The following is a 55551-nucleotide window of genomic DNA, read 5'->3' on the forward strand; positions in this document are numbered from 1 at the left end:
GAGTACTACGGCCGCTGGGCGGACGCGTGGGAGGCGCAGGCGCTGCTGCGGGCGCGGCCCTGCGCGGGCGACCTCGAGCTGCGGGACGCCTTCGTCCGCATGATCGACGAGGTCCGCTACCCGCCCAGGCTGCCGGACGGCGCGCTCAAGCAGATGCGGCTGCTCAAGGCGCGCATGGAGGCCGAGCGCCTCCCGCGCGGCATCGACCCGCGCCGCCACCTCAAGCTCGGCCCCGGCGGCCTGTCCGACGTCGAGTGGGTGGTGCAGCTCACGCAGCTGCGCCACGGTCACGCCCACCCCGAGCTGCGCACCACCATGACGCTCGAGGCGCTCGCCGCCGCCGCGGACCTCGACCTCATCGCCCGTCCCGACGCGACCATCCTGCGGTCCGCGTGGGTGCTCGCGACGGACCTGCGCGGCGCGCTCGCGCTGCGCGGCAACGTCCGCGACACGGACGTCCTGCCCGGTGACGTGCGCGAGCTGGGCGTGCTCGCGGAGATCCTGGGCAGCACACGCTCCGGCTCGCAGCTCGACGAGCGGTACTCCCGCAACGCCCGCCGTGCCCGCGCCGTCACCGAGCGGCTGTTCTTCGGCTGGGACGAGGACGCGCGGTGAGGGCGCTGCGCACCGTCCTGTCGGCGCTGCTCATCCTCGCGGGCGCCTCGCTCATCGCGCTGTGGGCCGTGAGCGGCGTGGTGGTGAAGGCCGTCGAGGACGGCACCGCGGTCCACGCCATCGCCGAGCGGGCCCTCGCCGACGACGTCATCGTCGACGCGGTGGGCGACGCGATCGCGGACGGCGCGCTCGACGCGCTCGCCGACGCCGGCGTCGACCTGTCGCTCCTGGGCCTCGACGACGTCGTGCGCTCGGCGATCGAGGGCGCCGCCCGCACGCGGGACTTCCGCACCGCCGTCCTCGCGCAGGTGGACGATGCGCACGGTCAGTTCTCCGCCGAGCTCACCGCGGAGGAGCGCGAGCCGGGCCCGCTCGTCATCGACATCGACCCGTCGGACTACGTCAACGGCCAGATCGACCAGATCCCGGTGGTGGGGGCGGCCGCGCCCGAGGTCACCATCGCGCCCGTCCCGGTCGAGGTGATGGACGCCGAGTCGTTCGACGACGTGCGCCGCGGCTACGGGCTCATCGAGCTCGCGCAGCGGTGGGCGCTGTGGGCGGGCCTCGCGCTCATCGTGCTCGGGCTGTTCGTCACGCAGCGGCTCCGCTGGTTCATGGCGAAGGCGGGCCTCGCGGTCGGCGTCATCGCGGGCGCGCTGTGGCTCGCGCTGCGGTGGTGGGGCGTCGACGGCATCGCCGCGGTGCTGCCGGGCGGCGCGGACGGCACGGCCGGCAGCGCGCTCGTGCGGATCGTGAGCGAGGACACGGTCGCGATGCTCGAGGACCGGCTGAGCGTCATCGCGCTGATCGGCTTCGCGGTCGCGGCCGTCTTCCTGGTGGTCGCGCTCCTGACCCGGCCGCGCGCCCGCACCGCCTAGCCCGGCGGCGTCCCGGCTACCGCGCGGGGCGCGGGGCGTCGAGCAGCGGCGACAGCTGGCGGCTCGTGATCGCGCGGACGGCCTGCGCGGATCCCGCCTCGAGCGCCTCCCACAGCGCGTCGCCCGTGAGCGCCGCCGCGCCGCCCACGCGCAGCGCGTGCGACATCACGCCCGCGGCGAAGGCGTCGCCCGCGCCGTTGGGGTCGACCACGTCGACCTGGGGCGCCTCGACCCGCGCGAACGAGCCGTCGGGCCCGACCGCGATCGCGCCGCGCGCGCCCAGCGTGCAGACCGCGAGCGTCTTGCCGTCCGCCACGAGCCCGCGGAGGTAGGTCGACGGCGCCTGGATCCGGTCGCCGTTCATCAGCACCACGTCCGCCGCCTCGAGGAACGGCCGGTGGAAGGCCTCCTCGCCGTCGTAGTCGTGGAGGTCGACCCACACCTCGTGCGCGAGCGCCGTCACCTCCGGGATGAGGCGGCGCGAAAGGTCGGCGAGGTCGAGGAACACCGCGCGCACCTGGCCGAGCGCCTCGCGCGCGGTGGCGCGGGCGCGCCGCAGCTCCTCGTCGGGGAGCTCGCCGGCGGCCTGGAGGTAGATGGAGACCCGCTCGCCGCGCGCGGACATGAGGTTGAGGTGGCGCTCGGTCGGGCCGTCGGTCCGCGCGGCCCGCACGTCGACGCCGCAGCCCCGCAGCGCGTCCATGAGGCCTTGGCCCGTCGCATCGTCCCCTTGCGTGGTGAGGAGCAGCGTGCCGACTCCGCGGTCGACGAGGTGGAGGGCCTTGCCGGCGGAGGTGCCGCCGAGCGCGGTGGTCGAGGAGCGCGCGAAGACCGTGTGCGGCTCGGGGCGCGGGAGCTCGTCGAGCAGGACGATCTGGTTCTCGCTCGTGGGCCCGACCACGAGCACGTCGAGGTCAGTCATGGCGCCCGGGCGCGACGGCGGTCGAGCGCCGCACCGTGAGGTCGTAGGGCAGCTCGCGCGCGGTGTGCTCGTGCGGGCCCTGCGGGCGCAGCTCGGCGAGCAGCAGCTCCGCGGCGAGGCGGCCCTGCTCGACCGGCCGCTGGTCCACGGTGGTGAGCCCGAAGAACGTGCCCAGCTCGTGGCCGTCGATGCCGATCACCGACAGGTCCTCCGGCACGCGCAGGCCCAGGGAGCGGGCCGCGAGGATCGCGCCGATGGCCATCTCGTCCGACGCGGCGAAGATGGCGGTGGGACGGCGGCGGGGGTCGCCGAGGATCTGCAGCGCGGCCTGGTGGCCGCCCTCGATGGTGAAGTCGCCGTCGAGGCGCAGCGCCGGGTCGAGCTCGATGCCGGCGGCGGTGAGCGCGTCCTCGTAGCCCTCGCGCCGGCGGGCCGGCAGGTGGAAGTCGAGGTTGAAGCCCTCGGAGCCGCCGATGAACGCGATGCGGCGGTGGCCCAGCGACGTGAGGTGGGAGGTGGCCAGGTTCGCCACGGCCCGGTCGTCGAGGCTGAGCGTGGTGACGCCGCGCAGCGGGCCGCCGAGGCCGACCATCGGCTTGCCCAGGTCGTGGATCCGGTCGAGCTCCTCGTCGGTGAGCTCGAGAGAGACCGCGATGAACGCGTCGACGCGCTTGCGACCGAGGAACTCGGAGAACAGCCGGCGGCGGCGCTCGGGATGCCGGTCGGTGTCCTCGAGGTGGTAGAGCGTGAGGTCGTAGCCCGCGTCGGCGAGCGCGCGGTGCGCGCCCTTGAGGACGCTCGCGTAGTACCAGCTGCCCAGGTACGGCATGACGATGCCGACGTTCCGGGTGCGGCCCGAGGCGAGGGACGATGCGTTGGCGGACGCGACGTAGCCGAGCGACCGGGCGGCCTCCTCGACCTTGAGCCGGGTGGCCTCGGAGACGGTGGACTTGCCTGCGAGCGCGCGCGACACGGTCGCGGTGGACACGCCGGCCAGCTCGGCGACCCGTTGGATCGTCGCCACCATCGGCTCCTTCCGTCCGTGTCGGCCGCCCCGGTTCCCGGGGCGGCCGACCGCAATCCTGCGGGAATCCTACTCGGGCACGCGCACCCAGATCGTCGCGTCCGCGGGCAGCATGCCGTCCTCGAGCGCGTGCGACGCGACCAGCACCTCGCCCTCGACCGGGAACGGGTCGCCGCTGACGTTGGCGACGACGTGGACGTCGCCGACGCGGTGGGCGAGCACGCCCGCGGGGGTCTCGTCCCACGTCACGCCGCCGGTGCCGGTGCCGAGGCCGAGCTCGCGGCGCAGGCGCAGCGCGGTGCGGTACATCTCGAGGGTCGAGCCCTCGGTGCCGAGCTGGGCGTCGCGCGCGAGCACTCCGTACACCTCGGGCTGGGGGAGCCACGCGTCGCCGCTCGGGGAGAAGCCGTAGGCCGGCGCATCGGCCTCCCACGGCAGCGGCACGCGACAGCCGTCGCGGCCGTAGCGCTCGCCCTCGGTGCGGTGCCACGTCGGGTCCTGGCGCGCGTGGCCGGGGATGTCGACGGCCTCGGGCAGGCCGAGCTCCTCGCCCTGGTAGAGGTACGCGCCGCCGGGCAGCGACAGCATGAGCAGCGAGGCGGCACGGGCGCGGCGGATGCCCTCGTCGATGTCGGGCAGGCCCGGGGACTCGGGGCCGACGCCGTGGCCCTGCGGGGTGTCCTCGCCGAGCGACAGGCGGGTGGCGTGGCGGATCATGTCGTGGTTCGACAGCACCCAGGTCGACGGGGCGCCGACCGCGGCGAAGGTCGCGATCGAGTCGTCGACGACCTTGCGCAGCGCGTCCGCGTCCCAGCCGGTCTCCATGTAGCCGAAGTTGAAGGTCTGGTGCATCTCGTCGGGACGCACCCAGTTGGCCATGAAGTCGAGCGGGTAGACCCAGGCCTCGGCCGCGAGGATGCGGTCGCCCTCGTACTCGTCGACGATGCGGCGCCACCGGCGCCACACCTCGTGGACGCCGTCCTGGGCCCAGTACGGCGACTGGGTCGCGGCGCCGCCGCCCATCGACGCCTCGTCGTCCGCCTGGACGAAGTCGGGCAGCCCGTCCGCCTTGATGAGGCCGTGCGCCACGTCGACGCGGAAGCCGTCGACGCCGCGGTCGAGCCAGAAGCGCAGGACGTCGTCGAACTCGGCCCGCACCTCCTCGAGCTCCCAGTTGAAGTCGGGCTGCGACGAGTCGAAGATGTGCAGGTACCACTGGCCGGGCGTGCCGTCGGCCTCGGTCACGCGGGTCCACATGGGGCCGCCGAAGACCGACTCCCAGTTGTTGGGGGGCAGCTCGCCGTTCTCACCCTTGCCGTCGCGGAACATGTAGCGCGCGCGCTCGGGGGAGCCGGGCGCCGCCGCGAGCGCCGCCTGGAACCACGGGTGGTCGGAGCTCGAGTGGTTGGGGACGATGTCCGCGATCACGCGCAGGCCCAGCTCGTGGGCGCGCGCCACCATCGCGTCGAAGTCGTCGAGCGTGCCGAACAGCGGGTCGACGTCGCGGAAGTCCGACACGTCGTAGCCTGCGTCGCGCTGCGGGGAGCGGTAGAACGGCGACAGCCAGATCGCGTCGACGCCGAGGTCCGCGAGCGAGCCGAGGCGCTCCGTGATGCCGCGCAGGTCGCCCACGCCGGTGCCGCTCGAGTCCGCGAACGAGCGGGGGTAGATCTGGTAGATGACGGAGGACCGCCACCACTCCTGGTCGCGTGCGTCGGTGGGGGCCACGGTGTCCTCTCATTCGCTTCCGGCCCGGCTCTCGGGCACGAAGGAACCCGCGTGCGCGCCGTCGAGCCTCGCGGGGTCCCGCCCAATGTAAGCGGTTGCAGTCCCGGGGCGCAAACCGGCGCGCGGGGTGCCGGGAATCGCCCGCCGATGATGGTTGTTGCGTCATCCAACCGCGCGCGTGCGCGCCCGCCCGAGGAGGACCCATGACCGCGATCTGCCCGAGCCGCCGCGGTGCCGCGGCATCCGGCCGCCCCGCCGACGCATCGTCCGACCGTCCGCTGGACCCGCCCGCCGCCGAGCTCCGCACCGCCGTGACGGTGCCGCTGCGGTTCCCGGACGGCTATGCGACCACGGGGCGCGTCATGACCTTCGACGACCTCGTCGACGGGCGCGAGCACCTCGCGATCGGCCTCGGCGACTGGGAGGGGGCCCTGGCCCGCGCGGCGGCCGGGGGCGAGGCGCCGCTGGTGCGGCCGCACTCGGAGTGCCTCACCGGGGACGTGCTGGGCTCCGAGCGGTGCGACTGCGGACCGCAGCTGCGCGAGGCCGTCGAGCGGATCGCCGACGAGGGCGGGATCCTGCTGTACCTGCGCCAGGAGGGCCGCGGCATCGGGCTGTACGCGAAGCTCGACGCGTACGCGCTGCAGGACGCCGGGCTCGACACGTACGAGGCGAACGTCGCGCTCGGACACGGCGAGGACGAGCGCGACTACGCGCCTGCGGCCCAGATGCTCCGCGCCGTCGGCGTCGAGCGGATCCGGCTGCTGAGCAACAACCCGGACAAGGCGGCGCAGCTCGAGCTGCTCGGCGTCGACGTCGACGAGCGCGTCCCGACCGGCGTGCACGTCACCGCCGCGAACGCGCGCTACCTCGCCGCCAAGGTCGACCGCACCGACCACACGCTCGCGCTTCCCGATCGCGCCTGAGCCGCGCCCACCGTTTGACAGTTCCCCCTGGCAGGCGTGTGCTGGGACGAGGCGCGGTTTTCGGGGGGAGGCATCGTGGCCAAACGCATCGTGGTGCTGTGCGACGGCACCTGGAGCAAGCACGACCAGAAGAACCTGACCAACATCGCGAAGCTCGACGACGCGATCCCCAGGATCGGCGCGGACGGCGTCGCGCAGGAGGTCGGCTACGTCAAGGGCGTCGGTGTCGGCGGCGCGCGCCTCACCCAGCTGCTGGGCGGGGCCTTCGGCTGGGGCCTGTCGGCCAACGTCCGCGAGGGGTACCGGCACATCGTCGACCACTACGAGCCCGGGGACGACGTCTACCTGTTCGGCTACAGCCGCGGCGCGTACACGGCGCGCAGCCTCGCGGGCTTCATCCGCAACGCCGGCGTGCTCCGCCCCGAGCACCGCGACGAGGTCGACGCGGCCTACCGGCTGTACCGCGACTGGCGGACGTCGACCACGCCGTCGGGCGAGGAGGCGCGCAGGTTCCGCGAGGAGCACTCGTACCCCGACTTCGGCGTCCGGTTCATCGGAGTCTTCGACACGGTCGGCTCGCTGGGCATCCCCGGCCTCGACTGGAGCTGGGTCAAGAAGTTCAACGAGCGGTGGAGCTTCCACGACACCGACCTGTCCTCGACGGTGAGGTCCGCGTTCCAGGCGCTCGCGATCGACGAGCAGCGCAAGACGTTCACGCCGACGCTGTGGAAGGTCCGCCAGGCCGCGCCGGGCCAGGTGGTCGAGCAGGTGTGGTTCGCCGGCGGTCACGCGAACGTCGGGGGCGGCAGCCCGGATCCGGGGCTCTCCGACATCACCCTGCGCTGGATGGGGGCGAAGGCCGTGAGCCAGGGCCTCTCCGTGGATCTGGGCGAGCTGCCTGGGAACGAGCTCACGGGCACGATCGGCGTCGGACGCGTGGGCTTCTTCTTCACGCGCTGGCCGCCGTTCGACCGCGACATCCTGGTGAAGGCCCCGTGGGATCAGACGCTCGCGCGGTCGGCGCGCGCACGGTACGACGGGGACGAGCGCTACCGGCCCCCGAAGCTCGGGCCGGCGATCGACGGCGGGATCCCCGACACGGAGGTCTGAGGCACGCCTAGATGGTGAGCCATCCCGTGGCGAGCCCGACCGCCCCGACGACGGCCGCCACGAGCGACACCGCCAGGATGATCAGCTCGCGGGGGCTGAACCACCGGCGCCCCTGCTCGCGCCGCGTCATGATGAACAGGATCGACGCGGGCGCGTAGATGATCGAGGACACCAGCACGAACGTCAGCCCGGCCGCGAAGAGCAGGAACACCACGTACGCGGTGGCCAGCACCCCGAGCGCGAGCTCGCGCCGTCTCTCGCGCACCACGGGGTACCCGTCGCGCGTCGCGGCGATCTTGAGCAGGTAGCCGGCGGCGAAGAGGAACGGGATGAGCGACAGCGCGCTCGTGAGGTCGACCATGAAGTTCACGGCGTCCGCGGACACCAGCACCACGAGCACCATCGCCTGGGTGAGCCACGAGGTCGTGAGCAGCGCCGCGACGGGCACGTCGCGCGCGGACTGGCGCGCGAGGAAGCGGGGCATGTCGCCGTCCTTGGCCGCCACGAACAGCAGCTCCGCCGCGATCATCGTCCAGGCGAGGTACGCGCCCAGGATCGACACGATGAGCCCGACGCTCACGAACACCGAGCCCCAACCGCCGACGGCGGCCTCGAGCACGCCGGCCATCGACGGCTGGCGCAGCTCCGCCATCTCCGCGACGGGCATGATGCCGTACGACACCATGGTCACGGAGGCGAAGATCGCGAACACGCTGAGGTAGCCGAGCACGGTCGCGCGTCCCACGTCCCGGCGACGCTTCGCGTGCCGCGAGTAGACGCTCGCGCCCTCCACGCCGAGGAACACGAAGACCATCACCAGCATCGTGGCGCGCACCTGCTCGAACAACGGCGCGTCGCTCGGGCCCGACATGTTGTCGAGGAACACCTGCGGGTCGACGTAGAACAGCGCGATCGCGATGAAGACCAGGATCGGCACGAGCTTGGCGAAGGTGACGATGCGGTTGATGGCCGCGGCCTCCCGCACGCCCTGGCGCACGAGCACGTAGAAGCCCCACAGGCCCGCGCTCGACAGCGCGACCGCGAGGATGGTGTCGCCGTCGCCCAGCGCGGGGAAGAGCCCGCCGAGCGTCGACATGATGAGCACCCAGAAGGCGACGTTGCCCACGCACGTGGTCGCCCAGTACCCGAAGGCCGAGAAGAAGCCCAGGTACTCGCCGAAGCCGGCCTTCGCGTACGCGTAGATGCCCGCGTCGAGCTCGGGCTTGCGGTTGGACAGCGCCTGGAACATCAGCGCGAGCGTGAGCGTGCCCGCGCCCGCGATGGTCCACGCGATCAGCGCGCCGGTGACGCCGGTCGCCGCCGCGAAGCGCTGGGGGAGGGTGAACACCCCAGCGCCGACCATGGTGCCGACGACCATCGTCGTCATGGTGAGCAGCGAGAGCTTGACGGGTGCGCGCTCGGAGGTCTCCGCCATCCGCCCTCCTCCCGTCCCTCTCGAAACCTAGCAAGGCCAGGGACGATGCGCCGGGTGGAGTCGCGACGCGCGTTCCGTGCTTCGCCGGCGCCGGAATGTTGAACCTTTGCGCATGATTCATGCGAAACGCAAGAAATGTCCGACGCGGCCCGCGGACCTGCGCATAGGTTGCGAACGCGGCTGAGGTGAGAAATGGGGAGGAAATGCACAGAACGAAGCTGGTGAGCATGATCACCGTGGCCTTCGGCGCGACCATCCTGGCCGCGCCGGCCGCATCTGCGGGCCCGGAGTCGTGCGACAGCCGTGTCAACAACACCACCGCCAAGCTGCTCGAATGCGTGTCCGGCGACGGCACCTTCGCGCACCTCGAGGCGCTCCAGGCGATCGCCGACGCCAACGGCGGCACGCGGGCGTCGAGCACCCCGGGCTACGACGCCTCGGTCGACTACGTCGTCGACACGATGGAGGCGGCCGGCTACGTCGTCTCCGTCGAGCCGTTCACGTTCGACTACTTCGAGGAGCTGTCGCCGGCCTCCCTCGAGCAGGGCGCCGTCGCCTACGAGTACTTCGGCGAGCCCGGGTTCGCGACCATGGAGTACTCGGGGTCGGGCACGGCGATCGGTCTGCCCGAGGCGGTCGACGTCATGATCCCGCCGGGCGACGACGCCAACTCGTCGACCTCGGGCTGCGAGGCCGACGACTTCGCCACCTTCACGCCCGGGAGCATCGCCGTGATCCAGCGAGGCTCGTGCAGCTTCTACCTCAAGGCGGCGAACGCCGAGGCGGCGGGGGCCGTGGGCGTGGTGATCTTCAACGAGGGCCAGGACGGGCGCACCTCGAACTTCGCCGGCACGCTCGGCGGGCTCGGCGTGTCGATCCCTGTGGTCGGCGCCTCGTACGAGGTGGGGACGGCGCTCCTCGAGGACGGCGGCGAGATCACGCTCACCGTGGACGCCCTCACGGAGACGCGTGAGACCGCCAACGTGATCGCCGAGTCCACCACGGGCGACCCGTCGAACGTCGTGATGGCGGGCGCGCACCTCGACTCGGTGCCCGAGGGGCCCGGCATCAACGACAACGGCTCCGGCTCGGCCGCGATCCTCGAGGTCGCGGAGGCGATGGCGAAGGTCAAGACCAAGAACCAGCTGCGCTTCGCCTGGTGGGGCGCGGAGGAGTCCGGCCTGATCGGCTCGTACGAGTACGCGTACTCGCTCACCGACGAGGAGATCGAGGACATCGCGCTCTACCTCAACTTCGACATGGTGGGCTCGCCCAACTACATGTTCGGCATCTACGACGGCGACGGCTCGGAGTTCGGGCTCGAGGGTCCGGCCGGATCCGACGTGATCGAGGCCACCTTCGAGGAGTTCTACACGGAGGCGGGGCTGCCGTTCCAGGCGACCGAGTTCTCGGGACGCTCCGACTACGCGGGCTTCATCGACGTCGGCATCCCGGCGGGCGGCCTGTTCACGGGCGCCGAGGGCGTCAAGACCGCGGACGAGGCCGCGCTGTACGGCGGCGTCGCGGGCGAGTCGTACGACCCGTGCTACCACTCGGCGTGCGACACGATCGACAACCTCAGCATGGAGGCGCTCGACGTCAACACGGACGCGATCGCGTACGCGACGCTCCAGTTCGCCATGAGCACGGAGGCCGTCAACGGCGTTCCGGGCAAGGGCAACTTCAAGGCGAAGGGCCTGTTCGACGCGTCCTGACGCGGCCTGATCACAGGGGAGCGGCGCGGTCCTGCGGGGCCGCGCCGCTTCCCTGTGCGGGGCCCGCATCACCGTGTCACGCTCGGGCGCGCGGAGGGCGGCGGTCGAGAGAAGCGCGCGGCGATGCGCGGGGAGAGGGTCGATCTTTGTATACAGAAGTCTTGCTGAGGTGTTAGTTTCGGCCTGTTGGATGCTGAGATGTATGCACAGGCGCGAGGAGGCGGCGTGAGGACCAGCGAGCGTGTGTACGAGCTGCTCCGTGAGGAGATCCTCGACGGCACGCTCGCCCCGGGAGCGCCGCTCGCGGAGATCGAGCAGTCCGAGCGCCTCGGCGTGTCGCGCACGCCGCTGCGCGAGGCGCTGTCCCGGCTGCAGGGCGACGGGCTCGTCGCGGCGCGCGGCGGCCGCGGCCTCGTGGTGGCCGGCCTGTCGCTCGACGACGTGCACGAGCTGTTCGAGATCCGCGCCGCGCTCGAGGTCAAGGCCGCGAGCCTCGCCGCGCAGCGCCGCGACCCCGCGGTCTTCGAGGCGCTGCGCGAGGAGGTGAGGGCGGCGGGGGAGCGCCTCGGCGACGACGGTTCCCGAGCCGGGTTCTACGCCCTCGTCGCCCGCATGGACGCCGCGATCGACCGCGCCGCGGCGAACCCGTATCTGCTCGCGGCCCTCCGCGGGGTGCGAGCCCACGTGGCGCGCCTGCGTCGCCTGTCGAGCGACGACGCCGCGCGCCTGCGCGAGGCGACCCAGGAGCACCTCATGATCCTCGACGCGATCATCGAGGGCGCGCCCACCATGGCCGCGCACGCGACCGAGCTCCACCTGCACCGCAGCCTTGCCAGCATCCTGCGCACGATCGACCGCCAGCCCGTCCCCGAGGAGCACCGTCAGTGAAGACCCACTCCGTCCGCGCCCACACGTCCGCCGAGGCGCTGCCCCGCCGCGAGCAGCTCGCGTGGCGCATCGCCGAGGTCGCCATCGACCCCGTCGACGTGGCGCCCGACGTCGCCGACATGGTGGTCAACCGCGTGATCGACAACGCCGCGGTCGCGGTCGCCTCGTACTCCCGAGGCGCGCCGTCCGCGGCGCGGGCGCAGGCCCTGGCGCACGGCGCCTCGGCCGGCGGCGCGGGCGCCACGGTCTTCGGAGAGCCGCTCGCGACGCGCGTGAGCGCCGAGTGGGCGGCGTGGGCCAACGGCGTCGCGGTGCGCGAGCTCGACTACCACGACACGTTCCTCGCCGCGGAGTACTCGCACCCGGGCGACAACATCCCTCCCATCGTCGCGGTGGCGCAGCACGCCGCCGCGCGCGGCCTCACGGGCGCCGACCTGCTGCGCGGCATCGTCACGGGCTACGAGATCCAGATCGACCTGGTCAAGGCGATCAGCCTGCATCGGCACAAGATCGACCACGTCGCTCACCTGGGCCCCTCCGCCGCGGCCGGCATCGGCACGATGCTGGGGCTGGACGCGGAGACGATCTTCCAGGCGGTGGGCCAGGCACTGCACACGACCACCGCGACGCGCCAGTCGCGCAAGGGGGAGATCTCGTCGTGGAAGGCGCATGCCCCCGCGCTGGCCGGCAAGCTCGCCGTCGAGGCGGTCGACCGTGCGATGCGCGGCGAGACCTCGCCGACCCCGATCTACGAGGGTGAGGACGGCGTGATCGCGTGGATGCTCGGCGGCTTCGACGACGAGTACCTCGTGCCGCTGCCCGAGCCGGGCGAGCCGCGCCGCGCGATCCTCGACTCGTACACGAAGGAGCACTCGGCGGAGTACCAGTCGCAGGCGTGGATCGACCTCGCCCGCCGGCTCCACCGGGAGCACCCGGAGATCGCGGACCCGGACCGCGTCGCGCGCATCGTGCTCGCGACGTCGCACCACACGCATCACGTCATCGGCTCCGGGTCCGGCGACCCGGAGAAGTACGACCCCGCCGCGTCGCGCGAGACCCTCGACCATTCGCTGCCGTACATCTTCACCGTCGCGCTCCAGGACGGCGCCTTCGACCACCGCGGCTCGTACGAACCCGTGCGCGTCGCCCGCCCCGACACCGTCGCCCTGTGGCGCCGCATCGTCACCGCCGAGGACCCCGAATGGACGCGCCGCTACCACTCGAACGACCCGGCCGAGAAGGCGTTCGGCGGCTCGATCGCGGTGACGTTCACGGACGGCACGGTGTTCCGCGACAAGATCGCGGTCGCTGACGCCCACCCGCTGGGCGCGCGGCCGTTCGGACGCGCGGAGTACGTCCACAAGTTCCGCACGCTCGCGGGAGGCGTGCTCGACGAGGCGGAGATCGCGCGCTTCCTCGACGTCGCGCAGCGGCTTCCCGAGCTCTCCACCGCCGAGCTCGGCGAGCTCACCTTCACCGTCCCGGACCCGATCCGCGCGGCCGCCCCGGCGCCCGCGGGACTGCTGTAGGAGGCGCGATGCTCTACTCGACCCTGACCGCCGCCGCGAAGCGCGAGGCGTTCCGCGCCCGGCTCGCGAGCGGCGAGCTGCTCCGCATGCCCGGCGCCTTCAACCCGCTGTCGGCGCGGCTCATCGAGCGTCGCGGCTTCGACGGCGCGTACATCTCGGGTGCCGTCATCTCCGCGGACCTGGGGCTGCCGGACATCGGCCTCACCACGCTGACCGAGGTCGCCGGACGCGCGCGGCAGATCGCGCGCATGACGGACCTGCCCACGCTCGTCGACGCCGACACCGGCTTCGGCGAGCCGATGAACGTCGCGCGGACCGTCCAGGAGATGGAGGACGCGGGCGTCGCGGGCCTCCACATCGAGGACCAGGTCAACCCCAAGCGCTGCGGCCACCTCGACGGCAAGGAGGTCGTGGACCGCGACACCGCGCTCAAGCGGATCCGGGCCGCGGTCGACGGGCGGCGCGACCCGAACCTCCTCGTCATGGCGAGGACCGACATCCGCGGCGTCGAGGGGCTCGACGCCGCCGTCACGCGCGCCAAGGAGCTCGTGGACGCCGGCGCCGACGCGATCTTCCCGGAGGCGATGGCGACGCTCGACGAGTTCGAGGCGATGCGCGCGGCGGTCGACGTGCCGATCCTCGCCAACATGACGGAGTTCGGGAAGTCCGAGCTGTTCACGGTCGACCGGCTGCGCGACGTCGGGGTGAACGTGGTCATCTGGCCCGTGTCGCTCCTGCGTCTCGCGATGGGGGCCGCGCTGCGCGGCCTCGAGACGCTCGAGGCGGACGGCACGCTCGCGGCGCGCCTGGGCGACATGCAGCACCGCGCGGACCTCTACGACCTCCTCGACTACGAGGGCTACGCGCACTTCGACGAGGACGTCTTCACCTTCACCGTCGCGCGGGACTGATCCCGCGCGACCGCCACCTCGGCCATCACAAAGGAGTGATCATGAGCGACAGCACCGAGATCAGGAAGGGCCTGGTCGGCGTGATCGCGGACCGCACCGCGGTGTCCAAGGTCAACGCCGAGACCAACTCGCTGCTGTACCGGGGCTACCCGGTGCAGGAGCTCGCGACGATGTGCTCGTTCGAGGACGTGGTCTACCTGCTGTGGAACGGCGACCTGCCCACGCCGGAGGAGCGTGAGCGCGCGGCGGCGCTCGAGCACGCGAACCGCGAGCTGGGCGCGAGGCTCACAGGCGTCATCGAGCGGCTGCCCGACTCGACCCACCCCATGGACGTGGTCCGCACCGCGGTGAGCGTGATCGGCGGCGAGGACCCGACCGCCTGGAGCGACGACCCGGACGAGATCCGCGCGAAGGCGCTCCGGCTCATCGCGAAGATCCCCGCGGTCGTCGCGTACATCCAGCGTCACCGGCGCGGCCTGTCCGCGATCGCGCCGCGCGAGGACCTCGGCTACGCCGCGAACTTCCTGTGGATGACGTTCGGCGAGGAGCCCGACGAGGTGGTCCGCCAGGCCTTCGACGTGTCCATGACGCTCTACGCCGAGCACTCGTTCAACGCATCGACCTTCACCGCTCGCGTGGTGACCTCGACCCTGTCGGACTACTACAGCGCGATCGTCGCGGCGATCGGCGCGCTCAAGGGCCCGCTCCACGGCGGCGCCAACGAGGCCGTGATGCGGACGTTCGACGAGATCGGGTCCGCGGAGAACGTCGTGCCGTGGCTGGACGATGCGCTCGCCCACAAGCGCAAGATCATGGGCTTCGGCCACCGCGTCTACAAGCGCGGCGACTCGCGGGTGCCGACCATGAAGGCCGCGCTCGACACGCTCGTCGCGCACCACGGCCGTCCCGACATCGCCGCGCTCTACGACACGCTCGAGGGCGAGTTCGTGGCACGCAAGGGGATCTACCCGAATCTCGACTACCCCTCGGGCCCGGCGTACCACCTCATGGGCTTCGACACGGAGCTGTTCACGCCCCTGTTCGTGGCCTCGCGCATCGCCGGGTGGACCGCGCACATCCAGGAGCAGCTCGCCGACAACGCCCTCATCCGGCCGCTGTCCGTCTACGACGGCCCGGCGGAGCGGCACCTCGAGGGCTACGTCGCGGACGCCGCGCACGTCGAGGCGGCCAGGCGTCGGGAGGAGATGGCGGGGTAGCGGCCCGGGGCGCGAGGTCCGCGCGGATCGCCCGCGCCGCGGCCGGCCTCCTCAGGGTGCGACGACCACCTTGCCGTGGAGGTGGCGCGTGTCGAGCAGGGCGAAGGCCTCGCCGACGCGGTCGAGCGGGAAGACCTGCTGGACGGGAAGCACCAGGCTGCCGTCCGCGACCATGCGGGCGAGCCGGTCGAGCACGTCCGCCCGGCGCTCGTACCGTCCGGGGCTCCTCAGACCCAGCTCCGCGACGGCGGCACGGTCCGCGATCGCGCAGATCCGGTCCGGCGCGACCCCCAGTGCGAGCCCCGCGTCGACCGCCTCGCGGCCGAAGTTGTCCTGGACCGCCGTGATGCCCGCGGGGGCGACCTCACGCACCCGGTCGACGAGACCCGGGCCGTACTCGACGGGGATCACCCCGATGTCGCGTAGCCGCGCGTGATTGGCCGGGCCGGCCGTGCCGACGACGGCGGCGCCCGCCGCGATCGCGAGCTGGCAGTAGACGAACCCGACGGCTCCCGCGGCCGCGCTCACCAGCACCACGTCGTCGCGGCCCGGGTCGAGCACGCCCATCGCGGCGTTCGCGGTCTGCCCCGGCGTGGAGAGCGAGCCGGCGACTTCGAACGGCACACCGTCGGGCTTCCGTGCCACGTGCGCGGCCGGCACCTCGAGGTGCTCGCGCAGCGTCCCGGCGCCCCACCCGAGCACCGCGTCGCCGGGCACGAGGGCCGTGCCGTCCCAGCAGCGCGCCCCGGCGCCGACGGCGCGGACCACGCCGGCGAAGTCGCCGCCGAGCGACCGCGGAAACGGGGTGTCGAGGGGGACCAGTCCCGCACGGGCCTTCGAGTCGTACGGGTTGAGGCCCACCGCGCGGACGTCGACGACGACCTCGCCGGCGCCGGGCTCCGGCACAGGCGCCTCGGCCAGGCGCAGCACCTCCGGCCCGCCGGTCCGGTCGTAGAGCACCGCTCGTTGAGTCGTCACCCTCCGATCATGCAGGACGCCTGGTAGATGTGCTAGCGCGAGGTGCCGCCGGCGGGTTGCACCCGCGCCGTCTCGCGGCAGCGGGGGAACGTGCTGCAGCCGTAGAAGTCGCCGTGCCTGCCGGAGCGGCGCACGAGCGTGCCCTCGCCGCATCCCGCGCACACGCGCACCTCCTCGGCCTCGCCGCTCGTCCCTCGCACCTCGACGTCCGGGTCCTCGAGCAGCTCGAGCACGAACGGCGACTCGCGGCCGGCGACCGTGAACACCGTCACGGTCTGCCGCGCGCGGGTGAGCGCCACGTAGAACAGCCGGCGCTCCTCCGAGTGCCGGAAGCCGTCGCCCGCGGACATCGCGAGCGTGAGGACCGGGTCGTCGACGATGGAGCTGGGGAAGCCGTACCGGCCGGTGGTGACGTTCGGCAGGATCACGTGGTCCGCCTCGAGCCCCTTGGACCGATGCACGGTGCGGAACCGCACGTCGAGGCCGGGGAGCTGCACGGTGGGCACGAGCTTCCGATCGAAGCCGTACCGGCCGAGCACGTCGACCGTCCCGCGCGACTCCCGCGCGAGCCGCCGCAGGTGCGCCTCGATCGCCCCCGCGAGCGCATCGTGCCTCTCGACGCGGACGACGGCGACCGGCGCACCGCCCGGGCCGCGCGCCGCGCGCACCGTCTTGGTGATCTGCGCGGGGTTGCGGGACACGAAGCGGCTCGAGACGTCCGCGACGGTCTGCGAGGTGCGGAAGGTGGTCTGCAGGCGGCGGGTGAGCGCGGGCCCGAAGAACGCGGAGAAGCCCGTCATCACGGACAGGTCCGCGCCGGCGAAGCGGTTGACGGCCTGCCAGTCGTCGCCCACCGCGAGGAGGTGCGTGCCACGGCCCCGGAGCAGCGCCCTGGTGAGGCGGGCACGGGCGCGGCTGGTGTCCTGGAACTCGTCGACCATGACGAGGTCCCAGCGGGCGAGGCCCGGATCCCGCTCGACGAGCTCGGCGGCGCGCCGCAGCATGTCGTCGAAGTCCACGGCGTCGATCGCCGCGAGCTCCTCCTGCCAGCGCTCGTGGATGCGCCAGTACAGCTCGAGGAAGAGCCGCGTGCGCGGGGTGTCCAGGGCCGGCGTGCAGGCGAGCCGCTCCTCGAGCGCGGCCCGCGTGAGGGCGCCCGACCTCACGTGCGTCATGAAGGTGCGGACCAGGCGCGCGAGCCGCTCGTGCTCGAGCGGTTCCGCGCCGGGGATCGGCCGGTCCGGGTTCCAGTCGAGCGTGAGCCCGTGGCTCTCGAGGTCGCGCGCGAGCGCCTCGAACCCGGTGTGGTCGAGGATCGCGTGCCACTCGGTCTCGATCAGCGCGGTGCCGTGCGTGGCGTGGACGCGGCGCTTCCACGCCATCGCCTCGGCGTAGCCGCGGAACGGCGCCGTGCCGTCGGCGCGCAGCGCCCAGTGCTCGTGCCACACGTCGGCGTCGGGGTAGTAGAAGTCCGCGACGTACCGCCCGTGCGCGCGGTCCGCGACGTTGTGGGGGTACGGGTGCTCGTAGCGGTAGTCGACGCCGTTGAGGAACAGCCAGTCGGCCACCAGGCGCTCGCCCTCGCTGCGGACGGTCTCGCCGCGGTAGGTCCCGAAGCCGCTGACCCCGGTCGCGGGGTCGTAGCTGTCGTGGTCGCCGCCCTCGGGCGCTCCGGAGACCTTGCCGTAGAGCAGGCGGAAGAGGTCCCACCGGAAGCGGAAGCCGAGGTCGGAGTCGCGCAGCCGGTCGACGATCTCCTGGACCTTCTCGACGTCCGTGCCGGACTCGACCCACGGGGCGATCGCCGGCCGGCGCCCGGTCGCCTCGGCGATGAGCGACAGCCCGAACGAGTGGAAGGTGGCGGCGCGCAGGCCGTCGCGGGGCAGGCCGAGCGCGTCGAGCCGGGTGTCGACGCGCTCCTGCAGCTCCCGCGCGGCGTCGGCGTTGAAGGCGAGCATGAGGACGCGGTCGGGGGTCGTGAGCCCGCGGCGGAGCGCGTAGGCGGCGCGCGCCACCATCACCGAGGTCTTGCCCGAGCCCGCCGCGGCGATGACGCGGACGCGGTTGTCGTACGACACCACCGCGCGCGCCTGCTCCGCCGTCAGCGGCGACCGCTCGACCTCGGCGAAGAACTCGCGGCCGGCGATGAGCTCGCGGCGGAGGATCTCGTCGTTGGCGGCGCCCACCCGCGCGAGGTGGTCCTGCGCGAGGAACGCGAGGGCGCGCTGCTCCTCCGCGGACAGGGGGCGGGGGAGGTCCGCGCGCTCGGTGGGGCTCAGCAGCGCGAGGAGGTCGGCGTGGCGGGGGAGGCCCGCGAGGATCGCGGCCGCGTCGTCGTGGGCGATCCACCGCTGCTTGCGGACGCGGGTGGCGAGCAGCCGGTGGAAGACCTGCTCGCGGTGCGCGGCGAGCGCGAGGGCGTCGCGGAGCTTCCCGCGGGTGACGATGCGCGTGACGGCCGCGCGGATCTCGCGCGCGTCGCGCGGGTCGACACCGGTGAGGCGCCGGCGGGGCGCGTCGTCGGCCGGCTCCAGGACGAGGCAGGTCCCGTTCCACCGGCGCGCGACGCGCAGCCGGGCGGCGTCCGCGCCGACGAGCTCCTCGACGGTGCCGTCGACGGCCAGCGTGAGCCGGTCGCGCGCGTAGGTGAGGGCCCAGCCGCTGTTCCCTGACCACGTCCGAGGCATCCGCATATCCTGCCGCAGCCCGGGGACGTCGCGGTGCCACCGCATCGTCCGGCCGCCCGCCGCATCGTCCCGCCGCCGTGACGCCGCCCGCCCCGGCCGTACGGATGGGCACGGAGAGGCGCGGGCTAGACTCGCCAAGTGGAAGTCGTTTTCTGAGAATGAGACGAAGGGGTCCCATGAAGCTCACGCACCTCGGCCACGCTTGCTTCCTCGTGGAGACGGGCGCCGCGCGCCTGCTCATCGATCCCGGCGAGTACTCGAGCTTCGACGACGTCCGCGACCTCGACGCCGTCCTGGTCACCCATCAGCACGCGGACCACATCGACGTCGCGCGGCTCGGCACCCTTCTCGAGGCCAACCCGGACGCCGCCCTCGTCGTCGATCCCGACACGGCGCCCGCGGTCGCGGACCTGCCGCGCGCCGCCACCGTCGCGCGGCCCGGCGACCGGCTCGAGCTCGGCGGCGCGACCGTCGACGTCCTGGGCCGTCTGCACGCGAACGTGTATGCGGACGTGCCCGGCTGCACCAACGCCGCGTACCTCGTCGACGACGGCGCGTTCCTGCACCCCGGCGACTCGTGGACCGTGCCCGAGCGTCCGGTGGACGTGCTCGCGGTCGCGATCGACTCCCCGTGGCTCAAGCTCGCGGAGGCCGTCGACTACGTGCGCGAGGTGGGGCCGCGCGTCGCCATCCCCATGCACGAGGGCTCGGCCAAGGACCCGGCCAAGCTCGCGGGCATGCTCGCGGCCTTCAGTCCCGAGGGCGTGGTGCGGCGGCTTCCCCTGGGCGAGCCCGCCGAGCTCTGAGCCCGATCGGCACGATGCCGGCGGGAGAGGGCTCCCGCCGGCATCGCCTCCCTCAGCTCACGCGAACATCGAGTCGCGTGCGCCCGTGATCCACCCGACGAGGTGGTCGTTGTCGGTCTCCTGCGTGGCGACGTCCGCGACCTTCTGGCCGCGGTTGAGCACGACCATGCGGTCGCACACGGCGTTCGCCAGCGCGAGGTTGTGCGTCACCAGGACGATCGCGATGCCCTGGTCCGCCATGCGGCGCACCAGCGACTGCACCACCTGCGTCTGCTCGTAGCCGAGCGCGGCGGTGGGCTCGTCGAGCAGCAGCACGCCGTTCTGGTCGCCCGTCACGCGCGTCGCGCTGCGCGCGAGCGCCACCACCTGACGCTGGCCGCCGGAGAGCATCTCGACCGGCCGGGTCATCGCGGCGGTCCGCACCCCGAGCTTGTCGAGCTCGGCCTCCGAGCGCTTGCGCTGCGCCTTGTGGTCGACGAAGCCGAGCAGCCCGAAGATCCCCGGCCGCAGGATCTCGCGGCCGATGTTGAGGTTGGTCGCGATGTCGAGCGCGTCCACGAGCGCGAGGTCCTGGTAGACCATCTGGATGCCCGCGTGGGTGGCCGCGCTGGGGGAGTGCAGCTCCACCTCCTTGCCGTGCACCTTGAGGGTGCCGGCGGTGGGGCGGTGCGCGCCGGACATGATCTTCAGCAGGGTGGACTTGCCGGCGCCGTTGTCGCCGAGCAGCCCCACCACCTCGCCCTGGTGCACGCTGAAGTCGATCGAGTCGAGCGCGCGGACGAAGCCGTAGTGCATGTCGACGCCCGTGAGCTCGAGCGCCGGGGTGCTGGTGTCGTTCATGCTGCTCACCTCGTTCCCGTGTGGACGGATGCCTGCGCGGTGGCCATGAGGCGCTTCGACACGCTCATGCTGACCCACCGCTCGAGCGTGAGCGAGCCGATGAGCAGGACGCCGGTCACGCCCGTCGCCCAGTACGGCTGGATGCCCTTGATCGTGAGCCCGTTGGAGATGGTCGCGAGGACCAGCGCGCCGACGAGCACGCGCGGCAGGCTGCCCCGTCCGCCCGCGAGGGAGACGCCGGCGAGCGCGACGGCCGTCAGCGCCGTGAAGATGAGCGCCGGGCTCGCGCTCGGGCTCGCCTCCGTGACCACGGCGGTGGTGACCAGGCCGCCCAGGCCCGCGCACGTGCTGCTGATGACGAAGGCGAACACGCGGTAGCGGTCGCTGTGGATGCCCGAGCGGCGCACGGCCTCCGGGTTGCCGCCGACGGCCATGAGGCGGATGCCGTCGCGCGTCCTCGTGAGGAACACCGTGCCGACGATGAAGACCCCGGCGCAGATCCACACCGGCGCGGGTACGCCGAGGTAGCGCGTCGTGCCCATGAAGTCGAGCATCGACAGGCCCGGGAACGTGTAGCCGCCGGCGATGATCGCCGCGGCGCCCGACGTCACGGAGAGCATCGCGATGGTGACGATGATCGGGTTGAAGCCACGCAGCGAGATGAGCCCGTTCGCGAGGCCGACGAGCGCCGCCAGCACCATCCCGACGGTCAGCGCCAGCCAGACGGGGAGCCCGTTGACGAGCATCCAGCCGGACACGCAGCTCGACAGGGCCGCGACGCCCGGGATGGACAGGTCGAGGGCGCCGCAGATGATGCCGACGGCGACACCCGCGGCGAAGATCGCGCTGATCGCCGCCGCGTTCGCGATGAGCACCGCGTTGTTGAGCGTCGCGAAGTAGGGGTTGGCCCAGAACGCGAAGGCGAGGATCACGAGCGCCCACAGGACGAAGATGCCGCGATCGCGCACGAAGATGAGTCCGCGGACGCTCGCGCTGTCCTTCGCGACGCGGGAGGCGGGCGCGGGCTCGGGGGGAGGGGTGGGGGTGGACGATGCGGCGGCTCCCGGGTTCCCGCGAGTCGCCGCGCCGCCCGCCTCAGCAGGGCTGGTCATCGTCATGTCTTTCCGCCATGCGCCGTTCAGCCGGCCGCCGTGGTGACCGCGAGCGGGACCGTGAGCTCGGGCCCAACCATCTCGGGGTCGAGCTGCATCGCCGCGAGGGTGTCGAAGGACTGGACCATGTCCTGCTCGAACTGCAGCGCGGCGGTCGCGAACATCGTGCCGTCCTCGACGAGCGCCAGCACCTCGTCGTTGCCGCCGAAGTCGACGGCGCACGGGAGCTCCTTGCCGGCGGCCTTGAAGGCGCCGATCGCGCCGAGGATGCCCTCGTCGTTCGAGGAGGCGACGACATTGACGTCCGGGTTGCCCTGGAGGATGGTGCCGACGTCGGTCTGCGACGCGGCGCGCTCGACGGCCTCCCACTCCTGGACCACCTCGGCGTTCGGTGCGGTGGCGGCCAGCGCCTCCATGAACGCGGTGTCGATCTCCTCCTTGCCGGCGGTGCCGGCCGCGGACGCGCCGTAGATCACGGTGCCCTCGCCGCCCAGCTTCTCGTTGATGCACATGCCCGTCTGCTCGCCGAGCGCGGTGCCGGCCTCGACGTAGTCGATGGTGCCGAAGCTCACGCCCACCTGCGGGCCGTCGAAGCCGTAGTCGGCCGGCACGCCGTTGATGAGGACGGGCACGCCCAGCTCCTGCGCGGTGGTGAGGACCTCGGTCATCGACTCGGGAGCCACGGCGATGATCCACATCGCTCCGGCACGGCCGGACTCGATGACCTCCTTGGCCTGCTGGACCTGGGTGGACGGGTCGAAGGCCGGGTCCTGGACGATGACCTCCCAGCCCTGGCTCCCGCCGTAGCCCTGCACGCCGTCGGCGAGGCCCTGCATCGCAGGGATCTCGAGGCTGAGCGGGGAGAAGACGATGGTCTGCGGCAGGTCGGACGCGGGCGCCTCCGACTCCATGGCGCTCGAGGACTCCTCCGGCGAGGCGTCGTCACCGCTCTCGGTCGAGCTGCTGCAGGCGGTCATCACGACCAGGGTGGTGGCGGCGCCGACGGCGAGCGCCGAACGCTTGAGGGAACGACGGTTCATGCTCACGGGAATCTCCTTTGATGTCCGCGATCGGTGGTGGAACTGCCAACTTTCACTTTATGAAAGCAACTTTCGCCAGTGAGGCCCATGCTAGGGCTGCGGGTGCGGATTGTCTACAATCCTGGCCGTCGTGACGAAGATGTGACCTGGACGGGCGGCGTCACCGCCGTCGGACGGGTGACGGGTTGGTCCGCGTACGGCGCCGACCGCTCCGCGACGAGGGCCCGCTGCGCGGCGTGGGCCTCGGCGGTCTCGACGATCTCCTTGTAGTGCGCGTGCCGCTCCGCCATCGAGATGACGGACAGCGACAGGTCCGTCCACTCGACGCCGTCCTCGGCGAGGCGGCCCCGTGCCCCGCACGTCGCGCACTCCACGTCCCGGCCGCGCAGGACCACCACGTCGAGGTGGCACATCGGGCATGCGCCCGCGGGTCCGAGGTACTCCGCCTCGCCCAGCCCGCGGCCGAGCTGGCTCGCCACGTGGTGACCCAGCGTCCCGGCGCGCGTGATCGCCTCGGGGTCGAGCACCACGGACTTCGGCGTGCCCGCCCCCTCGACGACCATCTGGTCGACCACGGCGGTGCTCATCGAGAACGTCAGCGTGTGCATGACGGGCAGCGCGAGCGACTTCCACTGCGTCGTGAGCGCGCCGCCGCACGCGATGAAGCCCGCGACCCGGGGCCGCAGCACCCGCTCGTCGACGCGGAACGGCACCATGGGCTCGCCGCCGTTGCGGCGGACCTCGAGCAGGCCCTCGATGATCGCGGCGTCCGCGTTGGGGCCGAGCAGCCGGTCGCCGAGGACCTTGAGCCGTCCCGGCACCGTCCGGCTGATGATGGGCGCGCTGATGATCCACGCGTCGCACTCGATCAGCCGTTCCCAGAACCACTCGGCGTCGTCATCCCCGCCGTCGAGGCGCAGGTCGTCGAGGCGGACGAGCTCGGTGTCCGCCCCGTCCTCCTCGGCCGCGCGCAGCGCCTCGATCAGGAGGATCTCCGCGCTGCCGCCCGGGTTGCCGCACGACAGGCCCAGCACCCGCTTCGTCATGGTCATCATCCCCTTCCGTGGGCCGCCGTCGGCGCGCCCGTCCAGCTGCTCTCGAGGCCGTGCACCAGCGCGACCATCGCCGCGTGCCGCGGGGTCGCGACGCCCACCCGCGCGCCCTCGCGGGCGATCCCGCCGTTGAGCGCGTCGATCTCGGTCGCGCGTCGCGCGACCACGTCCTGGAGCATCGACGGCCGGTGGTCGAAGGCCTCCGCGACGGCCTCCTCGACCGCCTCGGCGGGATCGCGCAGCAGCGCGATCCCGGCGGCGTCGCACACCGCGAGCGCCTCGGCGATGAGCGCGTCGACCTGCGGGCGCAGCTCCGGGTCGGTGCACACCCGGCCGATGCTCAGGCCCGTGAGCGCGGCGATCGCGCTGGTCGCGGCGTTGAAGACGACCTTGGTCCACTGCGGGCCCCGCGCATCGTCCAGCGCGTGCGTGCGCAGGCCGCCGGCGGTGAGCAGGTCGGCGAGCCACCGCACCTGCGCGGCCGAGGCGGGGCTCGGCTCGAAGGGCCCGAGCCACGAGTCGCCCGGCGCGTCGTAGCGGACGGTGCCGGGCCCGGTGACGGCACCGGCGGTGACGATGCTGCCGCGGATCACGCGAGGCAGGACCGCGGCGATCTCCTCCTCGTTGCCCAGCCCGTTCTGGACGCTCGCGACGGCGGCCTCGCGCAGCGCGGGGGCGGCCGCCTCGACCGCGGCACGCGTGTGCAACGCCTTGGTCGCGACGATCCCGAGGTCGCACGGGGGCAGGCCCGCGGCGTCCGTGAGCGCATGCACGGGGGCGACGAAGTCCGCGAGGCCGGTCACGCGCAGCCCCTCCAGTGCGATCGCGGCGACGTGACCGTCCCACGGGTCCACGGCCCACACCTCGACGCCGGGCACGCGCGCGAGGTGGGCGGCGTACAGGCTGCCGATCGCGCCGCAGCCGAGGACCGCGACCCGCGTCCGGGCGGTCATTGCGCGACCTCCGCGGCGATCGCGGCGCAGGCGTCCGGGGCGGCGCCGCCGATCCCGATCCCGCCGACCACGCGGCCGTCCGCGAGGAGCGGGACGCCGCCCGGGACCGCGAGCACCGGCGTGGGGGCGAGCGTCGCCAGGGACGATGCGCCGGCGCCGAACAGGTCGGGGAGGGTGGCGCTCGGGGTCCCGAAGCGTGCCGCCGCCGCCGCGGTCGCCCGCGCGACGTCGACGCCGCCGGCCACCGCATCGTCCATCCGGTCCTCCCGGATCGGGTCGCCGCCGCGGTCGACGACCGCGACCGCGATCCGCACGCCGCGTGCGGCGGCGGACTCGAGCGCCGCGTCGCAGAGCGCCGTCGCCCAGTCGAGCTCGCGCTGCGCGCCCGCCGGAGGCGCGTCCCGCATGCCGAGCGCCGCCTCGCGTGCGACCTCGAGGTCCCCGAAGCGCTCCCGCCAGCGCGCGCGATCGTCGCCGTGCTGGCCCGCGTAGGGGGTTCCCATCGCGTAGGCGATGAGCAGGTCCTCGGGGTTGGCGGGCTCGCCGTCCGCGCTCACGGCCTCCGGGGCGACGCCCTCCGGCAGGAACGGGCTGACGGTCGCGCCGGACGCCGCGATCCCGGCGACGACGACCCCGTCGACCTCCACGGGCATGCCGCCCGCGCCGGGGAAGAGCGCCTCGGGGGAGGCGGCGACGAAGCCCGCGGCGATGGGCGCGGGCAGGGTGGTCATGCGGCGCAGGTGCTCGGCGCTGGGCACCTGCTGGGTCGCGGAGATCCAGGCCTTCGACCGCGCCCGCGCCATCCCGCCCGGCCCGCCGTGGTCGAGCCGCGCGGCGGTGACGAGCGCCCCGCTCGCGCCGACCACCGCGACGGCGCCCCGCAGCCCCAGCTGCTCCGCCTTGGCGACGGCGCGCTCCACCAAGGCGCGGGCCTGCGCGAGGGGGAGGTCGCGGGGATGGGGCACGTCGCTGTGTCCTTCCATCGGTGGGCGGTGCGGCTGGCGGTCACACGAGGGTGCGGCCGCCGTCGATGTAGAGGCATTGGCCCGTGATGAACCGGGCCCGCTCCGAGAGCAGGAACGTGACGGCGTCCGCGATCTCCTCCGGCACGCCGAGCCGACGCGCGGGGACCAGCGACTCGAGCTGCTCGCGGTGGCCGTCCCGGTCGAGGTAGGCGCGCGTGAGGTCCGTCTCGATGTAGCCGGGTCCCACCGCGTTGACGGTGATCCCGTGCGGCGCCCACTCGCGCGCCATCACGCGCATGAGCTGGTTGATGCCGCCCTTGGTGGCCGCGTACGGCGCGTGGTGCGCGTGCGCGAGCAGCGCGGAGACCGAGGACACGAAGACCATGCGGCCCGCGCCTTGCTCGACCATCCGGCGCCCGACCTCCTGCCCCAGCCACCAGGCGGTGGAGAGGTTGAGCGTGAGGATCGACTCCCAGTCCGCGTCGCCGAGCTCGAGCACGGGGCGGCGGTCGTTGCGTCCGACCGCGTGGACGAACGCCCGCGGCTCGCCGACCGCGGCGACCGCGTCCGCGACGACCGCGCGGCACGCCTCCGGCGTCGAGATGTCCGCGGTGAGGGGGACGATCCGGCCGCCCGCCTCCGTCGCCTTGGCCGCGAGCGCGTCGAGCGTCGACGCGTCCCGATCGACCACGGCGGTCCGCATGCCCGCGGCCGCGAGGCTCAGCGCGGTCGCGCCGCCGAGGCCGCCCGCTCCGACGACGAGGGCGCCCTTGCCCTCCAGGTCCAACCAGCCCGTCATGTGCCCACTCTTCCTTGAGTTCTCACATCGTGAAAGCAACTTTCAGAAACAGTAGGGCACGCCGGGCGCGCCTGTCCAGGTGGACGCGCCGGCGGTGCGGCAGGGTGGAATCGCCGCGCGACACGGGCTAGCATCCATGTGAAAGTCGCTTTCGCAATACGAAAGTCGCCCGGTCCGCCGGGAGCAGGCCCGCACAAAGGAGTGCCGACGTGACCGTTCAGCCATCGCACGCGACCACCGTGACAGGGGGCGTCCCGCGCCCGTCCGACGAGGCGGTGGCGCGATGACGGGAAGGCTCGAGGGCCTCGCGGTCCTCGTCACGGGCACGGGCGGCGGTATCGGCCGCGCGACGGCGCTGGCCTGCGCCCGGGAGGGCGCCCACGTGGTCGGCTGCGACCTCAACCCCGGCCCCTCCGAGGAGACGGTCGCGCTCGTGCGCGCCGCCGGCGGCACGATGGACGCGGTCGCGCCGGTCGACCTGTCGACGCCTGAGGGTGCGGCGGCGTGGGTCGAGGAGGCCGCCACGCTCGCGGGCGGCGTCGACGTGCTCGTGAACAACGCGTCCGCGATCCGCTTCGGTGCGATCGACGTCCTGTCCTACGAGGACTGGTCGTTCACGATGCGCAACGAGCTCGACATCGTCTTCCTCGTCACGCGCGCGGCCTGGCCGCACCTGGTGGCGCGCGGCGGCGGGTCGGTCGTCAACGTCGCGTCGATCACCGCGACCCGCGGCGCGTGGTTCATGCCGCAGAACGCGCACGGCGCCGCCAAGGGCGGGGTGCTCGCGCTGACCTACCAGCTGGTGGTCGAGGGCGGGGCGCACGGCATCCGCGTCAACGCGGTGTCGCCGGCCATGACCCAGACGCCGCACACGACGCCGATGCTCGAGGACCCCGACGGGCCCGCCGAGCAGATCCTCTCGCGCGTGCCGCTGCGCAGGTGGGGCCAGCCCGAGGACGTCGCGAACGCGATCCTGTTCCTCGCGAGCCCCGAGTCCTCCCACGTCTCCGGGGCGAACATCCCGGTCGACGGCGGCGCGGCGGTCGTCGGATGAGCGCGGCGACGACGCCCACGGTGCGCGGCCGGCTCACGCTGCGCGGCGAGCCCGGCTACGAGGAGGCGCGCGTGGGCCGGGTGTTCAACGCGCGCAAGCCCGACCGGTACCCCGCGGCGGTGCTCGAGGTCGCCGACGCGGAGGACGTCGTGGCCGGCGTGCACCTCGCGATCCAGCGCGGCTGGTCCGTGAGCGTCCGCTCCGGCGGCCACTCGTGGGCCGCGTGGAGCGTGCGCGACGAGGCGCTGCTGCTCGACCTGGGTGCGCTGCGGTCCCTTTCCTACGACGAGGGGACGGGCATCGTCTCCGCCGGCCCCGCGACGATGGGCGCGCTCGAGCTGGCGCCGTTCCTCGCCGATCGCGGCCGCGCCTTCCCGGGCGGGCACTGCGCGACCGTCGGGATCGGCGGCTACCTCCTCCAGGGCGGGCAGGGCTGGAACGGCCGCGCCAAGGGCTGGGCATGCGAGAGCGTCGTCGCGGTCGACGTCGTGACGGCGGAGGGCGAGCACCTGCGCGCGGACGCCGAGCAGAACGCGGATCTGTACTGGGCCGCACGCGGCGCGGGCCCCGGCTTCCCCGGCATCGTCACGCGCTTCCACCTCCAGACCTACCCCGAGCCCGAGGTGATGTGGCACGACACCTGGACCTTCCGGCTCGACGACGCGGAGGCGGTGATCCACTGGCTGCACGACGTGCTGCCGCGCCTCGACCGCCGGGTCGAGCCGGTGATGGCCGCGACCCGCCTGCCCGACGTGCCGCTGTACGACGGCGTCGAGCATCCCGGCGGCACCGTGCTGCTGCTCCACGCGACGTGCATGGCGGACTCCGCCGAGGAGGCGCGAGCCCTGCTGGCCGGGCTGGGGGAGTGTCCCGTCACGGGCAGCGAGCTCGGCCACGTCACCGGCCCCACCACCATGGCGCAGGAGAGCGTCGCGCAGATGGACCAGAACCCCGACGGCTACCGCTACGCCGTCGACTGCGCCTGGACCAACGCGCCCGCGGAGACGCTCGCGCCGCTGCTGCTCGACATCTGGCGCGAGCTCGACACCGAGCACTCCTTCTCCATCTGGTACGGATGGGCGCCGACCCGTGAGCTGCCCGACATGGCCTTCTCCGTCGAGGGCAACGTCTACGTCGCGACGTACCTCATCTACCCGGACGCGGAGGACGATGCGCGCTACCGGGCGCGCGTCCACGACCGGACGGCGGCGATCGCCCGGGACGGCGGCGTGGGCGTCTACCTGGGCGACACCGACTTCACGGCCCGCCAGGACCGCTTCCTGTCGCCCGAGCACTACGCGCGGCTCGAGGAGATCCGGGCCCGCCGCGATCCCGCGGGCCGCATCGCCGGCTATCTCTGCAAGGACCGGGAGGGGCTGAACATCCATGCCTGACGGGATCCGGCTCGACCACGTGGGCCTCAACGTCGCGGACCTCGCGGCGGCGACGGCCTGGTACCGTGAGGCCTTCGGCTACGCCGTCGAGCTCGAGGGCCGGGTCGACGCGATCGAGCTCGACTTCGTCATGCTGATCGAGCCGGGGGGCGGGCGGCGGCTCGAGCTGCTGCACCGCCCGGGCTCGGGCCCGGGCCTGCGGGCCGCCGACCCCGCGGAGGCCGCCCTCAGCGAGGGCTTCGGGCACGTCGCGTTCGACGTGCCCGGCCTGGACGCGACCTTCGAGCGCCTCATCGGGCTGGGCGCACGGTCCGTCATGATGCCGCGACCGTCGCCCGAGCCCGGGATCCGCATGGCCTTCGTCGCCGATCCCGAGGGCAACCTCGTCGAGCTGCTCGAGCGCCCGAGGGAGGGGTGAGCGGGCCGACGGCGTCCGGGCCGCCCCAGCAGGCTCCGCGCCACCTGGTCCTGCTGCTCGCGGCCTTCACCGCGCTCGTCGTGTTCACCACGGACGTGTACATGCCGGTGCTGCCGCGGCTCCAGGACGACTTCGGGACGAGCGCCGCCGCGGCCGCCGCGACGCTGTCCGCGGTGCTCGTCGGCGTCGCGGGCGGGCAGGTGGTGCTGGGCCCGCTGTCCGACGCGGTCGGGCGGCGGCTGCCGCTGCTCGGCGGCGTGCTCGCCTACGCGGCCGCGCACGTGCTGAGCGCGCTCGCACCGACCATCGAGGCGCTCCTCGCGCTGCGCTTCCTCACCGGCCTCGCGGCCGCGGCGTGCATCGTCGTCACCCGCGCGATCGTCGCCGACGTGTACCCGGGAGCCGCCGCCGGCCGGGCCTTCGCGACGCTGGGCGCCGTCGCCGCGGTCGCCCCGGTGGTGGCCCCGCTGCTGGGCGGCCTCCTGGCCCGCTTCACCGGGTGGCGCGGGATGTTCGTGGCGCTGGCCGGCGCGGCGGTGGTGCTCGCCGTCGTCGCGGCGCGCGCCCTCCCGGAGACTCATCCGCCCGAGCGCAGGATCGCGCCCCGTCCGGGTGCGATCGCGCGGGAGCTCGGCGCGGTGCTGACGGTGCGGCCGTTCCTCGCGTACCTCGCGGCGATCACCGCGCTCGGCGCCGTGCTCTTCGGATACATCGGTGCGTCGTCGTTCGTGCTGCAGGAGGGGTACGGGCTGACGCCCCAGCAGTACAGCTACGTGTTCGCGCTCAACGCGGTCGGCATCGTCGCCGCGTCGATGACGACGCGGCACCTGGTCGCGCGCGTGGGATCGGTGCGCATCCTCGCGGCCGGTCACGCCTCCTCCGCGCTGGGGGCGGCGATCCTCGCCGTCGGCGTCGCGACCGACGCGCTCGCGCTCGTGATGGCGGGGCTGTTCCTCGCGATCTCGTGCGTCGGCTTCGTCATCCCGTCCGCGACCACGCTGGCGATGGGTGCGTCCCGCGACCGCGCGGGCGCCGCGTCGGGGCTGCTCGGCATCTTCCAGTTCACCGCGGGCGCGATCGCGTCGCCGCTCGCAGGCGCCGGCGGCTCGCCGTGGTCGCTCGTGGCGGTGGTCGGCGCGGGCGCCGTCCTCGGGCCGCTGCTCGTCGCGCTCATCGGCGGGCGCCGCGCCCGCCGGGTCGATGGGGCGGCGCCCACGCCCGCGCCGGGGCAGGCGCTCGAGGGGGAGTAGGCGACCGCCGCATCGTCGCGCGCGTGTCAGGAGGCTGTCTCCGGGTGCCGTAGTCTTGGCGCGCTCGACGGGCGACCGCAGGCGACCCACCTCAACGAGGACGGTGGGGCCCGGACCCGCCCCGGTCGAGCCCGAAGGGACCCCGGCCTCCATGCCACGCATTCGCACGATCGTTCTCGCCGCCGCCGCCACCGTGGCCGTCGGCGTCACCGCGGCCTACTGGTACGAGCGGCCGCTCCTCGTCACCGGCACCGGCTACGCCGCGCACAACGCGTGCGCGCTCGAGGCCATCGCCGGCCGCGACGACGCGGCCGCGGACCTGCCGCCCAACCCGCTCGTGCCCGTGATGCGCACGTCGGTCGCCTCGGACGGGAGCGCGGCGAGCGCCGGCATCCTCGGCGCGCTCGCCACCCAGGAGGCCTTCGCGACGGACGGCTACGGCTGCACCCTGGCCGCCGAGCCGCCCGCCGGGCTCCCCGCGCCCACCGACGTGAGCATCGACGCCAACCCGTACGCGGCCCTGCCGCTCGCCACGGCGGACGATGCGGCGGTCACCGCCGCGCTCGCGCACGGCTTCGGTGACGACCTCGGTGCGGAGGGGCGCGACGCTCTGGGCACCCGCGGCATCGTCGTGCTCAAGGACGGCGCCCTCGTGGCGGAGCGGTACGCGGACGGCTTCGGGCCGGAGACGCCCCAGCTGGGCTGGTCGATGACGAAGAGCGTCACCAACCTTCTCGTCGGGCGGCTGGTGGAGCAGGGCGAGGTGTCGCTCGACGACGACCATCTGGTGCCGTCGTGGACCGACGAGCGGTCCGCGATCACGGTGCGTCAGCTTATGCAGATGACCAGCGGCCTGGACTGGGACGAGACCTACGACCTCGGCACTTCGATCACGCGGATGCTCTACCTCGAGCCCGACATGGGTGCGTACGTCGCGTCGCAGGAGCTCGCTCACGCGCCCGGGTCCTACCTCCAGTACTCGAGCGGCTCGACGACGCTGCTGTGCGACGTCGTGACCGAGGATCGTGGGGGCGCGGACCTGCCGCGGCGCGAGCTGTTCGCGCCGCTGGGCCTCGCGAGCGCGGTGCTCGAGCCGGATGCGTCGGGCACGCCGGTGTGCGGCTCGTACATGTGGGCGACGCCGCGCGAGTGGGCGAGCATCGGCCAGTTCGTGCTGCAGGACGGCGTGTGGGGCGGCGAGCGGCTGCTGACCGAGGGGTGGATGGCCTCGTCCACGCTCCCGGTGGACACCGAGGTCGAGCCCGGCTCGGACGGCTACGCGTCCGGCTGGTGGGCGAACACCCGCGCCGACGGGTCCGTGATCGACGAGGAGCTGCCCGCGGACACCTACTTCGCGTCCGGCCACGACGGCCAGAAGGTCGTGGTGGTGCCGTCGGAGGGCGTGGTGATCGCGCGCCTCGGGTTCACGCCGGCGGCCGACGACAACCGCATCGTCTCGATGGCCGCCGAGGTGGTGGCAGCGCTGCGGTAGGCGCTGCCGGGAAAGCGGAAGGCCCGCCGCCCCTGACGGGACGGCGGGCCTCCTGAGAGCGCTACGAAGCCGACTTAGCAGTCGTAGTAGAGCTCGAACTACCCCCGTATGGACGGCTACTGGTGGCCAGTCATGGAATACACGTAAATAGCAGGGCCGATGATTCGCGGCGCTGGTGGCAACCGGTGGACGATTCTGGGCGCCTTGCGGACTGTTTGCGGACTGGCCGCGCCCGCCGCCGGTCTTCGGCGCGGTGTGATAGTTGTCACGTCGAACTGGACCGAGCGCGTCGGTTCTGCCGCTTATGCCACGAGGACCGCATACTCGGTCACGCTGAGGGGCAAGTCCGAGTTGGATCCATCGCCGATCGAACAGGGTGCCCGTTACCTACTGCGAGGGGATTGGATATGGCCCGCAAGAGCTACGGAATGGCGAACTTCTTTCTAGATGCGGTGCTGACGCTGTTCACAGGTGGCCTCTGGCTGATCTGGGTCTTCGTCCGAGAGATGCGCCGCTAGTCATCGGATCGCCACCACGGCCCGTCTCTCAATCGAGGGGCGGGCCGCTGCGCCAAAGGAGTGAAATCGTGGCGCCTTCGTGGCGCATGCGATAGGTTGCGGCCAACTTCGACCGGGGGCTGACTTGGCTGAGCAAAATGACCTCACAGACGAGGAAATCATCGTTGGACTGGCGTCAGAGAGTCCCCTCATCTTGCACCTGGCACTTCCGCAGGGCTGGCGTGATCTGTCAGCACACATTGACTCTCAGGGCATGTCGCGAGCCCTGCTGGTGGATACCAGCAAGCCCTATTCGCTCAACGACCGGATGCCGGATGCGCAGCGGACCGACGCGGTGCTGCTCCAGGCGATGACGATCGGCGCGCACTCGCGCGAGTTGGGCACCGAGGTCCCGAGCGACGTGGACGAAATGAAGCGATTGTGGGGCGAGTACCACGAGTTCGCGGCTGGCCTTGATCGGCCCTACACTCCGATGACTCTTCGATATCGGGCCGACGGGGTGGACGTCATCAAGCTATCTGTAGAGCACGGTGGCGACGAGTTCGGCGAGTCCCTAACAACCTTGACCTCGTACCTCGCTCGAAAGTCGGAGCACTGGCTTCGGGTGACGCCCACGAGTGCTGAGGGCGAACATCGGTTCGACAGGTACCTCAGCAACTGCGACCCGAAATTCAGCTACTTGGGGCACTCGGCCGAATCTGCACGAGATCTGGTGCGCGATTCAATCCTCTATCGCACCCTCATCGCGAGCGTTACAGCGGAGCAGAGGCTTGCGGAGTTGGCGCGGGAACACGAAGAGCGAGTTGCGAGACGTGGGAGCCGTCACGAATGACCTCGACGGCGAGGCCATTCCGAGGCACGGTCAGAGTCGCCTGGGGCACCGCTAGGCAGGCTCGGACGTCCGCGAACCTCGCGGCCCCCGCAGCATCTCGCCGTCGCGAACGATCCACCCCACGATGTCGCCCGACAAGGTCTCGATGATCGCCGTCGCGCCGGCTCGCTCGGCTGCATACAGCCGCAACTGCTCTCCTGCCATGGCGACATCGTGGCGGGGCTGTCTGACAGCCCACAGCGACGACGAAACGCCCCGCCGGCTGGGGCAGCGGCGGCGCGTTCGTGGGGATACAGGGGTGGGCCGCTGTCACGCCGACGTGCATATCGGCATGCCGGAAGATCGGCTCGACACGCCATCCCTGCCAGCCCCGATACCCCGCCTGCCGGCGATAACGTCACCTCTGTTGGGCAGCACCAATACTGAGGGGGATCGATGTCGAGCACGGAGCAGAGCACAACCAAGAAGTACGGGGCTGACCGCCTGGCGGATGGCGCGGAGTCGGCCTTCTTCTGGAGCCCCATAGTCACGGGCGTAGGAATCGGCCTCGCCTACTACCTCGCGTATTCCATGGGCGTGGGCGGCTTGATCATGGGCCTACTGGTGGCGCTCGGCGGCGTGATCGTTGGACTGTACGGCACCGTGCGGATGATTTCGGGCGGTCGCATTCTGGCAAGGAACATCGAGCGGTCGAGCTTGGCGATCATCGAGCAGGCGGAAATCGAGAACCAACGCGACGGTCGCTAGGCCCGCCCAACGCGATTGTCGGGCGGGGCTCTGTCGTGCGCCGACGACATCGTGGCCGCGACCAATGACACCGGGTGCCCGTCCCGCTAGGGTGGCGGCATCGACGTCTGAGGGGGCGAACGTGAAGCGGATCGTGACGAGCCGGGGGCACTACTACGTGGAGCGTCCCGGCAGCGTCGGCGCGGTGCTCGGCTCCATCGCACTTGGGGCGCTGTGGTTCGTGGTCGTAGTGCCAGCCTTTGCCGTCGGCACCGACCGGACGCTCATCTTCACGATGGTCGCCACGTTCGTGCTCGGCCTGCCCGCCTACCTGCTGGCATCGCGCAAGGGGGCTCGACAGCGGTCCCGCGTGGCCGCGATCATCGACGCTCGCGAGGTCCCCGGCGGCGTGCACCTCGTCGTCATGGACACCGCGAACGCCCGCCACGAGCTCGTCGTCACCGACGGCGTGGTGAGCGACCTCGAGCGAGCTCTCACGCGCTCCTAGTCGCCAGCTCCCGTCCCAGCGTGGTGCGGTGCCCTCGGCACACACCGGCGCTATGGTGCCCATCAGCGCAGATGGCACTGCGAGCAGTCTCGAGGGAGAGCAATGGGATTCCTGGGAAGCCTCTTTGGCAAGTCGACGAGCGACGACGGTGACGAGTACGGGACGTGCGCGTCGTGCGACTGGCCACTCACCGCTGCCGACGAGGACGGCGAGTTCTGCAACGACTGCGTCAGCGAAGGCGGCTCCGCCAAATACTGCTGCGGAGCCATCTACGAATACGGCGAAGATACGTGTGCGAGTTGCGGGGATCCTCTGTAGGGAAGAGCCCAGAACTTGCCAGGCGCATTGGTCGGGCTAGAGCTCCGAATCCATGCGCGCCGCACTTCCGCGTGCGGACTGCTCGAGGCGGACCTCGCGCGGGAGCAGCACCATCCAGCCGTTGATGTTGCCGAGGGCCTCGATGGACCATGCGCGGCCTGCCGAGTGCCAGGCGTTGCGGGCGTTCACGTCGTCGGGGTCGAGGGTCAGCGACCAGGCTGCATGAGTGGGGCCGGCGGCGATCTCGGGCGGCAGTCCGGTGGGGTCGAGGGCGGTGCGACGGGTGCGGGCCATCAGCGGGCCACCTGCTGGCGCTTGCGAGCCTCACGTGCCCGCGCCGAGGCTGCGGTGAGGGTCGGCACGGATGAGCCGTCCTCGTCGTCTGGCAGCGCGAGGACGCCGACGAGGCGGGCGAGGACGAGCTGCTGGCCGCGGGCCTCGGTGAGCAGTCCGTTCGTGACGGGCTGGCCCTGGGAGCCGGTGACCATCGCGCCGGTGTTGCGGATCGCGTCGTCGAGCATGTCGAGACGGTCGAGCACCCGGCACGCTTCCTCGAGCACCAGCGTCTCGGAGTCGGTGAGCTCGTAGGAGCCGAGCACGGAGCGCCAGTAGGCGCGGCCACGTCGCGCGAGTCCGCGCGGGGCCTTCGGGATCTCAGTCATGAGGGCCTTTCGGGGTGGGGAAAACGAGCATCGGTGCCCGGCGCGCCAAAGGTTGCCCTCCCCGGCGGTCACGGTGCGAGGCCGGAGAGGGTTGGTGCCCGGGGTCTGACTGCCTCGCAGGCAGTTGCTCGCGAGGCCGGCGCAACTCTGGGAACCCGTACAGATCCGAATCGCCCTCCCCAGCGGTCGAAGTCTCGAGGGGCCGATGGGGCCTTGGGGCGGGGGCCTGACGCGAGGTGCGGCGACGCGCGCTGTTCACGGCAACGCGCGCCGCCGCCTGCGAGGACTACGAGGCGTCGTAGATCTTGACGATGGCGGCCTCGTGGACGAAGCCGTATCCCACGCGCATGACCGCACGGACGGCGGTGGAGTATGAGGCGAAGTAGACGGAGCGGTCGACGTCGAGCTCAGCGCCGCCACGCTGGACGACGTAGGACGCGGCCTTGGGGATGCCCCAGGTGGTGCCCGTGGTGACCGCCGACGAGACGAGCAGGGGGACGCCGAGGATGCGACGGTCCAGGGCGTCGGTCGCGGACGTGCCCAGCATCGGCATGTTGGAGCCGGTCGCCTGCTTGAGCTTGGCGATCACGAGCGCGGTGGCAGGGTCGGTGACGAACGCACCGATGGTCGCGCCCACCTCCTCGGCCTTGCTGATGGCCTCGGCGAACACGTCGAACGATGCGTAGGCACCAGCGGTGTCGACCTCGGAGACGCCGGTGAGGGACTCGAGGCCGGAGGGCCCGTTGGTCACGGTGTTGCCGAAGAACGCGGCGTCGACCTTGGATACGATGTCGCGCGCGATGCCGGCACCCACGATGCTCGCGGCGGTGGGGCTCGAGTCGCTGGCGAGCTCGTTGCTGATCTTGGTCAGACCCGCGACCTTGGCCGGGGTGACGGTGAGCTCGTCGAGCGTCTGGTCGCTGAGGGTGATGTCGGCACCCTCGGCGAACCAGCCTGCGGACGGGTCGGCGGTGACGATGGGCAGGTTGACGCGCGTGGAGTCGGTCGTGAGGAGCGTCGACACCTGGTAGGCGACGGACTCGCGCTGGACGGGCTGGACGATGAGCGGCCCGTAGTCGTCGGGAGTGATGCCGGAGACGTCCGACGTGGTGGTGAACATGGCCATGAGTGGCTCCTTGGGGAAGGCGCGCAGTCCCGCGCGCTCTGTCTGTGAGAGTCACGCGAGGCGCTGCCTCGAGCGTGCTGGCCCGCGGGGCCGACGGTATCAGGACCGGATCGCCTGGATCAACGGCCCTGATACCACCATGATACCAGCAGGGTCTATTTCCCCCTAAGCGCGTCCGACCACGTGGGCGCGGGAGCCTGCGGCTCGGACGCCTTCACGCCGCTGTCGGCGCTGCCGGCGAACCTCCGTCCCCGGTAGTGCGGCTTGGCCTTCACGAGCTCGAGCACAGACGCCTGCACGGCTTCGGCGTCGACGGTGCCGTCCTCGGCGAGCAGGGCGTCGAGGTCGGCGTGCTGCCACAGGTCCGCGCCGTCCGCGAGCATGTCGGCTCCCGTCGCGATCCGCTCGACCTCAGCCCGGCGCATCGCAGTGAGGTGCTCGCGAAGCGTGTCGCGCTCGCCCTCGGTCTCCCGGAGCTGGCGCCTGTACTTCGCGGCGTCGCGTCCGGCCTTGGACTTATCGTCGACCGCTGCCTCGGCGGTGTCGACGGCGACCTCGGTGGCCGCCTCGGCGGTGGTCTCGGTGGTGTCAGTCATCGGTGGTGTCCTCTCGCTTGAGTTCCTGCATGGCGGCGCCCTGGCGCACGAGCGCGAGGGCCTTGTCGGTGTCGCCCTCGGCGACGGTGAAGAGTGCGCCGGCGGCGTGCCAGATAAGCGCGTGCGCGATGTCGACGAGGGCCTGGCCGGGCTGGTCGGCCTCGGTAGCGTAGGTCGCCAGGAGGCCCTCGAGCTGGTCGGTGCCAGGGTCGGTGATCGCGGTCGTGATGAGCGCGAAGGCCGCGCGATGGGCGGCCTGAGCGCGGCCAAAGTCGCTCACAGGATGCCCTCGGTCTTGAGCGTGCGGAAGTCTGGGCTCGCCATGACCGCCTGGGCATGGACGCACGGCACCTCAGGCTCGCCGCAATCGTCGCAGCGCCATCGCTCATGCGGCACGAGCACGCGATGCATCCGCACGCGAGTCTCGGACGGGCCGACGAAGGCGAGCAGTCCGTGCTGTTTGCCTCCGACGCCGTGAATGCGAACCGGTGTTGTCATGGTCGTTCCTTTCGTTTGCGCGCCAGGGTTCGGCGCTGGTTGGCCGACAGGCCTCCGTACGGGCCGGCCTCGTTTGGAAACTCGATCCCATGCCGCCTGCACAACAGCGCTACTGGGCACCGGGCGCACTCGGGAGCTGCCTCGAGCTGGTCGGATTCCCGGTCGCTCGCCCACTTCTCGGATGGGGTGTCGGAGCCGCCACGACACGGGAGCGGACGCTGCTCATGGGCCCGGTCTGCCGCGGTGGCGAGCCGCGCCCACGACCGTGCCAAGTCCGGCGGCATGGCGACGGTGGGCCACGGGATGTCCGTCACGTCGGGCCGTCCAACAATGCTGTTGAAAGTGTTGAGAGTGTTGAATCGGGTTCGCTTTCAACACTTCCCACACTTTCAACAGGGGTGTAGAGACCTCGTGATGGGCGCCTGATCCGACCCGCATCCTCCAGCCTCCCGAGGTAGGTCCCGGCGGTCTTGCCATCGAGCCCGAGCGCCTCCGCTACTTCGCCTGCTCGCACGCCCTGGGGGTGCTGGCGGACGTAGGCAACCACCTCGGCAGAACGGTCTCCGAGTCCGTGCTCGGAGCGCCGTTCGGTGGCGAGCCGGGCGGCGTCCGCGAGGCTGCCGCCGTCGACGGTCCATCGGCCCGCGTCGCTCACGACGGCATACTCGGCCTCCGTGACATCGCGGCCCGTGACGCGCAGCACGCCCGCGTCCTCGTTGCGCGCGCGCTCGAGGTTGACAGTGAAGTCGGCGGCGCCGTTCAGTCCGTTCGACCCGCTAGTGGAGTCCATCCAGTCGAGGGATCCGAGCTTGCGCGTGTGGTGAATCACGAGCAAGCAAGTGCCCGGCTGGTCATCCGCAAGGCGCTTGAGCCGGGAACCGATGCGGTAGTCGCGCTGATAGGCGCCCTCACCAGGCATCGCCGGAGGCATGACCTTGCCGAGCGTGTCGAGCACGACGAGCGGCGCCTTGTCGCCGTAGACCTCGAGCCACGCCTCGATAATCGGAATGGCGTCGCCGTGGGTCGCAACGGTCGTGTAGTGCAGGTTGCTGGGAATCGCCACGCCCTCGCCGAGCAGGTGGCGCGCGCGGCGCTGCATGCGTCGGTCGCCATCCTCGAGGGCGAGGAACAGGACCGGGCGGGGCCAGCCGGTCGCGACCCTGCCGAGCGCCGGCTTGCCCGATGCGATGGCGAGCAGCAGCCCGTAGACGAGCCACGACTTGCCGGCCTTGGGCGGGCCGGTAAGCAGCCCGAAGCCTTCAGGGAGGATCTCAGGCACCGCCCAGCGCAGCGGCGGGAACGTCTGAGCATCGAGCCAGTCGCCCGTGCGAATGCAGGCGAGGTAGTCGGTGGTAGTGGTCAAGCGGCGGCCCTCCGCGACGGGCGTTCGACGCCGAACCGTGTCGCAAGCTCCCAAGGGAGCCACTTCACCGGGACTGCGAACGGCGGGTAACCTGACTGGCGAGCCGCGGCGGGATCGTCGGCGTGTGCGAGGGCTGTTGCGTAGTCCTCGAGCGCGTCGGCGGTCATGCCGTAGTCGGACGGCGGGGCAGGAGCCGCGGCCGGATGGAGTGTGGCGATGGTGCCCTCCAGTTCAGTCATCGCGCGACGGCGCTGCAGTTGCGTGCGCCAACGCTGGTGCGGGGTCGGTTCGAGGTTCGGGTGGGACATGCGCGTGCTTCCTTCGATGCATGGCGCTCCTCCAGGACGCAGGTGAACGTGTGGGCGATCACTGGGCCGGCGTCGATTGCGCCTCGAGCCACGCGAGGACTTCGACCTCGTTCCATAGGCGGCGGCGCCCGACCTTGACGGACTTCGGCCCAACGCCGCGGTAGACCCAGTAGGAAACTGTGTTGGGGGAGACGCGGAGCATCTCTGACACTTCATTGAGGGTGAGCAGCTTCATGGCTGACTCCTTTCGGTTGTTGATCTGTTGTTAGTCACGAGCCGTTCCTGTCGGGGCCCGATCCCAGTCCGGTGGGCGGCTCCCTCTCGACGTGTTCTCACCCCGCTTGGACCTTCACGCGGTGGCGGTATCGCTCGTCTCTCGCTGTTGAGTTGTCTCAAGGCTGTTCCATTGAGGCGTACTTGCTCGCCTCATAGGAATATCGTCGCGATCATGCTTGACCAACGCAAGCCAAAGTGGCTACAGTAACTTCCGTATTGGAATGGAGGCGAGATGCCGAAGCTGAACCAGGCACGCAGCATTCAGGCCGAGCGAACCCTCGCATTGCGCGTGGCGTATGAGCGCGAGAAGCGCGGATGGACTTACGAGTCACTTGCGAAGCGCATGACCGACAAGGGGTGTGCGATCAACGCGTCCGCGATCTACAAGATCGAGAAGGCGGAACCCCCGCGGCGCATCGTCGTCGACGAGCTGGTTGGCTTCGCATCCGCCTTCGCGGTGCCCGTCCAGGAGATGCTAATGCCGCCCATGCTGGCTGGCGCGCGTGACCTCTACAGGTTGATTTCCGACTACGCCGAAGCCGTAGATGAGCTGGCCAGCGCGCGCGCGTTGGCGGCGGACCGCGCGCAACTTGCGCGCGACTATGCACGAGAGCACACCAATGAGGAGTCCCTCGCGGCGGCAATCGACGCCTGGGTCGAGACCGAAGGCGCGCTCGTGGTGATCGACGATTGGGAAGTTGAGCGGGCGCGGTGGCGAGAGTTCCTGACGGACCCGGCCGCCGCGTCGCCCTACGACCTGATTGAGTCTGCCGATGAGTAGCAACCCCAAGCCCACGCGCAAGTTGCCTGCCGGCATCACCCTGCTGGCGAACGGCAAGTACCGCGCCCGCTACCGCGACGCGTCCGGCAAGGAACACGCCCGGCACTTTGATGTCTTGCGCAGCACCAGGACGAAGGCCGGCGCCGCGACGTGGCTCGAGCAGGTCAAGTCCGACATGCTCACTGGCAACTACGTCGACCCCAAGACAGCGCGCGCCACGGTTTCGGACTGGTGCGATACGTGGCTCGAGGGCTACCGGACCAACCGCAAGTCGACGGTGCGTCAGGCCGAGGTTCACATCGCGCACATCAAGCGCGCGTTTGGCTCGAAGCGCCTCGCGGACGTGAAGCCCTCCGACGTGCGGCGGTGGACCGCGCAGCTCGCGACCGACGACAAGGCCGCGGAGCGGAAGGCCTTGGCGCCGTCGACGGTGTACGCGATCCACGCGCGGCTATCGCAGATCATGGCCGACGCGGTGCATGACGGTGTGATCGCCCGCAATCCGTGCTCGAGGCGCACGTCGCCGCCGATGGGCAAGCAGCGGCCCTACGTGGCGACCACGGAGCAGGTATGGGCGCTGCATGACGCGATGCCCGCGCACCTGCGGCCCGCGGTGCTACTCGGCGCGTTCGCGGGCCTGCGCATCGCAGAGGCGTGCGGCCTGCGGGTGTCGGACGTCGACTTCATGCGCGGCGTCGTGGCGCCGGCGGTGCAGTATCCCGCGCAGCCGCTCAAGTCCGACACGTCGCGCACGCCGGTCCCGATCCCGAACGAGCTCGCGCTCGAGCTGTCGAAGGGAGTGGGGGAGCGGACGTGGATGCTCGAGGACGCGCTAGGGGTGCAGGCGGGGCCGTGGGCCGTCGAGCGGGCCGTGCGCGCGGCGCGCAAGCCTGCGGGGCTCCCGGAGGCGTTCCGCTATCACGATCTTCGGCACTACTTCGCGTCGCTGCTCATCGCGTCCGGGTGCGACGTGAAGGTGGTGCAGGCGCGGCTCCGGCACGCGAGCGCGACCACGACGCTCAACACCTACGCGCACCTGTGGCCAGATGCAGAAGAGTCCACACGGGCCGCGGTAGCAGTAGTGCTTGCGGCCCGTGCGGACTCTTTGCGGACTGAGGCGGTGTCAGGATGACATCACCCCAGGTAAATCAGGCTCTAGACCTTAGCAGTCGTAGTAGAGCTCGAACTCGTGCGGGTGCGGACGGAAGCGCAGCGGGTCGATCTCGCTGGTGCGCTTGTAGTCGATCCACTCCTCGATGAGGTCGGGCGTGAAGACGCCGCCCTCGGTGAGGAAGTCGTGGTCCGCCTCGAGGGTGTCGAGCACCTTCGGGAGCGAGTCCGGCACCTGCGGGATGAGGGCGTGCTCCTCCGGGGGCAGCTCGTACAGGTCCTTGTCGACCGGGGCCGGCGGCTCGATGCGGTTCTTGATGCCGTCGATGCCGGCCATCAGGAGCGCCGCGAACGCGAGGTACGGGTTCGACGACGGGTCGGGCGCGCGGAACTCGATGCGCTTGGCCTTCGGGTTCGAGCCGGTGATCGGGATGCGGACCGCGGCGGAACGGTTGCGGGCCGAGTACACCAGGTTGACCGGGGCCTCGTAGCCCGGCACGAGGCGGTGGTACGAGTTGACGGTCGGGTTGGTGAACGCGAGCAGCGACGGCGCGTGCTTGAGGATGCCGCCGATGTACCAGCGGGCCATGTCCGAGAGGCCGCCGTAGCCGGACTCGTCGTAGAACAGGGGCTCGCCGTCCTTCCAGATGGACTGGTGGACGTGCATGCCCGAGCCGTTGTCGCCGAAGAGCGGCTTCGGCATGAACGTGACGGTCTTGCCGTGCTTCCAAGCGACGTTCTTGACGACGTACTTGAACTTCATGATGTCGTCGCCCGCGTGCAGCAGGGTGTTGAAGCGGTAGTTGATCTCCTGCTGACCGGCGGTGCCCACCTCGTGGTGCGCGCGCTCGATCGAGAGGCCGACCTGCTCGAGGACGGTGCACATCTCGTCGCGGATGTCCGCGAACTGGTCACCGGGGGAGACGGGGAAGTAGCCGCCCTTGTAGCGCGTCTTGTAGCCGCGGTTCGGGGTGCCGTCCTGCTCGAACTCCTTGCCGGTGTTCCACCAGGCCTCGGAGGACTCGATGTGGTAGTAGCCCTCGTTCTGCGCGGTGTCGAAGCGCACCGAGTCGAAGATGAAGAACTCGGCCTCGGGCGCGAAGAACGCGGTGTCGCCGATGCCGGTCGACTTCAGGTACTCCACGGCCTTCGCCGCGATGTTGCGGGGGTCGCGCGAGTAGGGCTCGTTCGTGAACGGGTCCACGATCGAGAAGTTGATGACGAGGGTCTTCGCCTTGCGGAACGGGTCGACGAACGCGGTGGCGACATCCGGCAGCAGCTTCATGTCGGACTCGTTGATCGCCTGGAAGCCGCGGATCGACGAACCGTCGAACATCGCGCCCTCGGTGAACACGTCCTCGGTGAACTGCGACGCGGGAATGTTGAAGTGCTGCATCTGGCCGGGCAGGTCGCAGAAGCGGATGTCGACGAACTCGACGCCCTCGTTCTTCACATACTCGATCGCCTCGTTGGCGTCTTTGAACATCCGGTACTCCTTGAAAGAGGTGGACAGGCCTTCGGTGGCACCTCACACCCTAGGGGCGCTCCGTTGCCTGCGGATACACGCAATGTTTCGAGAGTGTTACATGTGGCACCCCGGGCGTGGTGGTATCGGCGGGGCGTCGCGGGGGCGGTGGGACGGGACGATGCGACGGCCCGGCGGGCGCGCATCGTCCCGTTAGGCTTGCTCGGTGACCGACCAGACCGTGCCCTCCGCGCTCGTCCCGCGCCGCCTCGCCGGCATCGCCATCGACTGGGTGCTGTGCCTGCTGATCTCGTCGGCGTTCTTCCCGGACCCGTCCTACGCGACCGAGGGCGTCACCGGCATCGAGCGGGCGCTGCTCGCCGGCGTGCCGTTCGCCACGCTCGCCGTGTGGGCGGTGCAGCACCTCGTGCTGGTCTCGACGCTCGGCACCACCATCGGCCACCGCCTCGTGAGCGTGCGCGTCGTGCGCGAGGACGGCGCGCTCGCCGTCGGCGTCGGCAAGGCCGCCATCCGCACCGGGCTGCTCGCGCTCGTCATCCCCGCCGTCGTGTGGGGACCCGACGGGCGCGGCCTCCACGACCGCCTCGCCGGCACCCGCGTGGTGCGCGTCGGGGGAGAGAGGACCTCCGCATGATCGAGCTCGACGTCGCCGCCGTGCTGCTGGACATGGACGGCACGCTCATCGACTCCACCGCCACCGTCGACGTGGTGTGGAGCGACTTCGCCCGCCAAGCCGGCTTCGACGTCGCCGACGTCCTCGCGCACGTCCACGGCGTGCCCGCGCGCGCCACGCTCCGCCACTACCTCGGCGAGGACGCGGACATCGAGCCCTGGTACCGCCAGATCGAGGAGTGGGAGAACGAGCGCTTCGACGCGGACGTCGAGATCCCCGGCGCGGTCGCCGCGGTGCACGACCTGCCCGCCGGCCGCTGGGCCGTCGTGACCTCGGCGGTGCGCGACGCGGCGCTGCGCCGCATGGGCCGTCTCGGCTTCCCCGCGGTCGACGCGCTCATCGCTGCCGAGGACGTCGAGCACGGCAAGCCCGACCCCGAGCCGTACCGCCGCGGCGCCGACGCGCTCGGCTTCGACGTCGAGGACTGCGTGGTGCTCGAGGACTCCGACGCGGGCGTGCGCGCGGCGCTGGCCGCCGGCGCGACCGTGATCGTGGTGGGCTCGCTCGCGACGCCCGCGACCGAGGGGCTCGTGCGCGTGCGCGACCTCACGGAGGTGCGCTTCGGCGCGACCGCGACCGGCGTGAGCATCGCGATCGGCTGAGCCTGCTGCCGCGTTCTCCCAGGGATCTCCCAGCAGGTTCGGGGCGTGCTCCCACCCTGCGCTCCTAGCGTCGGAAGCAGGACGACCCGACGCGGTGCCCCGCAGTCACGGGACCGTGCCCGCCGGGTCACGGCGTAAGGACGCGCTCATGCTCGCTCGGACCCGGCTCACCACCGCTCTCGCCGCTCTCACCCTCGCGCTGGCCGCGTGCGGCGGCGCCGCGGACGACGCATCGTCCGGCGCGGCGGATGCGTCGGCGCCCCCCGACGCCGAGATGCCCGGCGGCGATCCTCCGGGCGACGGCGCGGCGCCCGGAGGCGGCGCGTCCGGGCAGGTCGACACCGGCACGGGCGCGTACCTGCTGAGCGACGGGGAGACCGTCGACGGCGGCACCTACGCGTCGGTGGACGATGACGAGAACGCGATCCGGGCCGAGGGCGCCATCACCGCCGCCCTCGCCGGCGTCACCGTCGAGAAGACCGGGGGCGACGCCTCCAGCTCCGACGCGTCGAGCTTCTACGGTCTCAACGCCGCCGTGCTCGCGCTCGACGGCGCGGACCTCACCATCGACGGCGGGACGGTCACCGCGACCGCGGAGGGCGCCAACGGCGTCTTCGCGTACGGCGCGACGATCACGATCGTCGACACGGTGATCGACGTCTCCGGCGGCAACGCCGGCGGCATCGAGGTCGCCGGGGGCGGCACCCTGTACGCCACCGACCTCACCGTGGACGCCACCGTCAAGGCCGCCATCCGCAGCGACCGCGGGGGAGGGACCCTCGTGGTCGACGGCGGCACCTACCGCACCAGCGGCAGCTCGGGCGCGCCGGCGATCTACAGCACCGCCGACATCTCCGTCACCGACGCGACGCTCACCGCCGAGGACTCCGAGGCGGTCGTCGTCGAGGGCCTCAACTCGGTCACGCTCACGGACAGCGACGTCACCGGCGACATGGACGGCACCTACGGCGACGCCACGGGCGAGAACGTCCACAACGTCATGCTCTACCAGTCGATGTCGGGCGACGCCGAGGAGGGGACCAGCAGCTTCACCTTGACCGGCGGCACCCTCACGTCGCTCAACGGAGACATGTTCTACGTGACCAACACCGACTGCGTCATCACCCTCAGCGGTGTGGCGCTCACCCTGGCCGACGGCGCCGACCTGCTGGTGGTGGCGGGCAACGACGGCGCGCGGGGATGGGGCACCGCGGGCGCGAACGGCGGTGTCGCCGAGGTCGATCTCGGCGGCCAGACGGCGGTCGGGGACATCACCGTCGACGAGATCTCGCAGCTGAGCCTGTCGCTCGCGGACGGGTCCGACTACACGGGCGCGATCAACAGCGACGGCACGGCGGCGGAGGCGCTGTCGGTGGCGATCGACGGCACCAGCACGTGGACCCTCACCGGCGACAGCCACGTCACCGCGCTCACCGGCGGCCTCGACGGTGTCGACCTCAACGGATTCACCCTCTACGTCGACGGCGAGGCCGTCACGCCCTAGCGAGACGACCGCGAGCTACCCATGGCGCGCAAGAACCTCGGAGAAGCGACAACCCCCTACCCGTTCCGCGGGAGCGGAGGAGGGAGGGGGTCGTCGGGCGACGAGAGGCTCAGCGGCCGCGCATGCCCTTGCGGTCGGGACGCGCGCGCACCGGGTCGATGCCCTTGGGCATCGGGGGCTTCGCGCCGCCGATCGCCTTGAGGCGGGCCTCGACCGTCGGGCGGTCGTTGCGGCCCAGCGCCTTCTTGATGCGGCGGATGGCCTTGGTGAGCCCCGCGAGGCGGACCTCGCCCTCGCCGGTGCCCACGTAGAGGATCGTGACGGGCACGCCCGGCACGAGCTTCTCGATGCGCTTCTTCGACTGCTCGGCGGGCTTGTGGATGATCGAGCCGCCCTCGGCGAGCAGGACGATGCCGCCCTTGCCGACGCCCTGGAACACGACGCCCTTGCCGCGGGTGTCCATGTTGACCGGCTGGTCCTCGAACTTCCAGCCCGAGCGGATGGTCTGGGCGATCGCCAGCGACGCGCCCGTCTGACCCTCCATGCGCATGAACGCGTTCCGCTCGAAGCGGCGCGTGAGGTAGTACATCGCGCCGAGCGCCGACGTGAGCACGCCGAAGATCGACGCGTAGATGATCGCCGCGGTGCCGCCGATGAGCAGGCCGATCACCACGGCGATCGCGATGCCGCCGATGAGGATCGCGAGGATGCCCGGCAGCAGGAGCTTGTCGTGCGGAGCGGTGACCTTGTACGCCTGCGCGATCAGGGAGTACCAGCGCTGCTTCTTGGGCTTCGGTGCGTCGTTCTTAGCCATGATGCGGCACAGTCTAGTCGTAGCGGAGCGGCGCCCAGGGACGGCCTCGGCGGCCGCCGGACGATGCGGCGCTCAGCCGAGCTCGGGGCGCGCCTTGAGCAGCGCGGACGCCTCCTGGCGCGACTCGGTCTCCTCGCCGAGGTGGGCGAGCGAGTCGGGGATGGGGCGCCCCTTGCGCTTCATGGCCTGGCCCCAGAGCCGGCCGGCACGGTACGACGAGCGCACGAGCGGGCCCGACATGACGCCCAGGAAGCCGATCTCCTCGGCGATGTCCGACAGCTCGACGAACTCCTGCGGCTTGACCCAGCGGTCCACGGGGTGGTGGCGCGGGCTCGGGCGCAGGTACTGGGTGATGGTGATGAGGTCGCAGCCGGCGGCGTGGAGGTCGCGCAGCGCCTCGACGGCCTCGTCGAACGTCTCGCCCATGCCGAGGATGAGGTTCGACTTGGTGACGAGGCCGTCCTCCTGCGCCGCGGTGAGCACCGACAGCGACCGCTCGTAGCGGAAGCCGGGGCGGATGCGCTTGAAGACGCGGGGGACCGTCTCGAGGTTGTGCGCGAGCACCTCGGGGCGCGACGAGAAGACCTCGGCGAGCTGGTCGGGGTCCGCGTTGAAGTCGGGGATGAGGAGCTCGACGCCCACGCCCGGGTTCAGGGTGTGGATCTGGCGCACAGTCTCGGCGTAGAGCCACGCGCCGCCGTCCTCGAGGTCGTCGCGGGCCACGCCCGTGACCGTCGAGTACTTGAGGCCCATCTGCTGGACGGACTCCGCGACGCGGCGCGGCTCGTCCGCGTCGAAGTCCGCGGGCTTGCCGGTGTCGATCTGGCAGAAGTCGCAGCGGCGCGTGCACTGGTCGCCGCCGATGAGGAACGTGGCCTCGCGGTCCTCCCAGCATTCGAAGATGTTGGGGCAGCCCGCCTCCTCGCACACGGTGTGGAGGCCGCCGGTCTTCACCAGGCCCTTGAGGTCCTTGTACTCGGGACCCATGGTCGCCTTGGTGCGGATCCACTCGGGCTTGCGCTCGATCGGGACGGCGGCGTTGCGGGCCTCGACGCGCAGCATCTTGCGGCCCTCGGGGGCGATGGTCACACGGGCTCCTTCGTGGGGAGGTCGGACGATGCGCCGGTGGGCGCCTGCGCCCACCTTACGTCGGCGAGGGCGGCTTCCAGGAATCGCACCGTGGGCTCGACGGTCTCGGACAGCGGCACGTCGCGGCCGAGCTCGACGGACAGGGACGTCACGTCGGCGTCGGAGATGCCGCACGGGACGATGCGGTCGAACCAGCCGAGGTCGGGCGTGCAGTTGAGCGCGAAGCCGTGCATCGTCACGCCCTTGGCCACGCGCACGCCGATCGCGCAGATCTTCCTCTCGCGCCGGTCGTCGGTGGCGGGCAGCCACACGCCCGAGCGGTCCTCGACGCGCATCGTCTCGAGGCCGAAGGACGCGCACACGTCCATGACCGCCTGCTCGAGCGCGCGCACGTAGCGCACCACGTCGACGGGCTCGGCGAGCCTCACGATCGGGTAGCCGACAAGCTGGCCGGGGCCGTGCCACGTGATGCGGCCGCCGCGGTCGACGTCCACCACGGGGGTGCCGTCCACGGGGCGGTCCCACGCGGCCGTGCGCCTGCCGGCGGTGTAGACGGGCTCGTGCTCGACGAGGAGGAGCGTGTCCTCGGCCTCGCCGGCCGCCACCTGGGCGTGGATCTCGCGCTGCAGCGCCCACGCCTCCTCGTAGGGGACGAGGCGCGAGCCGAGCTCGAGGGGGACGATGCGCATCACAGGATGGTAACTCTTGTCCGGGCCGGGAATACCTGGACGCCTTTGCGACATCATTACGAACGTGAAACTACGATCCTGGGCACGTCCCCTGCTCATCGTCCTGGTCATCTTCGGCTGGCTGTCGATCGGCGGCGCCGGCGGTCAGACGTTCGGCAAGCTCTCCGAGGTGCAGGAGAACGACTCCGCCGCGTTCCTGCCGTCGAGCGCCGAGTCCACCGAGGCCGCCGACGCGCACGCCGAGTTCGCCCCCACCGAGTCCGTCCCCGCGCTCCTCGCCGTCGAGGGCTCCGCCGCGGACGTCGCCACGGTGCAGGCGTTCATCGACGACGTCCTCACCGTCCCGCTCGAGGGCGACCCCGAGGGACGCACCGTCGGCGACGTCACGCTGTCCGGCCCGCAGGGTCAGGGCCCCACGGCGATCCCGTCGGAGGACGGCGAGGCGATCCTCGCCTCGTTCGCGGTCGACGCCGAAGTGTTCGACGAGATGGCCGGCGAGGAGTCGATCGGCCAGCTCTACGTCGACACCCTGCGCACCGCGTGGGAGGAGGCCGACACCGGCCTCACCGGCTACGTCACCGGACCGGCGGGCCTGGTCGCGGACCTCGTCGAGGCGTTCGGCGGCATCGACGGCATCCTCCTGCTCGTCGCCCTCGGCGTCGTGCTCGTCATCCTGCTCATCGTGTACCGCAGCCCCGTGCTGCCGTTCCTCGTGCTCGCGACGTCCATGCTCGCGCTCACCGGCGCGATCATCGCGGTCTATGCGCTCGCCAACGCGGACGTCATCACGCTCAACGGCCAGAGCCAGGGCATCATGTTCATCCTCGTCGTCGGCGCCACCACCGACTACGCGCTGCTGCTGGTCGCGCGCTACCGCGAGGAGCTGCTCCGCATCCGTTCGCCGTACTCGGCCCTCGCGAAGGCGTGGCGGCGCTCGCTCGAGCCCATCGCCGCGTCCGCCGGCACCGTCGTGCTCGGCCTGCTCGTGCTGCTGCTGAGCGACCTCAAGTCCAACGCCGCGCTCGGTCCCGCCGGCGCGATCGGCATCGCCGCATCGTTCCTCGCCGCGCTCACGCTGCTGCCCGCGCTGCTGCTCATCGGCGGCAAGCACGCCCGCGGCGTGTTCTGGCCGGCCATGCCGCGCTACCGCGGCGACGACGCGCACGAGGCCGAGGAGACCATCGAGGCGGTCGAGGCCCGCGCCGGCATCTGGGGCCGCGTATCCCGCTTCGTCGACTCGCGTCCCCGCGCCGTGTGGGCCTCGGCCGCGCTCGGCCTCGTCGTGCTCGCCGCCTTCGTCCCCACCTTCAAGTCGGGCGGACTGGGCGAGCGCGACATCTTCACCGCCGAGACCGAGTCCGTCACCGGTTTCGAGTTCCTCGAGCAGCACTTCGACGCGGGCGCCACGTCGCCCATCCGCGTCATCACCGCCGAGGGCTCCGCGCAGGACGTGCTGGACGCCGTGTCCGGCGTCGAGGGCATCACCGAGGCATACCTGCTCACGCCCGCGGTCGCGGCCGGCGCCCCGGCCGGCGCCGTGCCCGAGGACCCGATCGTGATCGACGGCCGCGTCGAGATCGACGCCGTCACGCAGGTCTCGGCGTCGTCCGCGGAGGCGCTCGACATCGTCGCCGACGTCCGCGAGGCCGTCCACGCCGTCGACGGCGAGGCGCTCGTGGGCGGTCAGGCGGCCGAGTCGCTCGACACGCGCCTCACCAGCGAGCGCGACCTCAAGATCATCCTGCCGACGATCCTCGCGGTCATCCTCGTGGTGCTCATGCTGCTGCTGCGCTCGATCCTCGCGCCGGTGCTCATCATCGTCGCGAACGTGCTGAGCTTCGCCGCGACCATGGGCCTGTCGGCGCTCGTGTTCAACCACGTGCTCGACTTCCCGGGCACCGACCCGTCCGTGCCGCTCCTCGGCTTCGTCTTCCTCGTCGCGCTCGGCGTCGACTACTCGATCTTCCTCATGTCGAGGGCCCGCGAGGAGTCGCTGCAGCACGGGGCGCGCGAGGGCGTCCGGCGCGCGCTGGCCGTCACGGGCGGCGTCATCACATCGGCGGGCATCGTGCTCGCGGCGACGTTCGCGGCGCTGGGCGTGATCCCGCTGATCTTCCTCGCGCAGATCGCGTTCATCGTCGCCGCCGGCGTGCTCATCGACACGTTCGTGGTGCGCTCGCTGCTGGTCCCCGGCCTCATCGGCGACATCGGCCGCAAGGCCTGGTGGCCGGCGAGGTCCATCGCGGACTGACCCTGTGGACAACGCACCCCTCCGCCGACGCTGATGCGACGGTGGAGGGGTGCGGCGCATCACCCCTCTGCAGCTCGACCGGGTCACCCGGACGGTCGGGCGCGGCGACGCGGCCGAGCGGTCCGCGCGCGCCCGCGTCGCGGCGCTGAGCGCCGTCGACCATCCCGGGGTGTGCGTCCCGCTCGACATCGTGCGCGAGGACGATGCGGTGGTGGCCTGCTCGCCCCGCGTCGCCGGGACGCCTCTCGCCGAGGCCGGGCGGATCGCCGAGCTCGGCGCGTGGGTCTGGCTCGTCGCGGGCCTCGCGGAGGCGCTGGCGGCCCTGCACGCGCGCGGGCTCGCGCACGGCGACGTGGCCCCCGCCAACGTGCTCGTGGGCGCGCGGCCGGTCCTGGTCGACCTCGTGGGCCCCGCGCTCGGCGGGGAGCGCGGGACGCCGGGCTTCGCCGCCCCCGAGCGGGCCGCGGGCGGGCCGCCCTCCGCCGCCGGCGACGTGCACGCCCTCGGCGCGCTGGCGCTGGCGGCCGCCGCCCCGGAGATCCGCACCGAGGCGGAGGCCTGGGCGGCGCCGCTGCTCGACCCGGATCCGGAGGCCCGCCCGTCGGCGGGCGCCGTCGCGCGCGGCATCGTCGCCTGCGCCGCGCCCGTGCGGTGGGGCCGGACGTGCCTGCGGAGCCCGACGCCGCGGTGGCGCCGGACGCGCGGACCGCGACCGACCCGCGGGCATGGGCGTGGCGGCTGCGGCGCCGCCCGCTCGTGCTCGGCGTCGTCGTGGCGTGCGTCGCCGCGTGCGTGGCCTGGGCGGCGTGGGCGCCGCCGCTCGCGGGTCTCGACGCCTCGGACGGGGGCGCGCCTGCGGAGCCCGCCGCCGCATCGTCCCTGCCGGACGTCGCCGAGGCCGCGCGTGCCCTCACGCGCGACCGGGCGGCCGCGATCGTCGCGGGGGACGGCGAGGCGCTGGTGCGGCTGACGGTGCCGGGATCGGAGGCGTGGGCGACCGCCTCGCGCGAGGCGCGGCTGCTCGAGGAGACGGAGCTGCGCGGGCTCGAGGTCGACGTGGGTGCGGCGAGCGTGGTGTCGGCGGACGGCTCAAGCGCCGTTGTCGACATCTCCTACCGGCTGTCGGACCATGTCCGCGTGGACGCGGACGGGTCGCGTGCGGAGCTCCCCGCGGAGCGTCAGGAGGCGCGGCTCGCGCTCGAGTGGTCGGGGGAGAGGTGGCGGGTCGCGGAGGTCAGCGGTTCGCCATGACCCAGCGGGCGGCGTCCTCGATGGTGGGGTGGCGCCACTCGAAGCCGAGGCGGCTGAGCACGCCGGGGGTGCCGCGCGTGGAGGACAGGAGGTCCTCGATCGCGCGGCCGACGGCGGCCTCGAGCGCGAAGGCGGGGACGTGGAAGCCCGGGCGGCGGCCGGCGGCCTCGGACAGGGCCCGCAGCAGAGCCGCGTCGCGGGCGGGGTGCGGGGCGATCGCGTTGACGGCGCCGTCGTGGTCGGACTCGATGAGGAAGCGCAGCGCGCGGATGTGGTCCTCGAGCGTGATCCAGGAGTGCCAGGCGTCGCCCTTGCCGAGCGTGCCCAGCAGGCCGCGGGTGACGAGGGGCAGGAGACGCTCGGCGAAGCCGCCGTGCGCCGCGAGCACGAGCCCGGTGCGCACGGTCACGGTGCGGATGCCCGCGTCGCGGGCGGGCTGCGCGGCCGCCTCCCAGTCGGTGACGATGCCCGAGAGGACGGTGTCGCCCGGGGTCGACCGCTCGGAGAGGACCTCCTCGCCCCGCGAGCCGTAGTAGCCCATCGAGGAGCCCTGGATCAGGACGCCGCCGAAGCCGGCGCCCTGGTCGTCGCCGAGCAGCGCGTCGACGATGGTGCGGGTCGAGTCGACCCGCGAGCCGCGCACGACCTCGACGTACGAGTCGGTGAGGCGCTTGTCGCCGATCGACGCGCCGGCGAGGTTGACGACCGCGTCGGCGGAGCGGACCAGGTCCGCGTCGATGCGGCCGGCGGCGGGATCCCAGCGCGACTCGTGGGGGCCCACCGGTGAACGGCGCACGAGGGCGACCACGTCGTGGCCGCCCTCGTGCAGGGACTCGGTGAGCGCCGTGCCGATGAGCCCCGAGGAGCCCGAGATCACGACGCGCATCTGCAGTTGTCCGTTCGTCTTGTTGCTTCTTGTTACAGGCCGAGCTCGGACTCGAACTCGCCCGCCTCGACGATCCGCTTGACCGTCTGCAGGAAGCGGGCCGCGTCGGCGCCGTCCACGATGCGGTGGTCGTAGCTGAGCGGGAGGTAGGCCATCGGGCGGACCGAGATGACGTCCTCGCCGTCCGGGCCCTTGACGACGACCGGCTTCTTGACGATCGCGCAGGTGGCGAGGATGCCGACCTGGGGCGCGGGGACGATCGGGGTGTCGAACAGCGTGCCGCCCGAGCCCGTGTTGGTCACCGAGAAGGTGCCGCCCGAGATCTCGTCCGAGCTGAGGCCGCCCTCGCGCGCCTTGGTGGCGAGGTCGACGATGCCCTTGGCGTGGTCGACGATCGTCTTCGAGTCCGCGTCCTTGAGCGTCGGCAGCATGAGGCCCTTGGGCGTGTCCACCGCGAGCGACAGGTTGACCGACGGGTGGTAGACGATGCTGTCGTCCACGACCGAGGCGTTGAGGAACGCGTGCTCCTGGAGCGCGATCGCGGTGGCGCGGGTGAAGAACGGCAGGAACGTGAGGTTCACGCCGTGCTTCTCGGAGAACGCGGCCTTGTTCTTGGCCCGCAGCGCCCAGATCTTGGTGCAGTCGACCTCGACGACGGAGGTGAGCTGCGCCATGCCGTGCAGCGACTCCATCATCTTGTCGGCCGTGATCTTGCGGATGCGGGTCATCTTGACCGTCTGGCCGCGCAGCTCCGAGACCTCGACCTCGTTGGCCGACGACGCGGGGGCCGCGGGAGCCGCGGCGGCAGCCGGAGCGGCCGGGGCGGCGGTGGCCGCCGCGAGGACGTCCTCCTTGCGGATGCGGCCGCCGACGCCGGTACCGGTGAGGGAGCCGAGGTCGACGCCCTTCTCCGCGGCGAGCTTGCGGACGATCGGGGTGACGTAGCCGGAGCCCGACGACGCGGCCGCGGCCGGAGCGGCGGGAGCAGCAGGGGCGGCCGGAGCCGGAGCCGCGGGGGCCGCAGGAGCGGCGGCGGCCGGCGGGGCCGGGGGCGCCGGGGGAGCGGGCGGGGCGGCCGGAGCCGGTGCCGGTGCCGGTGCCGGCGCGGCGGGTGCCGGGGCGGGCTCCGCGGGAGCCTCGGCCGCGGGGGCGGCGGGAGCAGGGGCGGAGCCGGGCTCGCCGATGCGGCCCAGGACCGAGCCGACCTCGGCCTCCTCGTCCTCGCCCACGAGGATCTCGGTGAGGACGCCGGCGAACGGCGAAGGGATCTCGGTGTCGACCTTGTCGGTCGAGACCTCGAGCAGGGGCTCGTCGACCTCGACGGACTCGCCGACGGCCTTGAGCCAGCGGGTGACGGTGCCCTCGGTCACGGACTCGCCCAGCGCGGGGAGGGTGACGTCGCGGCCGCCACCGGCGGGCGCGGCAGCGGGGGCAGGGGCCTCGGCGGCGGGCGCGGGGGCCTCCTCCGCCGGGGCGGGCTGCTCGGCGGGCTGCTCGGGGGCGGCGGCCTCGGGCGCCGGGGCGGCGGCGGGGGTCTCGCCGGCCTCGCCGATGCGCGCCAGGACCGCGCCGACCTCGGCCTCCTCGTCCTCCTGGATGAGGATCTCGAGGAGTGTGCCCGCGAAGGGCGACGGGATCTCGGTGTCGACCTTGTCGGTCGAGACCTCGAGCAGGGGCTCGTCGGCGGCGACCGTGTCGCCCACGGACTTCAGCCAGCGGGTGACGGTGCCCTCGGTGACGGACTCGCCGAGGGCGGGAAGGGTGACGTCGTTGCTCATGGAAGGAACTCCCTCAGTCGTGTCGTATCAGTCGTGTGCGTGCAGCGGCTTGCCGGCGAGCGCGAGGTGCGCCTCGCCGAGGGCCTCGTTCTGCGTCGGGTGCGCGTGGATGAGGGGCGCGACGTCCTCGGGGTGGGCGTCCCAGCTGACGATCAGCTGGGCCTCGCCGATCTGCTCGCCGACGCGGGCGCCGAGCATGTGCACGCCGACCACGGGGCCGTCGACCACGCGGACCAGCTTGATGAAGCCGGTGGTGCCGAGGATCTGGCTCTTGCCGTTGCCGCCGAGGTTGTACTCGAGCGCCTTCACCTGGTCGGCGCCGTACTTCTCGACCGCCTGCTTCTCGGTGAGGCCCACCGAGCCGAGCTCGGGCTCGCAGTAGGTGACGCGGGGGATGTTCGACTCGACGATTGCCTGCGGCGCGAGGCCCGCGATCTCCTCGGCGACGAAGATGCCCTGCTGGAAGCCGCGGTGCGCGAGCTGCAGGCCGGGGACGATGTCGCCGACCGCGTAGATGTTCGCGACGCCGGTGTGGAGGCGCTCGTCGGTGAGCACGAAGCCGCGGTCGACGCGGATGCCCTGCTCCTCGTAGCCCAGGTCCGCCGTGCGCGGGCCGCGGCCCACGGCGACGAGCAGGACGTCGGCCTCGAGAACGGTGCCGTCCTCGAGCGTGACCTTGACGCCCGCGTCCGACTGCTCGACGCCCTGGAAGCGGACGCCGACCTTGAAGTTGATGCCGCGCTTGCGGAACGCGCGCTCGAGGCCCTTGGAGAGCGCCTCGTCCTCGTTCGGCGCGAGGTGGGGGAGCGCCTCGACGATGGTGACGTCCGAGCCGAACGACTTCCACACCGACGCGAACTCGACGCCGATGACGCCGCCGCCGAGCACGATCGCGCTCTGAGGGACCCACTCCATCTGGAGCGCCTGGTCCGACGTGATGACGCGGCCGCCGATCTCGAGGCCGGGCAGCGAGCGGGCGTACGAGCCCGTGCCGAGGATGATGTTCGTGCCCGTGTAGCGCTCGCCGCCCACCTCGATGGTGTCGGGGCCCACGAGGCGGCCGTGGCCCTCGATGACCGTCACCTTGCGCGACTTCACTAGGCCCTGGAGGCCGCGGTAGAGGCGGTCGATGACGCCCTGCTTGTAGGAGTTCACCTTGAGCATGTCG

56 protein-coding genes (2 of these 56 running past the window's edge) are annotated in these 55551 nt (G+C 72.1%); 25 read left to right on the forward strand and 31 right to left on the reverse strand.

What is annotated here, in order from left to right; translation table 11 throughout:
- Window positions 1-615, forward strand: partial view of a bifunctional [glutamine synthetase] adenylyltransferase/[glutamine synthetase]-adenylyl-L-tyrosine phosphorylase gene (locus tag AOM07_RS03955; protein WP_062311508.1) — the 3' end only. The gene continues 2385 nt to the left of window position 1, outside the view; the window shows 615 of its 3000 coding nt (coding positions 2386-3000); its start codon lies beyond the left edge, outside the window; its stop codon occupies window positions 613-615.
- Entirely contained in the window at window positions 612-1493 is an 882-nt protein-coding gene (locus AOM07_RS03960) for a hypothetical protein (protein WP_062311509.1), read from the forward strand. The genes AOM07_RS03955 and AOM07_RS03960 overlap by 4 nt, the downstream gene beginning before the upstream one ends.
- Window positions 1494-1509: 16 nt before the next feature.
- On the opposite strand, the gene AOM07_RS03965 is transcribed toward AOM07_RS03960, so the two are convergent.
- The 3 genes from AOM07_RS03965 to AOM07_RS03975 all read right to left on the reverse strand — a co-directional run bounded on the left by AOM07_RS03965 (window position 1510) and on the right by AOM07_RS03975 (window position 5167).
- Entirely contained in the window at window positions 1510-2415 is a 906-nt protein-coding gene (locus AOM07_RS03965) for a carbohydrate kinase family protein (RefSeq protein ID WP_062311510.1), read from the reverse strand.
- Window positions 2408-3439: a LacI family DNA-binding transcriptional regulator gene (locus AOM07_RS03970; RefSeq protein ID WP_174441908.1), complete on the reverse strand. Its 1032-nt coding sequence runs from the start codon at window positions 3437-3439 to the stop codon at window positions 2408-2410. Before AOM07_RS03970 ends, AOM07_RS03965 begins: the two co-directional genes overlap by 8 nt.
- Before the next feature lie 69 nt (window positions 3440-3508).
- Window positions 3509-5167: a glycoside hydrolase family 13 protein gene (locus AOM07_RS03975; RefSeq protein WP_062311512.1), complete on the reverse strand. Its 1659-nt coding sequence runs from the start codon at window positions 5165-5167 to the stop codon at window positions 3509-3511.
- Between the two features lie 203 nt (window positions 5168-5370).
- Between AOM07_RS03975 and AOM07_RS03980 the strand changes: the two genes are divergently transcribed.
- The gene (locus AOM07_RS03980) at window positions 5371-6093 is read left to right on the forward strand and encodes a GTP cyclohydrolase II (protein ID WP_082227170.1); all 723 of its coding nucleotides are present in this window, start codon (window positions 5371-5373) and stop codon (window positions 6091-6093) included.
- A 75-nt stretch (window positions 6094-6168) separates the two neighbouring features.
- Window positions 6169-7203: a T6SS phospholipase effector Tle1-like catalytic domain-containing protein gene (locus AOM07_RS03985; protein WP_062311513.1), complete on the forward strand. Its 1035-nt coding sequence runs from the start codon at window positions 6169-6171 to the stop codon at window positions 7201-7203.
- 7 nt (window positions 7204-7210) lie between these two features.
- On the opposite strand, the gene AOM07_RS03990 is transcribed toward AOM07_RS03985, so the two are convergent.
- A complete protein-coding gene (locus AOM07_RS03990) occupies window positions 7211-8638 on the reverse strand; it encodes a basic amino acid/polyamine antiporter (RefSeq protein ID WP_062311514.1) in 1428 nt (475 codons plus the stop codon).
- A 203-nt stretch (window positions 8639-8841) separates the two neighbouring features.
- Between AOM07_RS03990 and AOM07_RS03995 the strand changes: the two genes are divergently transcribed.
- The 5 genes from AOM07_RS03995 to AOM07_RS04015 all read left to right on the forward strand — a co-directional run bounded on the left by AOM07_RS03995 (window position 8842) and on the right by AOM07_RS04015 (window position 14898).
- Entirely contained in the window at window positions 8842-10353 is a 1512-nt protein-coding gene (locus AOM07_RS03995) for a M28 family metallopeptidase (protein WP_062311515.1), read from the forward strand.
- A gap of 225 nt (window positions 10354-10578) precedes the next feature.
- The gene (locus AOM07_RS04000) at window positions 10579-11241 is read left to right on the forward strand and encodes a GntR family transcriptional regulator (RefSeq protein WP_062298841.1); all 663 of its coding nucleotides are present in this window, start codon (window positions 10579-10581) and stop codon (window positions 11239-11241) included.
- Window positions 11238-12770: an MmgE/PrpD family protein gene (locus AOM07_RS04005; protein WP_062311516.1), complete on the forward strand. Its 1533-nt coding sequence runs from the start codon at window positions 11238-11240 to the stop codon at window positions 12768-12770. Before AOM07_RS04000 ends, AOM07_RS04005 begins: the two co-directional genes overlap by 4 nt.
- Before the next feature lie 8 nt (window positions 12771-12778).
- Window positions 12779-13681, forward strand: a complete 903-nt coding sequence (prpB, locus tag AOM07_RS04010) for a methylisocitrate lyase (RefSeq protein ID WP_062311517.1) — start codon at window positions 12779-12781, stop codon at window positions 13679-13681.
- Window positions 13682-13722: 41 nt separating this feature from the next.
- Window positions 13723-14898, forward strand: coding sequence for a bifunctional 2-methylcitrate synthase/citrate synthase (locus AOM07_RS04015; protein ID WP_062311518.1), 1176 nt, complete (start codon window positions 13723-13725; stop codon window positions 14896-14898).
- Window positions 14899-14949: 51 nt separating this feature from the next.
- Here the strand turns inward: AOM07_RS04015 and AOM07_RS04020 are convergent, their stop codons facing one another.
- A complete protein-coding gene (locus AOM07_RS04020; protein ID WP_156171785.1) occupies window positions 14950-15876 on the reverse strand; it encodes an NADP-dependent oxidoreductase in 927 nt (308 codons plus the stop codon).
- A gap of 32 nt (window positions 15877-15908) precedes the next feature.
- Entirely contained in the window at window positions 15909-18563 is a 2655-nt protein-coding gene (locus AOM07_RS04025; protein WP_062311520.1) for a UvrD-helicase domain-containing protein, read from the reverse strand.
- 176 nt (window positions 18564-18739) lie between these two features.
- On the opposite strand from AOM07_RS04025, the gene AOM07_RS04030 reads away from it, so the two are divergent.
- Window positions 18740-19369: an MBL fold metallo-hydrolase gene (locus AOM07_RS04030; protein ID WP_062311521.1), complete on the forward strand. Its 630-nt coding sequence runs from the start codon at window positions 18740-18742 to the stop codon at window positions 19367-19369.
- A gap of 57 nt (window positions 19370-19426) precedes the next feature.
- Here AOM07_RS04030 and AOM07_RS04035 read toward each other — a convergent pair whose 3' ends face one another.
- The 7 genes from AOM07_RS04035 to AOM07_RS04065 form a co-directional block, all read right to left on the reverse strand.
- Window positions 19427-20209: an ATP-binding cassette domain-containing protein gene (locus AOM07_RS04035; protein ID WP_062311522.1), complete on the reverse strand. Its 783-nt coding sequence runs from the start codon at window positions 20207-20209 to the stop codon at window positions 19427-19429.
- Between the two features lie 5 nt (window positions 20210-20214).
- A complete protein-coding gene (locus AOM07_RS04040) occupies window positions 20215-21327 on the reverse strand; it encodes an ABC transporter permease (protein WP_082101675.1) in 1113 nt (370 codons plus the stop codon).
- A 20-nt stretch (window positions 21328-21347) separates the two neighbouring features.
- Complete coding sequence (locus tag AOM07_RS04045; RefSeq protein WP_062311524.1) at window positions 21348-22361, reverse strand: sugar ABC transporter substrate-binding protein; 1014 nt, start codon at window positions 22359-22361, stop codon at window positions 21348-21350.
- Window positions 22362-22474: 113 nt separating this feature from the next.
- Window positions 22475-23407, reverse strand: a complete 933-nt coding sequence (locus tag AOM07_RS04050) for an NAD(P)H-dependent oxidoreductase (RefSeq protein WP_172657709.1) — start codon at window positions 23405-23407, stop codon at window positions 22475-22477.
- Between the two features lie 5 nt (window positions 23408-23412).
- Entirely contained in the window at window positions 23413-24366 is a 954-nt protein-coding gene (locus AOM07_RS04055; protein WP_062311526.1) for a ketopantoate reductase family protein, read from the reverse strand.
- On the reverse strand, window positions 24363-25331 hold the full coding sequence (locus tag AOM07_RS04060; RefSeq protein WP_062311527.1) for a GlcG/HbpS family heme-binding protein: 969 nt from the start codon (window positions 25329-25331) through the stop codon (window positions 24363-24365). The genes AOM07_RS04055 and AOM07_RS04060 overlap by 4 nt, the downstream gene beginning before the upstream one ends.
- A gap of 40 nt (window positions 25332-25371) precedes the next feature.
- Window positions 25372-26130 carry an SDR family NAD(P)-dependent oxidoreductase gene (locus AOM07_RS04065; RefSeq protein WP_174441909.1) on the reverse strand — a complete coding sequence of 253 codons (759 nt, stop codon included), beginning with the start codon at window positions 26128-26130 and terminating at the stop codon, window positions 25372-25374.
- Between the two features lie 283 nt (window positions 26131-26413).
- Between AOM07_RS04065 and AOM07_RS04070 the strand changes: the two genes are divergently transcribed.
- From AOM07_RS04070 to AOM07_RS04095, 6 genes are all read left to right on the forward strand, one after another.
- Window positions 26414-27184, forward strand: a complete 771-nt coding sequence (locus AOM07_RS04070; RefSeq protein ID WP_062311528.1) for an SDR family NAD(P)-dependent oxidoreductase — start codon at window positions 26414-26416, stop codon at window positions 27182-27184.
- On the forward strand, window positions 27181-28578 hold the full coding sequence (locus tag AOM07_RS04075; RefSeq protein WP_084830093.1) for an FAD-binding oxidoreductase: 1398 nt from the start codon (window positions 27181-27183) through the stop codon (window positions 28576-28578). The genes AOM07_RS04070 and AOM07_RS04075 overlap by 4 nt, the downstream gene beginning before the upstream one ends.
- Complete coding sequence (locus AOM07_RS04080; protein ID WP_062311529.1) at window positions 28571-28996, forward strand: VOC family protein; 426 nt, start codon at window positions 28571-28573, stop codon at window positions 28994-28996. The genes AOM07_RS04075 and AOM07_RS04080 overlap by 8 nt, the downstream gene beginning before the upstream one ends.
- Entirely contained in the window at window positions 28993-30246 is a 1254-nt protein-coding gene (locus AOM07_RS04085; protein ID WP_062311530.1) for a multidrug effflux MFS transporter, read from the forward strand. Before AOM07_RS04080 ends, AOM07_RS04085 begins: the two co-directional genes overlap by 4 nt.
- A gap of 151 nt (window positions 30247-30397) precedes the next feature.
- Window positions 30398-31738, forward strand: a complete 1341-nt coding sequence (locus AOM07_RS04090; RefSeq protein WP_062311531.1) for a serine hydrolase domain-containing protein — start codon at window positions 30398-30400, stop codon at window positions 31736-31738.
- 771 nt (window positions 31739-32509) lie between these two features.
- On the forward strand, window positions 32510-33088 hold the full coding sequence (locus AOM07_RS04095; RefSeq protein WP_062311532.1) for a hypothetical protein: 579 nt from the start codon (window positions 32510-32512) through the stop codon (window positions 33086-33088).
- A gap of 51 nt (window positions 33089-33139) precedes the next feature.
- Here the strand turns inward: AOM07_RS04095 and AOM07_RS14640 are convergent, their stop codons facing one another.
- Window positions 33140-33292 carry a hypothetical protein gene (locus AOM07_RS14640; protein WP_156171786.1) on the reverse strand — a complete coding sequence of 51 codons (153 nt, stop codon included), beginning with the start codon at window positions 33290-33292 and terminating at the stop codon, window positions 33140-33142.
- Between the two features lie 231 nt (window positions 33293-33523).
- Between AOM07_RS14640 and AOM07_RS04100 the strand changes: the two genes are divergently transcribed.
- Window positions 33524-33835 carry a hypothetical protein gene (locus tag AOM07_RS04100; RefSeq protein WP_062311533.1) on the forward strand — a complete coding sequence of 104 codons (312 nt, stop codon included), beginning with the start codon at window positions 33524-33526 and terminating at the stop codon, window positions 33833-33835.
- A 121-nt stretch (window positions 33836-33956) separates the two neighbouring features.
- On the forward strand, window positions 33957-34322 hold the full coding sequence (locus AOM07_RS04105; protein ID WP_062311534.1) for a hypothetical protein: 366 nt from the start codon (window positions 33957-33959) through the stop codon (window positions 34320-34322).
- A gap of 354 nt (window positions 34323-34676) precedes the next feature.
- Here AOM07_RS04105 and AOM07_RS04115 read toward each other — a convergent pair whose 3' ends face one another.
- The 10 genes from AOM07_RS04115 to AOM07_RS14435 all read right to left on the reverse strand — a co-directional run bounded on the left by AOM07_RS04115 (window position 34677) and on the right by AOM07_RS14435 (window position 39428).
- Window positions 34677-34934, reverse strand: a complete 258-nt coding sequence (locus AOM07_RS04115; RefSeq protein WP_062311536.1) for a hypothetical protein — start codon at window positions 34932-34934, stop codon at window positions 34677-34679.
- Complete coding sequence (locus tag AOM07_RS04120) at window positions 34934-35302, reverse strand: hypothetical protein (RefSeq protein ID WP_062311537.1); 369 nt, start codon at window positions 35300-35302, stop codon at window positions 34934-34936. Before AOM07_RS04120 ends, AOM07_RS04115 begins: the two co-directional genes overlap by 1 nt.
- A gap of 286 nt (window positions 35303-35588) precedes the next feature.
- A complete protein-coding gene (locus tag AOM07_RS04125) occupies window positions 35589-36428 on the reverse strand; it encodes a phage major capsid protein (protein ID WP_228374378.1) in 840 nt (279 codons plus the stop codon).
- A gap of 155 nt (window positions 36429-36583) precedes the next feature.
- Window positions 36584-37024 carry a hypothetical protein gene (locus AOM07_RS04130; RefSeq protein WP_062311538.1) on the reverse strand — a complete coding sequence of 147 codons (441 nt, stop codon included), beginning with the start codon at window positions 37022-37024 and terminating at the stop codon, window positions 36584-36586.
- On the reverse strand, window positions 37017-37304 hold the full coding sequence (locus AOM07_RS04135) for a hypothetical protein (protein WP_062311539.1): 288 nt from the start codon (window positions 37302-37304) through the stop codon (window positions 37017-37019). Before AOM07_RS04135 ends, AOM07_RS04130 begins: the two co-directional genes overlap by 8 nt.
- On the reverse strand, window positions 37301-37522 hold the full coding sequence (locus AOM07_RS04140; protein WP_062311540.1) for a hypothetical protein: 222 nt from the start codon (window positions 37520-37522) through the stop codon (window positions 37301-37303). The genes AOM07_RS04135 and AOM07_RS04140 overlap by 4 nt, the downstream gene beginning before the upstream one ends.
- Window positions 37519-37806: a WhiB family transcriptional regulator gene (locus AOM07_RS15185; RefSeq protein WP_369401199.1), complete on the reverse strand. Its 288-nt coding sequence runs from the start codon at window positions 37804-37806 to the stop codon at window positions 37519-37521. Before AOM07_RS15185 ends, AOM07_RS04140 begins: the two co-directional genes overlap by 4 nt.
- Before the next feature lie 26 nt (window positions 37807-37832).
- Window positions 37833-38885, reverse strand: coding sequence for an AAA family ATPase (locus tag AOM07_RS04145; RefSeq protein WP_062311541.1), 1053 nt, complete (start codon window positions 38883-38885; stop codon window positions 37833-37835).
- Window positions 38882-39193: a hypothetical protein gene (locus AOM07_RS04150; RefSeq protein WP_062311542.1), complete on the reverse strand. Its 312-nt coding sequence runs from the start codon at window positions 39191-39193 to the stop codon at window positions 38882-38884. The genes AOM07_RS04145 and AOM07_RS04150 overlap by 4 nt, the downstream gene beginning before the upstream one ends.
- A 58-nt stretch (window positions 39194-39251) precedes the next feature.
- Window positions 39252-39428 carry a helix-turn-helix transcriptional regulator gene (locus AOM07_RS14435; protein ID WP_084830095.1) on the reverse strand — a complete coding sequence of 59 codons (177 nt, stop codon included), beginning with the start codon at window positions 39426-39428 and terminating at the stop codon, window positions 39252-39254.
- A gap of 273 nt (window positions 39429-39701) precedes the next feature.
- Between AOM07_RS14435 and AOM07_RS04155 the strand changes: the two genes are divergently transcribed.
- Both AOM07_RS04155 and AOM07_RS04160 read left to right on the forward strand, forming a co-directional pair.
- Entirely contained in the window at window positions 39702-40250 is a 549-nt protein-coding gene (locus tag AOM07_RS04155; RefSeq protein WP_062311543.1) for a transcriptional regulator, read from the forward strand.
- Window positions 40243-41382 (forward strand): tyrosine-type recombinase/integrase, encoded by a 1140-nt coding sequence (locus AOM07_RS04160; RefSeq protein ID WP_062311544.1) that lies wholly within the window; start codon window positions 40243-40245, stop codon window positions 41380-41382. Before AOM07_RS04155 ends, AOM07_RS04160 begins: the two co-directional genes overlap by 8 nt.
- A 30-nt stretch (window positions 41383-41412) precedes the next feature.
- Here the strand turns inward: AOM07_RS04160 and glnA are convergent, their stop codons facing one another.
- The gene (gene glnA / locus AOM07_RS04165) at window positions 41413-42846 is read right to left on the reverse strand and encodes a type I glutamate--ammonia ligase (protein ID WP_062311545.1); all 1434 of its coding nucleotides are present in this window, start codon (window positions 42844-42846) and stop codon (window positions 41413-41415) included.
- 205 nt (window positions 42847-43051) lie between these two features.
- On the opposite strand from glnA, the gene AOM07_RS04170 reads away from it, so the two are divergent.
- The 3 genes from AOM07_RS04170 (at window position 43052) to AOM07_RS04180 (ending at window position 45625) form a co-directional block, all read left to right on the forward strand.
- A complete protein-coding gene (locus AOM07_RS04170) occupies window positions 43052-43480 on the forward strand; it encodes an RDD family protein (RefSeq protein ID WP_062311546.1) in 429 nt (142 codons plus the stop codon).
- Window positions 43477-44121, forward strand: a complete 645-nt coding sequence (locus AOM07_RS04175) for an HAD-IA family hydrolase (RefSeq protein WP_062311547.1) — start codon at window positions 43477-43479, stop codon at window positions 44119-44121. The genes AOM07_RS04170 and AOM07_RS04175 overlap by 4 nt, the downstream gene beginning before the upstream one ends.
- A gap of 148 nt (window positions 44122-44269) precedes the next feature.
- Window positions 44270-45625: an autotransporter outer membrane beta-barrel domain-containing protein gene (locus AOM07_RS04180; protein ID WP_062311548.1), complete on the forward strand. Its 1356-nt coding sequence runs from the start codon at window positions 44270-44272 to the stop codon at window positions 45623-45625.
- Window positions 45626-45734: 109 nt separating this feature from the next.
- On the opposite strand, the gene AOM07_RS04185 is transcribed toward AOM07_RS04180, so the two are convergent.
- From AOM07_RS04185 to lipB, 3 genes are all read right to left on the reverse strand, one after another.
- Window positions 45735-46439 carry a DUF4191 domain-containing protein gene (locus tag AOM07_RS04185; RefSeq protein ID WP_062311549.1) on the reverse strand — a complete coding sequence of 235 codons (705 nt, stop codon included), beginning with the start codon at window positions 46437-46439 and terminating at the stop codon, window positions 45735-45737.
- Between the two features lie 72 nt (window positions 46440-46511).
- On the reverse strand, window positions 46512-47528 hold the full coding sequence (gene lipA / locus AOM07_RS04190; protein WP_062311550.1) for a lipoyl synthase: 1017 nt from the start codon (window positions 47526-47528) through the stop codon (window positions 46512-46514).
- Window positions 47525-48217 carry a lipoyl(octanoyl) transferase LipB gene (gene lipB, locus AOM07_RS04195; RefSeq protein WP_062311551.1) on the reverse strand — a complete coding sequence of 231 codons (693 nt, stop codon included), beginning with the start codon at window positions 48215-48217 and terminating at the stop codon, window positions 47525-47527. Before lipB ends, lipA begins: the two co-directional genes overlap by 4 nt.
- A gap of 64 nt (window positions 48218-48281) precedes the next feature.
- Between lipB and AOM07_RS04200 the strand changes: the two genes are divergently transcribed.
- Together AOM07_RS04200 and AOM07_RS14645 are read left to right on the forward strand one after the other, a co-directional pair.
- On the forward strand, window positions 48282-50468 hold the full coding sequence (locus AOM07_RS04200; RefSeq protein WP_062311552.1) for an MMPL family transporter: 2187 nt from the start codon (window positions 48282-48284) through the stop codon (window positions 50466-50468).
- Window positions 50469-51131: 663 nt separating this feature from the next.
- On the forward strand, window positions 51132-51719 hold the full coding sequence (locus AOM07_RS14645; protein WP_156171787.1) for a hypothetical protein: 588 nt from the start codon (window positions 51132-51134) through the stop codon (window positions 51717-51719).
- On the opposite strand, the gene AOM07_RS04215 is transcribed toward AOM07_RS14645, so the two are convergent.
- The 3 genes in view from AOM07_RS04215 to lpdA are tightly spaced (at most 32 nt apart) and all read right to left on the reverse strand, a layout consistent with a single transcriptional unit that may run on beyond the window.
- Complete coding sequence (locus AOM07_RS04215) at window positions 51703-52605, reverse strand: TIGR01777 family oxidoreductase (protein WP_062311555.1); 903 nt, start codon at window positions 52603-52605, stop codon at window positions 51703-51705. The two genes, AOM07_RS14645 and AOM07_RS04215, sit on opposite strands and share 17 nt — an antisense overlap.
- A 32-nt stretch (window positions 52606-52637) precedes the next feature.
- Complete coding sequence (gene sucB / locus AOM07_RS04220; RefSeq protein ID WP_062311556.1) at window positions 52638-54383, reverse strand: 2-oxoglutarate dehydrogenase, E2 component, dihydrolipoamide succinyltransferase; 1746 nt, start codon at window positions 54381-54383, stop codon at window positions 52638-52640.
- Window positions 54384-54410: 27 nt separating this feature from the next.
- On the reverse strand, window positions 54411-55551 hold the 3' portion of the coding sequence (gene lpdA, locus AOM07_RS04225) for a dihydrolipoyl dehydrogenase (protein WP_062311557.1). It continues 245 nt past the right edge of the window; only the last 1141 of its 1386 coding nucleotides appear in the window; the start codon falls outside the window, past its right edge — the gene reads right to left on this strand; the stop codon is at window positions 54411-54413.

The sequence above is a fragment of the Demequina rhizosphaerae genome, assembly GCF_000971255.1.
Taxonomy (GTDB): Bacteria; Actinomycetota; Actinomycetes; order Actinomycetales; family Demequinaceae; genus Demequina; species Demequina rhizosphaerae.

What these genes read in the sequence shown, in the direction of transcription:
- AOM07_RS04125 (WP_228374378.1), bottom strand. Translation starts at nt 36,428, where the DNA reads ATGGCCATGTTCACCACCACGTCGGACGTCTCCGGCATCACTCCCGAC.
- AOM07_RS04155 (WP_062311543.1), top strand. Translation starts at nt 39,702, where the DNA reads ATGCCGAAGCTGAACCAGGCACGCAGCATTCAGGCCGAGCGAACCCTC.
- AOM07_RS04080 (WP_062311529.1), top strand. Translation starts at nt 28,571, where the DNA reads ATGCCTGACGGGATCCGGCTCGACCACGTGGGCCTCAACGTCGCGGAC.
- lipB (WP_062311551.1), bottom strand. Translation starts at nt 48,217, where the DNA reads ATGCGCATCGTCCCCCTCGAGCTCGGCTCGCGCCTCGTCCCCTACGAG.
- AOM07_RS03965 (WP_062311510.1), bottom strand. Translation starts at nt 2,415, where the DNA reads ATGACTGACCTCGACGTGCTCGTGGTCGGGCCCACGAGCGAGAACCAG.
- AOM07_RS03980 (WP_082227170.1), top strand. Translation starts at nt 5,371, where the DNA reads ATGACCGCGATCTGCCCGAGCCGCCGCGGTGCCGCGGCATCCGGCCGC.
- AOM07_RS04055 (WP_062311526.1), bottom strand. Translation starts at nt 24,366, where the DNA reads ATGACCGCCCGGACGCGGGTCGCGGTCCTCGGCTGCGGCGCGATCGGC.
- AOM07_RS03995 (WP_062311515.1), top strand. Translation starts at nt 8,842, where the DNA reads ATGCACAGAACGAAGCTGGTGAGCATGATCACCGTGGCCTTCGGCGCG.
- AOM07_RS04175 (WP_062311547.1), top strand. Translation starts at nt 43,477, where the DNA reads ATGATCGAGCTCGACGTCGCCGCCGTGCTGCTGGACATGGACGGCACG.
- AOM07_RS04180 (WP_062311548.1), top strand. Translation starts at nt 44,270, where the DNA reads ATGCTCGCTCGGACCCGGCTCACCACCGCTCTCGCCGCTCTCACCCTC.
- AOM07_RS04160 (WP_062311544.1), top strand. Translation starts at nt 40,243, where the DNA reads ATGAGTAGCAACCCCAAGCCCACGCGCAAGTTGCCTGCCGGCATCACC.
- AOM07_RS15185 (WP_369401199.1), bottom strand. Translation starts at nt 37,806, where the DNA reads ATGCCGCCGGACTTGGCACGGTCGTGGGCGCGGCTCGCCACCGCGGCA.
- AOM07_RS04015 (WP_062311518.1), top strand. Translation starts at nt 13,723, where the DNA reads ATGAGCGACAGCACCGAGATCAGGAAGGGCCTGGTCGGCGTGATCGCG.
- AOM07_RS04115 (WP_062311536.1), bottom strand. Translation starts at nt 34,934, where the DNA reads ATGGCCCGCACCCGTCGCACCGCCCTCGACCCCACCGGACTGCCGCCC.
- AOM07_RS04095 (WP_062311532.1), top strand. Translation starts at nt 32,510, where the DNA reads ATGTCGCGAGCCCTGCTGGTGGATACCAGCAAGCCCTATTCGCTCAAC.
- AOM07_RS04040 (WP_082101675.1), bottom strand. Translation starts at nt 21,327, where the DNA reads ATGACGATGACCAGCCCTGCTGAGGCGGGCGGCGCGGCGACTCGCGGG.
- AOM07_RS04065 (WP_174441909.1), bottom strand. Translation starts at nt 26,130, where the DNA reads ATGACGGGCTGGTTGGACCTGGAGGGCAAGGGCGCCCTCGTCGTCGGA.
- AOM07_RS04120 (WP_062311537.1), bottom strand. Translation starts at nt 35,302, where the DNA reads ATGACTGAGATCCCGAAGGCCCCGCGCGGACTCGCGCGACGTGGCCGC.
- AOM07_RS14435 (WP_084830095.1), bottom strand. Translation starts at nt 39,428, where the DNA reads ATGAAGCTGCTCACCCTCAATGAAGTGTCAGAGATGCTCCGCGTCTCC.
- AOM07_RS04035 (WP_062311522.1), bottom strand. Translation starts at nt 20,209, where the DNA reads ATGAACGACACCAGCACCCCGGCGCTCGAGCTCACGGGCGTCGACATG.
- AOM07_RS03990 (WP_062311514.1), bottom strand. Translation starts at nt 8,638, where the DNA reads ATGGCGGAGACCTCCGAGCGCGCACCCGTCAAGCTCTCGCTGCTCACC.
- AOM07_RS04185 (WP_062311549.1), bottom strand. Translation starts at nt 46,439, where the DNA reads ATGGCTAAGAACGACGCACCGAAGCCCAAGAAGCAGCGCTGGTACTCC.
- AOM07_RS04100 (WP_062311533.1), top strand. Translation starts at nt 33,524, where the DNA reads ATGTCGAGCACGGAGCAGAGCACAACCAAGAAGTACGGGGCTGACCGC.
- AOM07_RS04150 (WP_062311542.1), bottom strand. Translation starts at nt 39,193, where the DNA reads ATGTCCCACCCGAACCTCGAACCGACCCCGCACCAGCGTTGGCGCACG.
- prpB (WP_062311517.1), top strand. Translation starts at nt 12,779, where the DNA reads ATGCTCTACTCGACCCTGACCGCCGCCGCGAAGCGCGAGGCGTTCCGC.
- AOM07_RS04045 (WP_062311524.1), bottom strand. Translation starts at nt 22,361, where the DNA reads ATGAACCGTCGTTCCCTCAAGCGTTCGGCGCTCGCCGTCGGCGCCGCC.
- AOM07_RS04130 (WP_062311538.1), bottom strand. Translation starts at nt 37,024, where the DNA reads ATGACTGACACCACCGAGACCACCGCCGAGGCGGCCACCGAGGTCGCC.
- AOM07_RS04075 (WP_084830093.1), top strand. Translation starts at nt 27,181, where the DNA reads ATGAGCGCGGCGACGACGCCCACGGTGCGCGGCCGGCTCACGCTGCGC.
- glnA (WP_062311545.1), bottom strand. Translation starts at nt 42,846, where the DNA reads ATGTTCAAAGACGCCAACGAGGCGATCGAGTATGTGAAGAACGAGGGC.
- AOM07_RS04215 (WP_062311555.1), bottom strand. Translation starts at nt 52,605, where the DNA reads ATGCGCGTCGTGATCTCGGGCTCCTCGGGGCTCATCGGCACGGCGCTC.
- AOM07_RS04050 (WP_172657709.1), bottom strand. Translation starts at nt 23,407, where the DNA reads ATGACGAAGCGGGTGCTGGGCCTGTCGTGCGGCAACCCGGGCGGCAGC.
- AOM07_RS04070 (WP_062311528.1), top strand. Translation starts at nt 26,414, where the DNA reads ATGACGGGAAGGCTCGAGGGCCTCGCGGTCCTCGTCACGGGCACGGGC.
- AOM07_RS04140 (WP_062311540.1), bottom strand. Translation starts at nt 37,522, where the DNA reads ATGACAACACCGGTTCGCATTCACGGCGTCGGAGGCAAACAGCACGGA.
- AOM07_RS04025 (WP_062311520.1), bottom strand. Translation starts at nt 18,563, where the DNA reads ATGCCTCGGACGTGGTCAGGGAACAGCGGCTGGGCCCTCACCTACGCG.
- sucB (WP_062311556.1), bottom strand. Translation starts at nt 54,383, where the DNA reads ATGAGCAACGACGTCACCCTTCCCGCCCTCGGCGAGTCCGTCACCGAG.
- AOM07_RS14640 (WP_156171786.1), bottom strand. Translation starts at nt 33,292, where the DNA reads ATGGCAGGAGAGCAGTTGCGGCTGTATGCAGCCGAGCGAGCCGGCGCG.
- AOM07_RS04090 (WP_062311531.1), top strand. Translation starts at nt 30,398, where the DNA reads ATGCCACGCATTCGCACGATCGTTCTCGCCGCCGCCGCCACCGTGGCC.
- AOM07_RS04030 (WP_062311521.1), top strand. Translation starts at nt 18,740, where the DNA reads ATGAAGCTCACGCACCTCGGCCACGCTTGCTTCCTCGTGGAGACGGGC.